At 64.5% G+C, this 57,671-nt stretch carries 46 protein-coding genes and 1 pseudogene (1 of these 47 only partly in view); 14 read left to right on the top strand and 33 right to left on the bottom strand.

The genetic code is table 11. From position 1 onward, the window contains the following. Positions 1-566 precede the first annotated feature (566 nt). From GGD65_RS28565 to GGD65_RS28555, 3 genes are all read left to right on the top strand, one after another. Positions 567-1,040, top strand: coding sequence for a hypothetical protein (locus GGD65_RS28565; protein ID WP_183237354.1), 474 nt, complete (start codon positions 567-569; stop codon positions 1,038-1,040). A 110-nt stretch (positions 1,041-1,150) separates the two neighbouring features. After that, complete coding sequence (locus tag GGD65_RS28560) at positions 1,151-2,749, top strand: M48 family metalloprotease (RefSeq protein ID WP_183237353.1); 1,599 nt, start codon at positions 1,151-1,153, stop codon at positions 2,747-2,749. 233 nt (positions 2,750-2,982) lie between these two features. Further along, a complete protein-coding gene (locus tag GGD65_RS28555; RefSeq protein WP_183237352.1) occupies positions 2,983-3,396 on the top strand; it encodes a hypothetical protein in 414 nt (137 codons plus the stop codon). 447 nt (positions 3,397-3,843) lie between these two features. Here GGD65_RS28555 and GGD65_RS28550 read toward each other — a convergent pair whose 3' ends face one another. The 6 genes from GGD65_RS28550 to GGD65_RS28525 form a co-directional block, all read right to left on the bottom strand. Next, on the bottom strand, positions 3,844-4,593 hold the full coding sequence (locus tag GGD65_RS28550) for a phosphorylase (protein ID WP_183237351.1): 750 nt from the start codon (positions 4,591-4,593) through the stop codon (positions 3,844-3,846). Continuing rightward, entirely contained in the window at positions 4,590-6,587 is a 1,998-nt protein-coding gene (shc, locus tag GGD65_RS28545; RefSeq protein WP_183237350.1) for a squalene--hopene cyclase, read from the bottom strand. The genes GGD65_RS28550 and shc overlap by 4 nt, the downstream gene beginning before the upstream one ends. Positions 6,588-6,651: 64 nt before the next feature. Further along, on the bottom strand, positions 6,652-7,908 hold the full coding sequence (gene hpnE / locus GGD65_RS28540; protein ID WP_183237349.1) for a hydroxysqualene dehydroxylase HpnE: 1,257 nt from the start codon (positions 7,906-7,908) through the stop codon (positions 6,652-6,654). Further along, positions 7,908-8,747: a presqualene diphosphate synthase HpnD gene (gene hpnD, locus GGD65_RS28535; protein ID WP_183237348.1), complete on the bottom strand. Its 840-nt coding sequence runs from the start codon at positions 8,745-8,747 to the stop codon at positions 7,908-7,910. The genes hpnE and hpnD overlap by 1 nt, the downstream gene beginning before the upstream one ends. Next, complete coding sequence (gene hpnC, locus GGD65_RS28530; protein ID WP_179733952.1) at positions 8,737-9,621, bottom strand: squalene synthase HpnC; 885 nt, start codon at positions 9,619-9,621, stop codon at positions 8,737-8,739. The genes hpnD and hpnC overlap by 11 nt, the downstream gene beginning before the upstream one ends. A 193-nt stretch (positions 9,622-9,814) precedes the next feature. After that, on the bottom strand, positions 9,815-10,048 hold the full coding sequence (locus tag GGD65_RS28525; RefSeq protein WP_018315694.1) for a hypothetical protein: 234 nt from the start codon (positions 10,046-10,048) through the stop codon (positions 9,815-9,817). A 460-nt stretch (positions 10,049-10,508) separates the two neighbouring features. On the opposite strand from GGD65_RS28525, the gene GGD65_RS28520 reads away from it, so the two are divergent. Together GGD65_RS28520 and GGD65_RS28515 are read left to right on the top strand one after the other, a co-directional pair. Next, complete coding sequence (locus GGD65_RS28520) at positions 10,509-11,006, top strand: hypothetical protein (RefSeq protein ID WP_018315692.1); 498 nt, start codon at positions 10,509-10,511, stop codon at positions 11,004-11,006. A 92-nt stretch (positions 11,007-11,098) separates the two neighbouring features. Beyond that, a complete protein-coding gene (locus GGD65_RS28515; RefSeq protein WP_018315691.1) occupies positions 11,099-11,932 on the top strand; it encodes a hypothetical protein in 834 nt (277 codons plus the stop codon). Here the strand turns inward: GGD65_RS28515 and GGD65_RS28510 are convergent. From GGD65_RS28510 to GGD65_RS28490, 5 genes are all read right to left on the bottom strand, one after another. Beyond that, on the bottom strand, positions 11,898-13,166 hold the full coding sequence (locus GGD65_RS28510) for an MFS transporter (protein ID WP_183237347.1): 1,269 nt from the start codon (positions 13,164-13,166) through the stop codon (positions 11,898-11,900). The genes GGD65_RS28515 and GGD65_RS28510 overlap by 35 nt on opposite strands. Positions 13,167-13,392: 226 nt before the next feature. After that, positions 13,393-15,759 (bottom strand): RND family transporter, encoded by a 2,367-nt coding sequence (locus GGD65_RS28505; protein WP_018315688.1) that lies wholly within the window; start codon positions 15,757-15,759, stop codon positions 13,393-13,395. Between the two features lie 208 nt (positions 15,760-15,967). Further along, on the bottom strand, positions 15,968-16,753 hold the full coding sequence (eutC, locus tag GGD65_RS28500; protein ID WP_183237346.1) for an ethanolamine ammonia-lyase subunit EutC: 786 nt from the start codon (positions 16,751-16,753) through the stop codon (positions 15,968-15,970). Between the two features lie 6 nt (positions 16,754-16,759). Further along, positions 16,760-18,346 carry a B12-binding domain-containing radical SAM protein gene (locus GGD65_RS28495; protein WP_183237345.1) on the bottom strand — a complete coding sequence of 529 codons (1,587 nt, stop codon included), beginning with the start codon at positions 18,344-18,346 and terminating at the stop codon, positions 16,760-16,762. A gap of 148 nt (positions 18,347-18,494) precedes the next feature. Then, a complete protein-coding gene (locus GGD65_RS28490) occupies positions 18,495-19,877 on the bottom strand; it encodes an ethanolamine ammonia-lyase subunit EutB (RefSeq protein WP_183237344.1) in 1,383 nt (460 codons plus the stop codon). 222 nt (positions 19,878-20,099) lie between these two features. On the opposite strand from GGD65_RS28490, the gene GGD65_RS28485 reads away from it, so the two are divergent. Beyond that, entirely contained in the window at positions 20,100-21,839 is a 1,740-nt protein-coding gene (locus GGD65_RS28485) for a methyl-accepting chemotaxis protein (RefSeq protein ID WP_183237343.1), read from the top strand. 242 nt (positions 21,840-22,081) lie between these two features. Here GGD65_RS28485 and GGD65_RS28480 read toward each other — a convergent pair whose 3' ends face one another. Beyond that, entirely contained in the window at positions 22,082-22,474 is a 393-nt protein-coding gene (locus GGD65_RS28480) for a hypothetical protein (RefSeq protein ID WP_018315684.1), read from the bottom strand. 565 nt (positions 22,475-23,039) lie between these two features. Here GGD65_RS28480 and GGD65_RS28475 point away from each other — a divergent pair. Next, positions 23,040-24,380, top strand: coding sequence for an epoxide hydrolase family protein (locus GGD65_RS28475; RefSeq protein ID WP_183237342.1), 1,341 nt, complete (start codon positions 23,040-23,042; stop codon positions 24,378-24,380). A 25-nt stretch (positions 24,381-24,405) separates the two neighbouring features. Here the strand turns inward: GGD65_RS28475 and GGD65_RS28470 are convergent. Further along, positions 24,406-25,171 (bottom strand): annotated as a pseudogene (locus tag GGD65_RS28470) (SDR family NAD(P)-dependent oxidoreductase). A gap of 82 nt (positions 25,172-25,253) precedes the next feature. Then, positions 25,254-26,270: a zinc-dependent alcohol dehydrogenase family protein gene (locus GGD65_RS28465; protein ID WP_183237341.1), complete on the bottom strand. Its 1,017-nt coding sequence runs from the start codon at positions 26,268-26,270 to the stop codon at positions 25,254-25,256. A gap of 221 nt (positions 26,271-26,491) precedes the next feature. On the opposite strand from GGD65_RS28465, the gene GGD65_RS28460 reads away from it, so the two are divergent. After that, on the top strand, positions 26,492-27,400 hold the full coding sequence (locus tag GGD65_RS28460) for a LysR family transcriptional regulator (protein ID WP_092256814.1): 909 nt from the start codon (positions 26,492-26,494) through the stop codon (positions 27,398-27,400). A 65-nt stretch (positions 27,401-27,465) separates the two neighbouring features. Here GGD65_RS28460 and GGD65_RS28455 read toward each other — a convergent pair whose 3' ends face one another. The 15 genes from GGD65_RS28455 to hpaR all read right to left on the bottom strand — a co-directional run bounded on the left by GGD65_RS28455 (position 27,466) and on the right by hpaR (position 47,566). Then, complete coding sequence (locus GGD65_RS28455) at positions 27,466-28,680, bottom strand: acyl-CoA dehydrogenase family protein (protein ID WP_183237340.1); 1,215 nt, start codon at positions 28,678-28,680, stop codon at positions 27,466-27,468. Between the two features lie 185 nt (positions 28,681-28,865). After that, positions 28,866-30,077, bottom strand: a complete 1,212-nt coding sequence (locus GGD65_RS28450) for an ABC transporter substrate-binding protein (protein WP_018315678.1) — start codon at positions 30,075-30,077, stop codon at positions 28,866-28,868. Between the two features lie 116 nt (positions 30,078-30,193). Next, on the bottom strand, positions 30,194-30,769 hold the full coding sequence (locus GGD65_RS28445) for an HdeD family acid-resistance protein (protein ID WP_026201537.1): 576 nt from the start codon (positions 30,767-30,769) through the stop codon (positions 30,194-30,196). 128 nt (positions 30,770-30,897) lie between these two features. Continuing rightward, the gene (locus GGD65_RS28440; RefSeq protein ID WP_183237339.1) at positions 30,898-32,421 is read right to left on the bottom strand and encodes an FAD-dependent oxidoreductase; all 1,524 of its coding nucleotides are present in this window, start codon (positions 32,419-32,421) and stop codon (positions 30,898-30,900) included. A gap of 27 nt (positions 32,422-32,448) precedes the next feature. Further along, a complete protein-coding gene (gene folE, locus GGD65_RS28435; protein ID WP_018315675.1) occupies positions 32,449-33,075 on the bottom strand; it encodes a GTP cyclohydrolase I FolE in 627 nt (208 codons plus the stop codon). A gap of 136 nt (positions 33,076-33,211) precedes the next feature. Then, on the bottom strand, positions 33,212-34,102 hold the full coding sequence (locus GGD65_RS28430; RefSeq protein ID WP_183237338.1) for an alpha/beta fold hydrolase: 891 nt from the start codon (positions 34,100-34,102) through the stop codon (positions 33,212-33,214). Positions 34,103-34,216: 114 nt separating this feature from the next. Further along, positions 34,217-35,044, bottom strand: a complete 828-nt coding sequence (locus tag GGD65_RS28425) for a hypothetical protein (RefSeq protein ID WP_018315673.1) — start codon at positions 35,042-35,044, stop codon at positions 34,217-34,219. A gap of 214 nt (positions 35,045-35,258) precedes the next feature. Beyond that, positions 35,259-36,137, bottom strand: coding sequence for a transglutaminase family protein (locus GGD65_RS28420; protein WP_183237337.1), 879 nt, complete (start codon positions 36,135-36,137; stop codon positions 35,259-35,261). Continuing rightward, complete coding sequence (locus GGD65_RS28415) at positions 36,134-38,656, bottom strand: circularly permuted type 2 ATP-grasp protein (RefSeq protein WP_183237336.1); 2,523 nt, start codon at positions 38,654-38,656, stop codon at positions 36,134-36,136. The genes GGD65_RS28420 and GGD65_RS28415 overlap by 4 nt, the downstream gene beginning before the upstream one ends. Before the next feature lie 27 nt (positions 38,657-38,683). Continuing rightward, complete coding sequence (locus GGD65_RS28410) at positions 38,684-41,953, bottom strand: DUF2126 domain-containing protein (RefSeq protein ID WP_183237335.1); 3,270 nt, start codon at positions 41,951-41,953, stop codon at positions 38,684-38,686. A 280-nt stretch (positions 41,954-42,233) separates the two neighbouring features. Next, positions 42,234-43,538 carry a methyl-accepting chemotaxis protein gene (locus tag GGD65_RS28405; protein ID WP_183237334.1) on the bottom strand — a complete coding sequence of 435 codons (1,305 nt, stop codon included), beginning with the start codon at positions 43,536-43,538 and terminating at the stop codon, positions 42,234-42,236. Then, positions 43,516-44,034, bottom strand: coding sequence for a PAS domain-containing protein (locus tag GGD65_RS28400; RefSeq protein WP_049814751.1), 519 nt, complete (start codon positions 44,032-44,034; stop codon positions 43,516-43,518). The genes GGD65_RS28405 and GGD65_RS28400 overlap by 23 nt, the downstream gene beginning before the upstream one ends. Positions 44,035-44,264: 230 nt before the next feature. Next, on the bottom strand, positions 44,265-45,788 hold the full coding sequence (locus GGD65_RS28395; protein ID WP_092256842.1) for a UxaA family hydrolase: 1,524 nt from the start codon (positions 45,786-45,788) through the stop codon (positions 44,265-44,267). Positions 45,789-45,883: 95 nt separating this feature from the next. Continuing rightward, positions 45,884-46,660 carry an HpcH/HpaI aldolase/citrate lyase family protein gene (locus GGD65_RS28390; RefSeq protein WP_008549964.1) on the bottom strand — a complete coding sequence of 259 codons (777 nt, stop codon included), beginning with the start codon at positions 46,658-46,660 and terminating at the stop codon, positions 45,884-45,886. 387 nt (positions 46,661-47,047) lie between these two features. After that, positions 47,048-47,566 (bottom strand): homoprotocatechuate degradation operon regulator HpaR, encoded by a 519-nt coding sequence (gene hpaR / locus GGD65_RS28385; RefSeq protein WP_018315666.1) that lies wholly within the window; start codon positions 47,564-47,566, stop codon positions 47,048-47,050. A gap of 111 nt (positions 47,567-47,677) precedes the next feature. Here hpaR and hpaH point away from each other — a divergent pair, with 111 nt between their 5' ends. From hpaH to GGD65_RS28355, 6 genes are all read left to right on the top strand, one after another. Continuing rightward, positions 47,678-48,484: a 2-oxo-hept-4-ene-1,7-dioate hydratase gene (gene hpaH / locus GGD65_RS28380; RefSeq protein WP_183237333.1), complete on the top strand. Its 807-nt coding sequence runs from the start codon at positions 47,678-47,680 to the stop codon at positions 48,482-48,484. A gap of 31 nt (positions 48,485-48,515) precedes the next feature. After that, complete coding sequence (locus GGD65_RS28375; RefSeq protein ID WP_018315664.1) at positions 48,516-48,914, top strand: 5-carboxymethyl-2-hydroxymuconate Delta-isomerase; 399 nt, start codon at positions 48,516-48,518, stop codon at positions 48,912-48,914. Next, on the top strand, positions 48,907-50,445 hold the full coding sequence (gene hpaE / locus GGD65_RS28370) for a 5-carboxymethyl-2-hydroxymuconate semialdehyde dehydrogenase (protein WP_183237332.1): 1,539 nt from the start codon (positions 48,907-48,909) through the stop codon (positions 50,443-50,445). Before GGD65_RS28375 ends, hpaE begins: the two co-directional genes overlap by 8 nt. Before the next feature lie 123 nt (positions 50,446-50,568). Beyond that, on the top strand, positions 50,569-51,552 hold the full coding sequence (hpaD, locus tag GGD65_RS28365) for a 3,4-dihydroxyphenylacetate 2,3-dioxygenase (RefSeq protein WP_183237331.1): 984 nt from the start codon (positions 50,569-50,571) through the stop codon (positions 51,550-51,552). Beyond that, positions 51,552-52,421: a fumarylacetoacetate hydrolase family protein gene (locus GGD65_RS28360; RefSeq protein WP_092256854.1), complete on the top strand. Its 870-nt coding sequence runs from the start codon at positions 51,552-51,554 to the stop codon at positions 52,419-52,421. The genes hpaD and GGD65_RS28360 overlap by 1 nt, the downstream gene beginning before the upstream one ends. Before the next feature lie 19 nt (positions 52,422-52,440). After that, a complete protein-coding gene (locus GGD65_RS28355; protein WP_179733903.1) occupies positions 52,441-54,069 on the top strand; it encodes a thiamine pyrophosphate-dependent enzyme in 1,629 nt (542 codons plus the stop codon). Between the two features lie 168 nt (positions 54,070-54,237). Here the strand turns inward: GGD65_RS28355 and alkB are convergent, their stop codons facing one another. From alkB to GGD65_RS28335, 4 genes are all read right to left on the bottom strand, one after another. After that, positions 54,238-54,891 carry a DNA oxidative demethylase AlkB gene (gene alkB / locus GGD65_RS28350; RefSeq protein ID WP_183237330.1) on the bottom strand — a complete coding sequence of 218 codons (654 nt, stop codon included), beginning with the start codon at positions 54,889-54,891 and terminating at the stop codon, positions 54,238-54,240. 9 nt (positions 54,892-54,900) lie between these two features. Beyond that, positions 54,901-55,647 carry a 2OG-Fe(II) oxygenase gene (locus tag GGD65_RS28345; protein WP_183237329.1) on the bottom strand — a complete coding sequence of 249 codons (747 nt, stop codon included), beginning with the start codon at positions 55,645-55,647 and terminating at the stop codon, positions 54,901-54,903. Positions 55,648-55,885: 238 nt separating this feature from the next. Further along, positions 55,886-56,572, bottom strand: coding sequence for a DUF2848 domain-containing protein (locus tag GGD65_RS28340; RefSeq protein WP_183237328.1), 687 nt, complete (start codon positions 56,570-56,572; stop codon positions 55,886-55,888). Next, a protein-coding gene (locus tag GGD65_RS28335) for an amidase (RefSeq protein ID WP_183237327.1) crosses the window boundary here: on the bottom strand, positions 56,565-57,671 show its 3' portion. 243 nt of this gene lie beyond the right edge of the window; the window shows 1,107 of its 1,350 coding nt (coding positions 244-1,350); its start codon lies off the right edge, out of view; the stop codon is at positions 56,565-56,567. The genes GGD65_RS28340 and GGD65_RS28335 overlap by 8 nt, the downstream gene beginning before the upstream one ends.

Genomic DNA, 57,671 nt, shown 5'->3' with positions numbered 1-57,671 from the left:
TCGACGTCGGACGGCACTAGGATGAGGTGCAGTTCGCCGCCCCAACAGGCCGCGATAGAGCGCATAGTCGCCCCCCTCGAAGAACGTACGACCGCGACTGTTGCCATGCTGGGTGACATGAGATGGCCGGGAACGACGTCACGGGCAAGACGAGCCAAGCTGCGGCAGCCGTCGGCGTCAGTTTAATGCACTGTCACCGTAATTCGTCATTACCACGGTTTATCGTGGGCGTGGAAAACGTCGCCAATTCAGCGCTGCAACCCAAGCCGATCAACGATCGCATTCATACACCAAAGGGATGCCTTTTGTCTTCCGCGGACTTGGCGCGATATTCGATCTCCGTCAGCAGCCGAAAAAGCCCTGTCGCTTGGCTAAACTTAAGGAGAGCCAGGAGAATCATCAATAATCAGAGAGAGGTAGAGAACCATCTGTGCGATCGATAAGGCGCGAAAGGTCCTGAGTATCGGCAGCCCCCTCAGGCTCATAGCGCTAGTAAGTCGCACCAATCGGGGTTGCATAAGCGCCAGATCTTCCTTTAAGTTGTGGCCTTTTAAGGGAGTATTCTGTTGCAAGAATTCGAATATGAAAATCTTGCCCGCGATTTCGGTAGAAATCTGACAGGCGAAATAGCACCCCTTGAAACACCTTTCTTCGATGAGATTATTGATGCTCATCAGCGTCCAAAATCAGTGCGCAGAGATCGAACGCTAGCGTTTGGTGTATCGGCGGAAGGTGGCGTTGTTGCAGTAGCACTTTACGAAATTGGCAAAGTCGCATTGCAAGCTGTTTGGAAGGCCGCAGAGCCCGTCTTGAGAGGCCTGGCAGACGACGCTGCGAAACAATTCCGAGAGAGCTTCGGCAAAAAGCTCAAGCTGTGGATTGAGAGCAGGCTCTCTAGCCCTCCTCCATTCGCGCTTAAGCCCGATGCCCTGAACGCCCTGCTGGACGCTGCCAAGAGGATTTCGGTAGAGCAGGGATTGGATGAAGTTCAATCGATCCGAATTGTTCAAACGCTTACAAGATCATTCGGGCAGCAATGACTTCGGTCCCACGGCTGAATCCTGCCCAACTGCCTAGTGCCACCAGAGCTCGATTTGCCCTGCTCATCTCGCTTGCTGCACTTTTAGCGTTTACGAGCGGAGAATCATGGGTGCTGCGAAGTTCTCTTCCCTTCACGTCTCAGGCGCCATCGTTCAGCACCATTGAAGGGGGGAGCTTTGCTACATTCGTGCTATTTCTATTGGCGACCCTTTTATATCTCCTCCACCCCGTGAAGCGGAGAAACTCCTTCGGGCCTGCGCGTGAGTTAGACTCAAATGATCCGGTCGCACTTAAGATTCAAGAATTATGTCAGGGATTGGGCGTTGCGACACCCGTGTTGCTGATGGATCGCGATATTCGAAACCACGATGCTCTCGCGTTTGGATTGCCTTGGAAGAAATACCTCTTACTTGGACGCGGACTGCTCCTTTTGCGGATCAAACAGCCCGATGCGTTTGATGCCCGTATAGCGCACGAAATTGGCCACATCAAAAACGGCGACCTTGCAATAACTTTCTTCGCGCAAGCTTTAGTGGTCGCATCTGCTGTCCTGCTGATTGCTACGGTCGCGCAATATTTGTTCATGAACGTCGCTATGAATTATCAAAGTTGGCTAACTTGGAAAGCCGCAGGCCAACCTTTCGGGGCATTCATCGCTGCTCAGATTCCACCGCTCAAAGCTAACTTATTACTTTTAGCTATTGCAGTTCTGAAATCCTGCGTATGGGCTATCCTCCTATTTGCCGAGCACCGAAGTTTTTTGCGTGTTCGCGAACTTTATGCGGATAGCGCGTCAGCGGCGACTGTTGGTGCGCCATCAATGCTAGGAGCGCTGGGAGGCGAGAAAAGAGTCCACTCCTTGTTGTCAAGATTGTTTGCTGCTCACCCCGGCATAGCCTCCCGGCGCGCGGCCGTGGAAGCTCCAGTGACCATTATTGCGCCAAGTCTTTGGGGGATATTCTTCTTGGGCTATGTGATTGGCTTGACTCTAGCTGTGATCCGGACTCTTCGTCTCGAAGACTTCGTTTCCGCTGCTCTTATCGATGCACCCCCTCCATCGAACTTCCTTGAAATGTCGCAGCTGGTCTATTCCTCTCCTAAATTGCTGGCGCTTTCTGTTGTACTAAGCTTGATCATGTTTCCAATAGCCATCGCGCTAGGGTCTGTGATGTTCCGTTGTGGAGGCGTAATTTCACTTGGAAGCATGCGAACACGAAGCACCCTCTTTCATGTTTTTGCTATTTGGTTAGCAATTGCACTGGGGTGCTGCATTGGTACCAGAGTTAATCCAGCCATCATCGACTTGATTTGGAATCCTGGCGCTGTGACTGAGGTGGCTAAGCTGATGGCCAGCGACCTCGTACTGACAACAATTGGTGCGTCGATCATTCCATTGGGAATCGCGGCGTGCGGGCTGTTGCTTTATCGTCTATTTAGAACCTCGCATGTTATGGCTCCGTCCAAATTCGTCTGGTTTGCGATGGGCGCTTGCCTAATGGCTTTTTTCTACTACTTCTTTGCTGGAGTTGGAGTTTACTTTAGCGGAGCGCCGCCGTCTGCTGTTCTTGTTTTCGAGGGGCTCGCTGTAGTGTTTTTTGTTTGCTCCTATCTGATCGCACGACGTACTATATCGTTGCGACCCACCCCGACTGCACCGCTCGCTCCTTGGCTATTCTCTGCAGCGCGAATTGCGGTGACAGTGCATTAAATGATCATTCGTCTCCGTGCACGGCTTGGGCCCGCACTTGGCTGACTTGATGACGCGACCGGTCTGGCGTTCGATTGGGGCGAGTAAACGGTTGTCTCCAAGCGGGCGGCCGATGCTCTCTGCGGAGCGCAAGGCACCAGGATGAGATGCACGTGGTTTGGCATGAGGCACTAGGCCTACACCTCGACGCCTGCGCCCTTGCAATTCGTCGCGAGAAGGTCGCGGTACAACGCATGGTCGCCGTCCTCAAGGAACGTGCGCGCCCGGCCATTGCCACGCTGGATGACATGGTAGGGATGTCCAGGAATGACGACACGGGCAAGACGGGGCCATGTGGCGTCATGCCTGCGAAGGCGGGCGACGATTTAGTGCACTGTCACCGTGATTCCCGGGCCCTTTTTCTTTTGTTCACACGCGGGATCACAGGCTGCGGAATGCGGGAGGCGCTTGAAAAAATCGAGAGCGGAAATGCCCGACAGCGGATCGATCTTTCGATGACGCCCTCGATGAATTGCGTCAGGCAAACATGGAGAATGTTCGTAGTCCGGACTGCGGGCCTCGTTCACGACAACAGTCCAATCGGCTGCAGCGCCACTTGTGAGCCAATGGATGACATCTCCATTGTCCGTGATGCCTATCGGCAATAGCCCGCCTTCAATTGGGTACAGCTCGAACGGGACCCGTTCGCCGAACGTGTCCTGCAAAGCATGCAGCACGTCCAACTGCCGTCTGGACTGCTGCGGCAGATTCAGCCCGGGTCTTGTGGCCTGCGATGTCACTATATGAGCAGCGCCCGGCGCAGCAGCGAACGAAAAGGCCCACGAACTTGGTGAGCTCTCTCCAGCTCCGTAAATGCATCATTCTCGTAATAAAAACGAAAGCCGCGAATAGTTCGTCCGGGTAGCGTCAGGCTTTTGCCGGCGCGCATTGAATACGATGTCTTGCAGGGTCGTTACGGGCTTTCGTCCGCCGCTCCAGATCTGTCTTCCACCCACCTGGTCGGGGTGAAGCGAGTTCAGAATCGGGCCAAAAAACAGATAGGGCCCGGACGCCAATGGCGACCGGGCCCTATCTTTATCGATCGAGCAAGCCGCTCACGCCGCCTTCGACACCAGCGCCTCGCTCTCGATGAGCTCCGTGCCGATCAAATAGTCGCGGCAGCCGCGCAGCGAGCGCAAAGCGCGGTTGAAGTCGATGCCGGTCGAGACCAGCGCATGCAGCGTTGCCGGATTGCGCACGATGCCGCGCAGGACGGCCGCGAGGTCGATCTGGCCGTTCGGCTTGATGGCGGCGCGGGCGAGCGCGGGCAGCGCGCGGTGGGCGGGATCGCTGATGACGCGGACCGCGGCAAACGGCAAGCCGGCCTCGGCGGCGTAGGCGGCGGCGATGTGGCTTTCCATGTCAACGGCCGAAGCGCCCGTCTCCGAGTGCAGCGCCGCCTTGCAGGCGCGCTTGGTGACCACTTCCTCGGCACCGGCGAGGCTGCCACGCACCACGCGGCGACGGCCCGAGGTCAGGCGGTCGATCAAATCGTCGCCGAGCGAGAGCCCTGCGGCCCAACGGGTGTCGCCGTCGAGCACCTCGGTCGCCAGCACGACGTCGCCGGAGCGCAAGCTCGGGTCGAGCCCGCCGGCCACGCCGAACGAGATCACGCCGCGAATCGTCTCCGGATCCACCACCGTCAGCAGCGCCCGCAACTGGGTCGGGCTGCTGGACGAACAAATAACCGCCATTCCGGGCCCGGCTGCGATGCGGGCCTCCTGAACCAGTCCGGTCACGATCAGTATCGGCCGCGGGTCGATGGCATTACCCGCGGTAAGATAGTCCCCCGTCCCCAAAGTCACATTCCGACCCCTACCACCCTGCTGTTGGTGTTCCGCAAGTTCCGATACCGCGCCAACGCCCACAGCGGGAAGAACTTCGGGTAACCATGATATCGCAGATAGAATACACGCGGAAAGCCTGTGGCGGTGTACCGTTGCTCGTCCCACAGTCCTTTTTTGTTCTGTGTTGCAATCAGGTACTCCACCCCGCGGGCGACGGCCGGGTGATCAACCTCGCCTGCCGCCATCAGGGCAAGCAAGGCCCATGCCGTTTGCGAGGCGGTCGAGGGGGCGGCCTCCCATCCCCGGTAGTCGAGGCGGTAGCTGACGGCGTCCTCGCCCCAGCCGCCGTCCTTGTTCTGGATCGAGGCCAGCCAATCCGCGGCCTTGCGAATCATGGGATCCCCGTGGTCGACCCCGGCCATGTTGAGGGCGCAGAGCACCGACCAGGTTCCATAGATGAAATTCATGCCCCAGCGGCCGTACCAGGACCCCTCGGGGTGCTGGGTCTTCCTGAGGTAGGCGACCCCGTCGGCCACGTGCTTGCTGGTCTTCTCGGTCTCGCCAAGCTGGGCCAGCATCGAGATGCAGCGCGCCGTGACGTCCTCGGTCGGCGGGTCGAGCAGCGCGCCGTGGTCCGAGAACGGGATGTTGTTGAGATAGTATTCGAGATTGTTGACGTCGAAGGCAGCCCAGCCGCCATCGTCGCTCTGCATGCCCTCGATCCACTCCCGGCCGCGGTCGATCGCGGCGTCGTAGCCGGTCGCACCGTGCTCCCGGCGCATGCGGTCCATCGACATCACCACCACAGCGGTGTCGTCGAGATCTGGGTAATGAGCGTTGTTGTACTGGAAGGCCCAGCCGCCCGGACGCACGTCGGGCCGCTTCACGGCCCAGTCGCCCTTCAGCTCGAGCTCCTGCTTCGGGATCAGCCAGTCGAGGCCCTGCTTGGCCGCCGGCACCGCCTTGTCGCCGCCAGCTTCCAGCAGCGCATGCGCCGTCAGCGTCGTGTCCCACACCGGCGAGACGCAGGGCTGGCAATAGGCTTCGTCGTCTTTGATCACGAGCAGCTTGTCGATGCCCCGGCGTGTGATCGCGCGCGGCGGGAAGTTCTCGTCCTTGCCGAGCGCGTCGTACATCATGACGATGTTGGCCATGGGCGGGTAGATCGCGCCCATGCCGTCCTCGCCGTTGAGCCGCTCCTCGGTGAAGGCGAGCGCCGCATCGATGGCGCGCTTGCGCAAGGCCTTCGGGAACATCGGCTCGATCACGCGCAAGACGGCGTCGAGAGAGCGAAACAGCAGGAACCAGGCGATACTCTGGTGCGGCGCCTTCGCAGTCATGCCGATCGAGCGCGGATCCTGCAGGAACAGCTCGTCGATGCCGACGCCCTTCGGATTCTTGGCGAGCGGCTTCAGCGCTGCGAGCACCATCAACGGCACCATCGTGGTGCGCGCCCAGTATGAGATCTTGTTGAGGTGGAACGGCGACCAGAATGGCAGCAGCACGATCTCGATCGGCAGCACCGGCACCGCGCGCCAGGTGACGACGCCAAACATCGCAAGCAGGAAACGGGTGAAGACGTTGCTGTGAATCGCACCGCCGCGGGCGTGAATGGCTTCGCGCGCGCGCACCATGTGCGGGGCGTCGACGGAATCGCCAATCATCTTCAGCGCGAAATAGGCCTTCACGCTGGCGCTCATGTCGAACTCGCCGTCATGCACCAGCGGCCAGCCGCCATGGGCGCCCTGCACGCGGCGCAGATAATTGGCGATCTTGGCTTCGAGCACGGCATCGACCGGCTCTGCCAGATAGTGGCGCAACAGAACGTATTCGGCCGGAATCGTGCAGTCGGCCTCGAGCTCGAACACCCAGTGGCCGTCCGCCTGCTGGAAGTCGAGGACGCCCTGTGTCGCCGATGCAATGCTCGATTCCAGGATGCCCGATTGCAAGATCCCTGGTTGCAAGGTCCCTGGTTGAAGGGCTTCGCGGCTGGTCGCGTTCACGGAATCCATCTCGCTCGATTGCTCCGATAGTCGATTGAAATTGGCCGGGACGTCTGCCCGTCAGGGCCGCCTTTCAGGATCCTTTGGCGGCGAGAACCAGATCGGCGGCGCGATCACCGGATCGAACCGATCCCTCGATGGTTGCAGGCAATCCCGTAGCAGTCCAATCCCCCGCGAGGAACAGGTTTTTCAGCGCAGTGACCGGCCCCGGACGCAGGGCATTCTGCGCCGGCGTCGCCGCAAATGTGGCACGACGCTCGCGCACGATCTGCCAGGGGGGCAATTCGCCGGATACCCCGCCGGCCTTGCAGACGTCGTTCCAGATCGCCTGCGCGAGTTCCTCGCGCGGCATGTCGACCAGCCGGTCACCGTTGCTGATGGTGACGGACAGCCGGTTCGGGAACGCGAACAGCCATTCCACGACGCCGCCGATCACGCCCAGAATCGGCGCCGAACCCGCCGACGGTGTGACCCGGAAATGCGCGTTCACGATGGCGCGGAATTCGGTCGGCGTCTTCACGCCCGGCAGCAGGCTCGCAGCAGCGCGCGGCGGCACCGCCATCACGACGACGTCCCCCTCCCCGATCTGAACGACATCCTCGCCGCCGAAATTCAGCGCGCTGGCCTTGCCGTCAGTGCTGGTGAAGGACCGCAGCTCATGGCCCAGCTGCACGGTATGGTCACGGTCCTGCAGGAACTTCACGGCCGGCTCGATCAGCACGGCGCTGAGACCATCGCGCGCGATCAGGGGACGGCAGGCCTGTCCGCCGGCAAGCAACGTCTCGCGCACGATGGCGCCGGCGAGGCCAGCCGAGCCCTCGGGCGGATCGACGTTGAGCGCCGCGAGCAACAGCGGCTGCACCAGACGCTGATAGAGCACGCCTTCGCAAGGAATGGATTTGCCGACCAACGTGTCTTCCGACGCCCAGATCAGCGGCGCCAGCTTCAGATAATCGGTGAGGCCCGTGTCGGGCACGCGGCGGCCTTCGTCGAGCACCCAGGTGGGCAGACGACCATTGCCGAGATCGATCTGCCAGCGCTGCCCGGTCTTGACGTCGACGAAGGGAAACTGCGCAGTTTCAGGACCGACGAGGCCCGCCTCGGTGCCGATCGAACGCGCATAGGCGCGCGCGTGGCTATTGCCCGACAGCAGCAGATGATTGCCGTTGTCGATGGTGAGATTGGTGGCGCCGTCGAAATAGGAACGGCAACGGCCGCCGGCCTGCTGCGTCGCCTCGTGCACGGCGACCTTGAAGCCGGCATTGGCGAGCCGCACGGCGGCGGAAAGGCCGGAAATCCCGGCGCCGATGATGTGTGCTGTCTTTTGCATCAGATGAAAGCGTAGCGGAGCAGGATCAGGATACGTGTGATCTTTGACACACGCACCGGCTGGCGCGGCGCGTTGAAGCCGCGCGCAATCAGGAGATCCAGAATGGAATGATAGTACTTCGACATGATCCGCGGCGCGCGCACCGTGCGGCGCTTGTTGCGGTTCATGATCTCGTCCGACTTCTCGAAATGCGCTTTCGCACGCTGCGTCAGCGGCAGGCAGACCTTGGGCAGCGCGCGCTCGGTGATCACGCGGTTCGGATCGTCGGAGGTGATGCCGGCATGCAGCAGCGCCTCGCGCGGCAGATAGAGCCGGCCAAGGCCAGCGTCTTCGTCGATGTCGCGCAGGATATTGGTGAGCTGGAGCGCGCGGCCCAGATGATAGGCGAGCTGGATGCCGTCTTCCTCGGGCAGGCCGAACACCCGCACCGACAGCCGTCCCACCGCGCTGGCGACGCGATCGCAATACAGATCCAGCGTCGCCATGTCGGGCGCGCGGATGTCCTGCGGCACGTCCATCTCCATGCCGTCGACGATGGCGAGGAAATCCTCGCGCTTGAGGCCGAAGGTCTTCACCGAGCCGACGTAGTCCTTCAGCCGCGGCGGCGGATTGCCCTGATAGAGCGCGTCGATGTCGTTGCGCCATTGCTGAAGCGCGGCGAGCCGCTCCGCGCGAGGGCCGTCGGAATCGGCGATGTCGTCGACCTGGCGGCAGAAGCTGTAGATCTGGAACATCGCTTCGCGCTGGTCATGCGGCAGGATGCGCATCGCGGCGTAGAACGAGCTGCCGGATGCGGTCGAGCCATAATTGGCGCCGGGCGAGGTCGCCTCAAGCGTCATGTGCAGTCCCCGGTCTGGAAATGGCCTTGCGTCCGATTGCGCGGCGGCCGGCCTCGCCGATCATTCCAGCAAGGCTGAAGATGAGCAGTTCGAACTTGTTCAGGTGCACCCGCTCGCGCAGGGGATCGCGCACCTTCAAGAGGCGCACGATGCGATCGGCATAGGCCTGGATCACCGCGACGTCGACGCCGAGGCGGAAATCCCGGATCTCCGCGGCCAGCGACCTGCCCTCGTCGAGCAGCGCTTCGTTGCGCGACGCAAGCGCCTGCAGGCAGGCCAGCATCGCCGGCGGCGACTGCGAAAGCCCGAGTTGCTCCACGGAGGCACCGTGTGCTGCCAGCGCATCGCGCGGCAGATAGACGCGGTTGAGCTCGCGGAAATCCTTGCCGCAATCCTGAAGGTGATTGTTGATCTGCAAGCCTGCGCAGAGCGCATCCGATGCGGCCCAGGTCGAGGTGCTCTCGCCGTGGACATCGAGCATGAAGCGGCCGACCGGCATCGCCGAGTAACGGCAATAGTGGATGACCTCGTCCCAGTTCTCGTAACGCAGCTTGGTCACGTCCATGCGGAACGCGATGAGCACGTCGAGCGCATGGCGCGGCGCCATGCCGCGCTCGGCCAGGGCACGGCGCAGGATGACGGCCTCAGCCTGGGTCTCGCCCTTGCCGAGCAGCTCCGCCTCGAGCAGGTCGAGATAAGCGAGCTTCTGGTCGGGCGGCAGGGTCGCGTGATCGGCAATGTCGTCGGCGGTGCGAACGAAATTGTAATACGCCAGGATCAGGGCGCGATGACGCGGATGAATGATCCAGGACGCGACGGGAAAATTCTCGTCGCGGTCACCCTTACCGGATCGCAATTCGCTCGCAGAGGTCATCGAGGGCTGGTTTACAATCGTTTGGACAGGAAGGGCTTCTTCGCTCGCGCGGGCTCATGCCGGCGATCCGCCGCGGCCCCCATATAGGGGAATACGGCCGCAAAACCAATCCTGTCTCTCGATGGCTGCCCCTTGCGGATCGGGCCCGAAAAGGCGGCCCGGAGGCCGCCTTTTTGTAGGCCAGTGGCCGAGCTTACTGGTTGTGGGTCTTCAGGACCTGGTCGCAGGCCTGCGAGATCTTGGCCCGGTTCTCCTTAAGGCAGGCCAGGATGGTGAAATCGCCCTGGTCGATGACCGGACGGCAGAACTTCTGCACGTCGCGCGTGCAGGCCTTCTGCTCGGCGTCCGTGCCACGGCCCTGCTGGGCGAACGCCGCCGTCGAAACAGAAGCCGACAGCAGGGTGAGAGCGACGAGAAGCTTACGCATTGTATTCCTTCATTCTGACGGCAGAATCGCACCGGACCCGGACTGCACAGGGCGGACGACCGGAACGGATTGTTCTGATGGCATGTCGCCGCGGGAGGTGCGGCCTCAGAGAAGGCACAAGCACTGGCAAATGCGGCCAAATTGGCGCCACGCCCACCAAATCAGGTCTTCCCTGCGCCTTCATTGGCAGATGTAAGAGATTGATACTACGTCATAATTCGGAAGCATTGCGTTTTACTGCATACCTGTTGCAGAGCTGCATCTGTCCGCCCCGCCTTTCCCGCTGGAAACACGCAGAAACAGGGCAAATCGACCGGTCCAGGACTGGCGAGAGGCGTCGTGAACCGCCATCTCTGGCGGTCGGGCTTTGAACCTGACACTGGCTCGGAGCACTAAACTTTCGATGTGGCGAGACGTTATCGCGCGTAAGCGGGCGTCGTTCCAAAACGGGATATTTGAGATGAAATTCTTTGGGCGATCTGGACTGGCAATCAAGGCGGCCGGCATCGGAGCGGCGCTGCTCTTCTCGGTTTCGGCAGGTCACGCTCAGTCGTCCGGCCCCTTTGCCGGTTTCGACGGCGCGTGGACCGGCACCGGCACGGTATCGCTGTCCGACGGCTCCACCGAGCGCATTCGCTGCAAGGCCGACTACAAGGTCGCCGGCAGCGGCCTCAATTTGAAGCAGGCTCTGCACTGCGCGTCCGACAGCTACAAGTTCGACCTCACCAGCGACGTGACGAGCCAGGGCGAGCGCATCTCCGGAAACTGGAGCGAGTCCAGCCGCAACATCTTCGGCAACCTCCAGGGCACCGCCGGCGGCGGCCAGATCGACGTGTTCGTCGAGGCCAACGGCTTCGCCGCCAATCTGTCACTGCGCACCAACGGCACCAAGCAGACGGTGCAGATCTCTTCCAAGGGCGAGATCCGCGGCGTCAACATCACCATGACGAGGAGCTGATTTCGTCCGGCTTCAATGGAATCATGGCCCCCGGTTCTCGCGAGCCGGGGGCTTTTTGCTGACATGAACTCACCCGGAACGGACTTGCCGAGATGGACCCGATACGCAGGCATCTGCTCAAGGCCGCCGGGCTCTTCGTGGCCTCTCGCGCCTTCGCCAATGATCAGCAGGGAGCGAACATGCAGCCTTCGTCCGTGAAGCCGCGTCACGTGCTCTGCTTCCTCGGCAGGAACGACAGCCTGCTGCGACCGCCGAAGGCGGTGGCCAAAACCATCGCCGATTTCGGCTTCGAGATCGACCGCAGCTATTCGCAGGCAAAACCCGATCCGCACATGGAGCGGTCGTTCGGGGTGTGCTGGGACCGCGTCTTTCCGAAGGCATGGTCCGCGGCGGACGAGGCGGCGGTCGCCAATCACAAGGCGGTGCTCTACGTGCTGAGCCCGCGGATGGATCAGGAGAAGACCGCTGCCGGTTCGGCCGCAGCGCTGCAGATCGTGGACGAGATGTTCGACGCGGGCGCGGTTGCCGCAAAGGGCGAAAGCGCCGGCGTCGCACACGGCGTCGCGCGCTGGCGCAGCCTCGCCGATCAGGCGCGCAACGGCGCGAAGACGGACCAAGGCCTTCGCATGACGCCCGCCGTCGCCAAGGCCTGTCGCCTCGCCTTCGCCAAGCGCCCGCTCGCCGGCGATCGCTACTTTGAGAGCGTCGGCTATCACCTCGTCGGCCTGCCGGAGGTCTATGTCGCGAAATCGCGCGGCAACGAATGGTCCGCGGTGATGCTGATGGAGGAGATCGCCAACGCCATGGCCGAGCGCGGGATCGATGCAACGCTGCGCGATCGCAAGCTCATGCTGTCGCACGAGCAGGACTACGCCGAGAGCGATTTCAAGTTCAATCCGTACGGGATCGTTCGGATCGACGCGTGAGCGGGACAACAGCGACCAGCAGCCCGAGCAGTCCGTAGGCGCCCGCCAGGACCAGGATCAGGCCGCTGTCGCCGGCAGTGTCGACGGCAGCGCCGGTGAGCGGGCCGCCCAACATTCCGCCGATGCCGCTGGCGAGCGTGAAGGCCGCACTGCCCGCCAGCAAAGTCGGGCCGCCGAAACGATCGCCCAGCTCGGCAAGCGCGACGGTGGTGACGCCGTATGCGCTCGCGCCCCAGACGAACAGCAGTATGAACAGCATGAGCAGTCCCTGCTGGACGGCAATGACGAGCAGGACAGCGCCGGCTGCGGTCGCGGCTGCACACCCCAGGAGCACGAGCCGTCGCGGACACCGGTCCGCAAGCCAGCCGATCGGAATTTGCAGAAACACGTTGCCGCCATTGAGCACGGCGAGGCCAATCGCCATCGCCTGCTCGGAATAACCGTTCCTCATCCCGAAAGCCGGCAGAAAGCTCAGCGTGGCATGATCGAACAGGGCAAAAGTCGCGACCGCCGCGAGAAGCACGGGCGCGCACGGAATGAAGCTCGTGATCGGCGTGCGCTCCTTGACGGAGAACCTGGGTAGCCGCGTCGCGAAGATGGCCGTGATCAGCGCAGCGGCGAGCAGGGCCAATATGCCGACCGCGAATGGCCGCCACCCCGAGGAGCCCGTAAGCGCAAGCGCGAAGGGCCCAAGCGAGAAACCGGCGGCCAGCACGGCCGCATAGAGTCCCATGACGCGGCCGCGATAGACCGGCACGGCGATCTCGTTCAACCACGCCTTGTTGACGATGTAGAAGCCGCCGATGGCGAGACCAAGCACAAACCGGGCCGGAAACCAGATCCATAGCGTGCGAAAGACCATCATCAGGGCGAGTGCTGCGGCCGCGATCAGGGCAAGCCCAACGGCAGCCTTGTAGGCACCCGCTCCCTGCACGAGACGCGGCACGCAAAGCGCGGAGCTCAAAAGCCCGATCGGCATCATCGCGGCATTGGTGCCGATCAAAAGGCCGCTGAATTGCTCGCTCTTGAGAACGAGAGCGAGCAGCGGCGACGACAGGCCGACCGCGACCGCGAACACGCCCACCGTTGCGGTCACGAGGGCGACCTTCGCCCAATCTGGCGCGGACGCGCCAGGTCCGGCCGTTCGAGCCAGGCTGGCAAGAGTCGGATCCGGCGCCTCGACGCTGTCGATGCCACCTCCAGACGCCGCCTCATCAGCCGGCTCAGCGCGCATGCGCCCATCCTCAGAGCTGAGGCTGTCGTCGAAGTTTCTCAACGTGCCATCGTTCGCACGCTTGTTTGTTGGAACGACAATATCAGCTGGAGCCGTTCACAGCTCTGGTTGAACAGGCCGGCACAGCAAAGGTTCGTTCAGCCGTGAAGAAAAGATCGGCAGTTCCGCGCGGACGCGGGTGGGCTCTCCCGGAATCGTGCGGATGCCGTGGTGTGGGCGATGACGACTAGATCGCCGGCTTGTCGGTCCCCTGCAGCTTGGCGTGCAGATTGATCAGCCACATCGCCGTCGGCCGCAGGATGAAGAGGTCGGCGACCAGGGCCATCACCATCGAGAACGCACTGAGCCAGCCGAACAGCCGCAGCGACGGCAGGTCGGAGAACACGGTGACGACGAGGCCGCAGGCCAGCACCACCGTGGTCAGGATCAGCGCCGGGCCGACCAGCACCGTCGCCCGCTCCACCGCGAGCGCGGAGCCGACACCCGGCTTGCTCTCGAGCCGGAGGCGGTTGAGGAAGTGGATGGTGGCGCTGAGGCCGAGACCGAACGAGACCGTAAGCGCGACGACGCTGGCGAATTGCAGGCCCTCGCCCATCGCCCACAGCACCGTTCCCGACATCACCACCGGGAAGATGCCCGGCAGGATGCAGGCGAACATCACCACCCAGGAGCGGAAGGCAAGGCCGATGAAGATCGCAACCAGCGCGAATTCGACGGTGAGCCCGCGGTTCAGCTTCTCGATCATGCTGGCCGAGTTGCGCGCGGCGATCGCGGCAAGGCCGGTCACCGCGACCTCGTAGCCCGGATGCTTCTTGCGGACGGCGTCGAGCTCGGCATCGAGCTTGTCGACGATCGGCAGGAGCTGGCTGGAATCCTTGTCCGGCACGCGGCCGGCGACCACCACCGCGTCCTGCTCGGCATCGATGAAGCGCCGCACCAGATGCTCGGGAATGACGCTGACATATTCCTTCAGCGTAGCGACGTCGGCGCTGCCGGCCTTTTCCGCAAGCCAGCGGCGCAGGGTCTCGACCGACCAGACATTGCCGACACCGGCCGCCTTCTCCACGGTCGCATGCACGTCCGCGATGGTCTGCAGAGTCTCCGGCGAATAGAGCGATTCACCCTTGGGGAACTGAATCAGCACATTGACCGGGTTGGCACCGGTGAGCTTGGCATCGAGCCGGTTGCTGGCAGCGACCGCCTGACGCTTGTCCGGCACCTGGTCGGCAAGCCGGTAGCGCGGCTCCAGATTGGCGTAGATGACGCCGAGGCCGCCGACGAACAGCACCGCGATCAGGCTGAACAGCCCGGGCCGGCCCACCATCCGCACCGCGATCCAATAGCAGAAATTGCGCAGCGCCTGAACGCCGGCATCCGCGCTCTGGAATTTGACCGCGAACGTCTTCTCATTGCGCACGAGCAGCACGCCGAACACCGGCACCAGCGACAGCACCGCGACCAGCGCGATGATGGTGGCGGCGAGGCCCGCCTCGCCGAACTTGCGGATCAGGTCGGAGTTGGAGAACTGCAGCGCGATGAAGGAAATGCCGGCGGTGCCGTGCGTCAGCACGCAGGCCGGGCCCACCACCAGCACCGCGTTCTTGAACGCGGTGAACTTGTCCTGGCCCGCGATCAGCCGGTCGCGCGCGGCGAAGGTGAGCTGCATCGAGTCCGAGAAGCTGATGACCATGATGAGCGGCGTCATCACGTTCAGGAACATGTTGAGATTGAAATTGGCCCAGCCCAGCGCGCCGAGCGCCAAGAGGATCGCGATCATCGGCGGGAACGCCGCGGCGACCATGAACGAGATCTTGCGGAAGAAGATGATGGCGATGATGCAGCCGGCGAGGATGCCGAGGATGTTGTAGGTCAGCCCGTCGCGCTCGACGGCGTTGCGGATCTCGAGCTGCATCACCGGCACGCCCGAGAGCTGCACATTGAGCCCGGTGTCGCTGAGATCCTCCTTCATCAGCGCGCGGATGTCGCCGACGGTCTTGGTCAGCTTGCTGGACGCCACCACCTCCGGATCGAGCGACAGCACGACGAGCGCCAGCGTGCCGTCTTCCGACAACAGCTTGCCGCGGATGATCTCGTTGTTTTTGACGGTCTCGATGAACTTGTCGTAGTCGGCGCCTTCGGGCAGCTCGGCCGGGAACAGCGCCGCCGGCAGCTTGCCCGGCGCCGGCGCCTGGCGTGCCGAGAACAGCGAGACCAGCCCGCGCGTGCCTTCGACCAGCTGCAGGTCGGTGATGAAGTCGCGCAGCTTCTCCAGGTTGTTCCGGGCCAGCAGGTTCTTGCCCTCGACCACGACGAGGACGTCGAATTCCTCGGCCGGGAACTTCTTGGTCACCTCTTCATATTGGTGGAATTCGCGACTGTCGGAGCGAAACAGCTGCGACAGCGAATCGTCGATCTTGATCCGGTGGATGCCGAAGACCGCGCCGACGATCAGGACGAGCAGGACGATGCAGGAGACGATCGGCGCCCGGACGGCGATCAGCCCGATGCGCTCCAGCCCGAAGGCGATCGAGGACGTAGGTCCCTGCTCGACCTTGTCGACATGAACCTCATTCTCGCTGTGCTTTTCGAGCATGCCTTATCCAGTTCCTAAATCGGCTCGGTCTGAGAGCTTATTGCGCCCCGCGAACGGCTTGAAAACGCCATACCAATGGGAGGCTTGCCCTTTGAAAATGCGCGGAAAATCGCCGCCCGGGGTTTAGCAGGTCAATCACCCTTCTCGCAAGCAGGCGAGTTGTGGGCAAATCGATCAAGATGCGGCGATTTCGGGGCCTGACCACAGGTCATCCCGGCGAAGATGTGCCAATTCGACGCGCCGCGCGGTCCGCGCTCTCGTCCTTCAGCGCCACGCCGGTGACCTGCCGGGCCAGCCCCTCGCGAACCAGCCAGGCGATCTTGAAGGCGGCCTCGTCGTAGCTCAACCCAGCGTGGTGGATATTGGACACGCAATTTCGCTCGGCGTCGGCGCGGCCGGGCTTCGGCGCAAAGGTCAGATAGGCGCCGAGGCTATCGGGCGCGGATAGGCCCGGCCGCTCGCCGATCAGCATCAGGGCCATGCGCGCGCCGAGAATGGCGCCGATCTCGTCGCCGAGCGCGACGCGCGCGCCTGAGGCGACGACGACATGGCCGACCGCGACGTCGTCCCCTTCCGCGAGCAGCGGCAGCAGGCGCCCCACCAGCGCCACCGCATGGGCGTGCACCGCCGCCGCGGACAGGCCGTCGCCGATCACGAGCGCAAGCCGGCACGGCGCCGAGGCCGCTCGTGCCAAGACCTCGGCTGAGCCGGGGTCGAGTCGTCGTCCCAGATCCGGCCGCCGCAGATAGTCTTTGCGGTCGACCGCCTGGCTCCTCACCTCCGTGACGGCAAGGCCCAGCGCGCCGAGATCGGCGGCCAGACGCGGCGCATCGAAGGCGGCATGCACGGCATCGCGGGCGCGGGCATGATCGAGCGTGAAATCGAGCAGCGCCTTGGTCGGCACGCTCGCGCCGCTGCGGCCGAGTGCCACGCGCGCGGGCGTGAACGCCCGCAGATCGAGGGTCGGACGGCGCGGCAGGGCCGGATCAGACATGTCGCATCATTCGGCGGGAACGGCGGCCTCGCGCAGCCGGATCGAATAGTTCGAGGCGTTCTGCCTGCCGCTGGAGGCCGCGCGCGCAAAGGTGATGAGGTGGTGCGCGATCAGGGTGCATCCGATCAGGCCCTCGACGTCGCCGCGCTTGATGCGCCCCAGCGCGAACTTCCAGAACACGCGCTTGTAGTCGCCGAGCACGCCGACCTTCCAGAAGATGTTGCGCAGCATGACGAGGCCACGCCTGATGTTGGCCCAGGTCTTCATCTCATCCGGGGTCGGCACCTTGAGGCGGTGAACATAAACGTGGTCGCATTGATACTGGAAGCGCGCGTAGACCTTCTCGGGCGCATACGCGACCGCCATGGCGTGCTTCCAGGACGCGACGACGTCATCATAGGGCAGCAGGAAGTCGACGTTGGAATCGCGGCCGTCGTCCTCGATCAGGCGCCCCTCGCGCTCCAGCCGGTCCCACAGCGGCGTCTTCGGCAGCGCCTGAAGCAGGTTGATCGTCAGCAGCGGAATCCGGGACTCCTCGACGAAGCCAAGCAGCGCCTCAGACGTATTCGGCTTGTCGGTGTCGAGCCCCATGATGATGCCTGACACCACCTCCATGCCGTAGGAGTTGATGGTGCGCACGCCCTCCAGGATCGGGACCATCATGTTGTGGTCCTTCTGCATCGCCTTCAGCGCGTCGGGATCGGGCGTCTCGATGCCGCAGAAGATGGTGATGAAATAGGCCTCGCGCATCTTCTCGAGGATTTCGGGCCGCTTGGCGATGTTGAGCGTCGCCTCGCAGGCGAGCCGTACCACGTAGCCGGTCCGCTTCTGCCATTCGATCAGATGCGGCAGCAGGTCCATCGCCGCCTTGCGATTGCCGATGAAATTGTCGTCGACGAAATACACCGTGTCGGTCATACCGCATTCGCGCAGGCGGTCGAGCTCGGCGATGATCTGCTCCGGCGACTTGAGGCGCGGGTTGCGGCCATAGAGACCGGGGATATCGCAGAACTCGCACTGATAGGGACAGCCGCTGGAATACTGGATGCTGCCGAGGAAGTATTTCTTCACGTCGGCAAGCTCGTAGGCCGGGATCGGAAACTCCGTCATCGGCACGCGGTCTTTGGTGGTCAGCACCACCTGGGCCTCGGGACGCGAGGCGTCGCGCGACAGGATCTCGATCAGCTGGTTGGTGGCATCGCCGAGCTCACCGACATGGAGATAGTCGAAGGACGGATAATAGTCGGGACAGGCGCTGACGGAGGGACCGCCCAGCGCGACCGGCAGATTGAATTCATGAGCGCGGCGGCAGATGTCGTTCATCTGCTGGCGCTGGATGTGCATGCCGCTGACGAAGACCGCTTCCGCCCACTCGAACTCTTCCCTGGTCGTGCGACGCAGGTTCTCGTCGACGAATTTGACCTGCCAATCCGGCGGCAGATAGGCCGAGATCAGCAACAACCCCTGCGGCGGCATGAAGGCACGGACACCATCGGTCAGGGGATAGGAATGCTCGAATGTCCCGAACGACGAGGTGTAGCGCGGAAACACACAGAGAATCCGCCGGGACGTTCCGTTACTTTCAGCTCGCATCTAAGCTCCCCCGCCACGACTGATGGTGCGGAAATTGCCAGCCAGACACATAGCGTAACGCTGCCGCCGGAATTTCTCAATATTGTGGCACAAGCATAATTCGGAGAGGGACCAATGGTTTCCTGAAGGCCTTAGGGAGCTTCCAGCCTCAGGCGATCAGCCGCGAGGCAAAATCGGGCAGCAGGCCTGCATCGCCGGCAAGACGGAAATCGGCGCCCGTAATCCCTGCCTGCGCCAGCCAGTCGTCGAATTCCGGCGCGCGGCGCAGACCGAAGACGTCACGGACATAGAGCGCGTCGTGAAAAGACGTCGACTGGTAGTTCAACATGACGTCGTCGGCGCCGGGCACGCCCATGATGAAGGTGACGCCGGCGGCGGCGAGCAGCGTCAGCAGATTGTCCATGTCGTCCTGGTCCGCCTCGGCATGGTTGGTGTAGCAGATGTCGATCCCGAGCGGCAGGCCGAGCAATTTGCCGCAGAAATGATCCTCCAGTCCGGCCCGGATGATTTCCTTGCCGTCATAGAGATATTCCGGGCCGATGAAGCCGACCACGCTGTTAACCAGCAGCGGCGCAAAGGCGCGGGCGACCGCATAGGCGCGCGCCTCGCAGGTCTGCTGGTCGACGCCGTGATGGGCGCCCGCCGACAGCGCCGAGCCCTGGCCGGTCTCGAAATACATCACGTTCTGCCCGACCGTGCCGCGCCCCTGCGACAACCCGGCCTGCTGCGCCTCCTTCAGAAGCGCAAGGTCGACTCCAAAACTGCGGTTGGCGGCCTCGGTGCCGGCGACCGACTGGAAGACGAGGTCGACCGGCACGCCCTGCCCGATCAGCGCCAGCGTCGTCGTGACATGGGTCAGCACGCAAGCCTGCGTCGGGATCTTCAGCCGCGTGATGATCTCGTCGAGCAGCCGCAGCAATTGCGCGATGACGGCCGGATCGTCGCTCGCGGGATTAATTCCGATGCAGGCATCCCCGGCGCCCAGCAGGATGCCGTCGAGGATCGAGGCGGTGATGCCCCTGGCATCGTCAAAGGGATGGTTGGGCTGCAGCCGCGTGCTCATCCGCCCTTTCAGGCCGATGGTGTTGCGGAAGGCGGTGGTGACCTCGCATTTCCGCGCCGCCAGAATCAGATCCTGATTGCGCATCAGCTTCGACACTGCAGCTGCCATCTCCGGCGTGATGCCGCCCGCCAGCTTGCGCAGGACATCCGGCGTCGCCGCATCCGACAGCAGCCAGTCGCGGAAGCCGCCGACCGTCAGGGACGCCACCGGCGCGAAGGCCTTCGCGTCATGGCTGTCGATGACGAGGCGGGTGACCTCGTCGGCCTCGTAGGGGATGACGGCTTCCTGCAGGAATTGGCCGAGCGGAACGTCGGCGAGCGCCATCCGTGCCGCGATCATCTGCTCGGCAGTGTCGGCGGCGATCCCGGCCAGCCGGTCGCCAGAGCGCGGCGGCGTCGCTTTGGCAAGGAGGTCGCGCAGGTCCGCGAAGGTGTGGGTCGTGGCGTCGATGGTATGGCGGTAGACCAAGGGTCGCTCCGGGGTGCGTCGGCCGGTGGCCGACCTAAGACTATCCTGAAACTCTACCTTCGGATCAAGACGCTGAAATAACTTGCCTTTCCTACGACCAAGGACGGAGGCAGCCAACGGCCGTGTTAACGCCGCATCCATTTTCGTTCTGCATAGTTTTGCATCAATTCTACACGATCCCGTTCACCGGCCGCTGCAGGCCATTCCGGGCCTCCGAAAACCATGACATCAGACGAATCTGGGAATGCCGCCAAGCTGGCCGGCCGTTTCACGCTTGCCACCAAGCTTTATGCGATCTTCGCGCTGTTCGCGCTGCTGACGGCGGCGATCGCGATGCTGTCCGACTACAACAGCCGCCGCGGCGCCGACCTGACCAGCGCGATCGAGACGGCGAACGCCGCCGCGCTGAACGTCGAGCGCGTCAACTCGCTGGTCTATGCGGTCGTGATGGAGTCGCGCGGCGTCTACATGTCGACCGAGCCCGCCGTGGTGAAGAAATATGGCGAGGGCCTGCTCAAGTTCAACGCCCAGATCCTCGATGTCGTGAAGCGCTGGGAGACCATCGTCAAAGCCGACGATGCCGAGCAGTTCGCCACCTTCAAGAAGCGCATCGAGCAGTTCGTCGAGTTTCGCAAGGAGCTGGTGCGCCGCGGCGTCGAGATCAATGCGGCGGCCGGCCGCGAATGGGGCGACAACGACGCCAACCGGACCGTGCGTTCGGCGCTGAACAAGGATCTCGAGGCGCTGTCCAAGGTCTATGCCGAGCGCGCCAAGCAGATCGCGCAGCAGACCGAGACCAATCGCGAATTGTCCTTCGTGCTGACCTGCCTCGGCGGCGTGGCGCTGGCCCTGGTCGTGATTGGCATCGTCATCATCGCCCGCTCGGTAGCCCGGCCGCTCGCCGCGATCACTGCGACCATCAAGCAGGTCGCCGACGGCACCGAGAATGTCGTGGTGCCGCACTCTGAACGCGCCGACGAGATCGGCGCGCTGGCGCGCGCGATCCAGGTCTTCCAGGAGGCCATGGGCCGCAACCGCAACCTCGCCTCGCAGGTCTCGCAGGGCGCTGCCGCGCGCGAGGAGCGCGCGCGTCACATCGAACAATCCGTCGAGGAGTTTCGCGGGGCGATCGGCGCCATCATGCGCGGCCTCAGCGACAACGCCTCGGTCATGCGCGAGACCGCGCAGACCATCACGCGCGTCACCGCGGATGCCTCTAGCCGCGCCGGCACGGCGGCGAACGCCACCGAGCAGGCCTCGCACAACGTCACGGCGGTGGCGGGCGCGGCCGAGGAACTGTCGGCCTCGGTCGTGGAGATCGGCCGCCAGGTGCGGCAGAGCGCCGGCGCGGTCGAGCAGACCGGCCAGCGCACCGAGAAGTCGATCTCCGAGATCGAGAGTCTCGCCGCGGCCACGCAGCGCATCGACGGCGTGCTCAATCTGATCCAGGCGATCGCCGAGCAGACCAATCTGCTGGCGCTCAACGCGACCATCGAGGCCGCCCGCGCAGGCGACGCCGGCCGCGGCTTTGCCGTGGTCGCTCATGAAGTGAAGGCGCTCGCGGGCCAGACCGCCAAGGCCACCGCCGAGATCAGCGAGAACGTCGCGATGATCCAGGCCTCGACCCGCAACGCGGTCGACGCCGTGCGCGAGATCGGCGGCGCGGTGCGCGAGATCAACGAGGTCACTTCGGCGATCGCGGGCGCCATCGGCCAGCAGGACGCCGCCACGCGCGAGATCTCGTCCAACGCGCAAAGCGCCGCGCAGGGCAACGAGACGCTGGTCGCCAACATCACCTCGCTGCGCGACGCCATCGGCGAGACCGATACCGCCGCATCCTCGGTGTTGACGGCGGCGGGCAGCCTGACCGAGACCGCAGAGACGCTGTCGCGCGAGGTTGAGACGTTCTTCCAGAACTTGCGCGCGGGGTCGGCGGACGGCCGCATCGCCAAGGCGGGATAACGGCGCGTCCACCGCTGCAGGGCCTTCGGTGGGGTCCTCCGACAAAAAACTGAAAAACAACCCCATGCACAGTAGCCGGGGGCAGCTGAATCAATGGCTTAGCTGCCGGCGCGAAGCAATTCTGATTTTACGAAATAGATTTGACTCGTTGGGCAAGACACCGGCATGATGTCATCATGGCGATGGCGGTCTGCTCGGGATCCTAGTCGCGCCACCCGGGGGGCGTCCCGTTCGCCGCGCGCTCAGGCGCGCCGGACGTAACCATTGAAGCTGAGGAAAGCACCTATGGCGCCAGTTATCAGCGCTACCACGACGGTAGCGGCCCGGCCGCTGTAGACGGTCGAACCGATCGCCACCGCGACCTGCGGCAAGACGATACGCATGATGCCGCCGAGGGTCATCAGCCAGCCCATTACCGTGATGATCGAGCGCCAGTCCGCCTGCCATCTATTGTGCAGATTGATGATCGCGAGGCCCGCAAGCAACGACAGCAAGCCGGACAGATAGAACAGGATGCCCGTGTGGAGCGCCTCCACGATCATGCTTTGGTACATGCCGAGGTTGATCAGTATGCCGAGCGCGATCGCGACAAATGTTGGCCCCATCAGCCTGGCGAGAAATAGCGAGCGGTCCATTGTGCGTCTCCGCCGCGCGAGCTGCCCGTCCAAGGGACAATTCGATCATCGGGCAGGCGCGCTATGCGGCAATTCATTGTTGCCGAGTATCGGCTGGCCTGGTGCTCGGTCCAGTGGCGGATGCGGCTTTGCGAGGCCCATCGTACCAGGCGGCGTCTCGTTGCTCGCCGTCCTTGTGTCGACCCGATCAAGCGTCGTGACGAACGCCGCGAGTATTGCGACGATCACCGCAGCAGCGAAAAGGACGACTGAGGTGCGGTGGCTATTCCACTCGTTACTCATGAGGGGCCTCCACAACTAACAGAAACGTAATACGACTGGGATGGTTCCCAGCGCCGCTACCGCCGGGTGCCGCCGTTATCCCGGTCCGCCCTCCCCCTTGTGAGCGGACATGGACAGCCATGCTGCACTTGTCTCGCTTCGCCACGCCGAGCGTTCGCGACAGCTCACAGCATTTAACAACGCCTAACGAGCCATTGGCGAGCTTCCAGGCCATGTTGCAGGGACAGACGAAGGACTGTCCTGCCCCGCAGGCACCGATCGCCCGAAGCCAGGAGGCCATCCCATGCCGGTATCATCCAATTCGTCATCCGATTCCGGGATCATCATTGACAGAGATCGGCGCGCGCTTCTGAGCACCGCCGTGCTTGGAATTGCAGCAGCGATTTCCGCGAGCGTGTTTCCCGCGCACCAAGCATCGGCTGCCGGCGCGAGCGCAATTCGCCCCTTCCGGATCGATGTCCCCGAGGCCGATCTCGTCGAGCTTCGACGTCGTGTGCTGGCGACGCGTTGGCCTGACCGCGAGACGGTTTCCGATCAGTCGCAGGGGATCCCCTTGGCGAAGCTCCAGCCGCTGATGCACTATTGGGGGACGGCGTACGACTGGCGGAAGATCGAAGCCAGGATGAACGGGCTTCCGCAATTCATCACCGCTATCGACGGGATCGACATTCATTTCATTCACGTGCGCTCCAGGCACCCCAATGCGCTCCCTGTCATCATCACCCACGGCTGGCCGGGATCGGTTTTCGAGCAGCTCAAGGTGATCGATCCGCTCACGGATCCAACGGCCCATGGCGGGCGGCCTGAAGACGCGTTCGACGTGGTGATCCCCTCGATGCCTGGCTACGGATTCTCAGGCAAGCCGCTCGATACCGGCTGGGGTCCTGAGCACACCGCGCGCATCTGGGCAGAACTCATGAAGCGACTTGGTTACACCCATTACGTCGCCCAGGGCGGCGACTGGGGTTCGCCGGTCTCCAGCGCGATGGCGCGGCTGGCGCCGGCAGGCCTGCTCGGCATTCACATCAATTTGCCGGCGATCGTGCCGCCCGAAATCGCCGCGATCCTCGCCGCCGGCGGGTCTGCCCCGGCGGGACTGTCCGAGAAGGAACGCACAGCGTTTGACGCATTCAGCGCGGCGGCCAGGATGGGCAACCGATCGTATGCGGTGATGATGGGAACAAGGCCGCAGACGATCGGCTACGGCTTGACGGATTCTCCCGTGGGACTGGCGGCCTGGATGCTCGGTCATCCAGGCTTCTCGCATTGGAATTACGATGGCACCGACCCCGAGAAGTCCCGCGACGAGGTACTGGACGACATCACGCTCTACTGGCTGACAAACAGCGCGGTTTCATCGGCGCGACTTTACTGGGAATACAGCGGGCGCAGTCCCGCTCTCGCCGCCCCCGAGAAGACCGCGGAGATCTCGCTCCCGGTGGCCATCACCGTCTTTCCCGGCGAGAGCTATCAAGCCCCGGAGACGTGGGCCCGGCGCGCCTATCGCAACCTCACCTACTTCCATGAGGTCGACAAAGGCGGTCATTTTGCGGCCTGGGAGCAGCCCGAGCTTTTTTCCGCGGAGCTACGCGCCGCGTTCAAATCGCTCCGGCCCGCAATCTGACGCACTCGGCGGCTCGACATGTGGATCAACGCATGACGAAGCCGCCGTCCACCGAGATGGACTGGCCGGTCACATAGCTCGCAGCATCGCTGCATAGCCACAGAACTGCATTCGCAATTTCCTCGGGACGTCCGACCCGCCCCCATCGGGATGCTTTTTTCCATGGCCTTGAGCGCATCGCCTTGCCCGTCGGCCACCATCCGGTCCACCATCGGCGTCCATATCAATCCCGGGCAAATGGCATTGACGCGGATACCACGCGTTCCATATTCGAGCGCCGCGCTCTTGGTGAACCCAAGGATACCATGCTTGGCGGCGTGATAGATCCCGCGTTCCGCACCTCCGTCGAGGCCGCCGAGAGATGAGCAATTGACGATGGCGCCGCTGCCCTGCTTGCGCATCTGCTGCAATTCGAACTTCATGCAGCTCCATATGCCCTGCAGATTGATCCCCATGACACGGTCATAATCCTCGCGAGTGGTGTCGGCTGTCTCCGCGAGCACATTCTGGACGCCGCCGTTGTTGTAGGCGGCATCGAGTCGACCGAAAGTCTCGACCGTCCTTGAGACCATGGCTTCGACCTCGGCATCATCGGCCACATTGCAACGAATGCCGATCGCCTTGTGACCTCGAGCATTGAGTTCGTCGGCGGCAGCGCGCGCCGCATTCTCGTTCCAGTCCGCGAGCGCGACAGACGCCCCCGACTCCGCAAAAGCTTTCGCGGCCGCGAGGCCGAGACCGGAAGCTGCGCCGGTCACCAAGGCGACCTTGCCTTCGAATGAAATGTTCATGTCGATCTCCTTTTGGACTCGTCGGGCTGCCGATCGGGAGCCTGCAAAAGCCGCTCCCGACAGACAGCACCCTGCTCCGCGGTCACACCGTCAGCAGCGTCTTGATCGCGCGGCGCCGGTCCATCGCCTTGTAGCCCTCGGCGACCTGATCGATCGGCAGCGTGAGATCGAACACCCTGCCCGGCTGTATGCGTCCATTGAGGACGCGGTCCATGAGATCGGGCAAGAACCGCCGCACCGGGGCAGGACCGCCCATCATGCGCCGCTGGCCGAAGAACAGGGCCTGGCCGTCGAAAGTCACACCGTGGGGAACACCGACATAGCCGATGCTGCCGCCGGGACGCGCGCATTCGAGGGCTTGCGACATCGCTTCCTGCGTACCGACGCATTCGAGCACCGAATCGGCGCCGACGCCCCGGGTCAGGTCCTTGACACGTGCGATGCCTTCTGCGCCGCGCTCGACGACGATATCGGTCGCGCCGAACGCTTTGGCCAGATCCTGCCGCGTCTTGTGGCGGCTCATGGCGATGATGCGCGAGGCGCCCATCTCTTTCGCCGCAAGCACGCCCATGAGGCCGACCGCGCCGTCACCGACCACCGCGACCACGGAGCCCTGCTTCACATTCGCAGCGTCGGCCGCGTACCAGCCGGTTCCGAGCACGTCGGAGGTCGCGAGCAGATGCGGGATGAGATCGCTGCCCGGCACCTCCCTGGTCGCGACGAGCGTGCCATCCGCAAGGGGGACGCGGGCGTAAGGCGCCTGCGCGCCCGACATGAACTCGCGCTTTTCGCACGACGATTGAAAGCCGAACTTGCAATGCGGGCAAGTATTGTCCGACAGGCAGAACGAGCCGACGACGAACTGGCCGGGCCTGACGGTCCGCACCGCACTGCCGATCTCGACCACCACGCCGCAATATTCGTGACCCATATGCGCAGGGCCGTCGTTCGGCTGCAGGCCGCGATATGGCCAGAGATCGGAGCCGCAGATGCACGTCGCCGACAGCTTGATGATGGCGTCGGTCGGGTGGACGATTTTGGGATCGTCGACGGTTTCGTAACGGACATCGCCGGGTCCGTAGAGGATTGTCGCTTTCATTGCTTTCTTCCTTCGAGTCACAAAGCCGGACTCCGCCGACACACAAGCGGCGCATCGCGTCGAGACACCAAGCAACAGCGCGAAGACCGCGATCCACGCGGTTGCGGGGTACGAAGCCCCAGCCCGCGCGTTTACGACAACATCTAGGGTCCCGGGCGGCGGCCGATTAGCCGATATAATTTGCTTGCATTAATCGATACGGGCCATGAATAGTGGCGGCCATGGCGAGCCAGGATTTCAACGATTTGCTGGCTTTCGTGGCCGTCGCCCGCGAGCGCAGCTTCACGAAGGCCGCCGCGAAACTGGGCGTGGTGCAATCGACGCTCAGCCATACGATCAAGCGTCTGGAATCGCAGATGGGGCTGCGGCTGCTCACGCGCACGACCCGAAGCGTCGGCCTGACCGAGGCGGGCGAGCGCCTTCAAAAATCAGTTGCGCCGCGCATCGAAGAGATCGAGCGCGATATCGCCGCGCTGATGTCGCTGCGTGACAAGCCGTCGGGCACGATCCGGATCACGCTCTCGGACCATGCGCTGGACACGGTCGTCTGGCCGAAGCTGTCGCCCGTCTTGGGAAAATACCCCGACCTCAAGGTCGAGTTCAGCCTCGACACCGCCTTCCGCAACATCGTCGAAGACGGTTTCGATGCGGGCATCCGCCTCGGCGAAAGCGTCGAGAAGGACATGATCGCGGTGCGCATCGGTCCGGACTGGCGGCTCGTCGCGGTCGCCTCGCCTGCCTATCTGAAGGAGCATCCGAAACCAAGACATCCGCAAGACCTGCTGAAGCACGTCTGCATCAAGCGGCGCGCGGCCGCCGGCGGCCATTACGTGTGGGAGTTCGCCAGGAACGGTCCCGACCTGCGGGTACGCGTCGAGGGACAACTGACCTTCAACGATTCCCGGGCGATGATCGACGCCGCCATGAAAGGTTTCGGCATCGCCTATGTCCCCGAGGACATGGTGACACGGCACGTCCGTTCCGGTGAGCTCGTCATCGTGCTCGACGACTGGTCGCCGAAATTCGACGGCTACTATATCTATTATCCGACCTCGCGGCAGAACTCGGCTGCATTCAAGGTGATCGTCGACGCACTTCGCCATCACGAAGCGCGAGGAAGACGCGGCTAGTTTGCCGCGCCGCCGCACTTGAAAATAGCGCTAAGCCGCACATCAACGAATCAAGCGCTGGTGCTCTATCCCATCACCCCGCCGCGCTTGATCAGCTCCTTGCCGACAGCGGCCAGATGCACCTGGTCCGGGCCGTCGCCGATGCGGATGAAGCGGGCGTAGACATAGGCACGCGCCAGGAACGTATCCTGCGAGACGCCGGCGGCGCCGTGGATCTGGATGGCGCGGTCGATGACGCGGGCGGCCATGCTGGGCACCACGATCTTGGCCGCGGCGATCAGGTCGCGCGCGGCCTTGTTGCCTTCGCGGTCCATCTTGTCGGCAGCTTGCAGCGTCAGGAGCCGCGCCTGCGCGATCTCGCAGAACGAGTTTGCGATGTCCTCGCGCACCGAGCCCTGCTCGGCGATCGGCCTGCCGAAGGCCACGCGGGAGACTGATCGCTGGCACATCAATTCGAGCGCACGCTGGGCGCAGCCGATCAGCCGCATGCAATGGTGGATGCGGCCGGGGCCGAGCCGCCCCTGCGCGATCTCGAAGCCGCGGCCCTCGCCGAGCAGGATGTTCTCCACGGGCACGCGGACGTTCTCGTAGACGATCTCAGGATGGCCGCTAGGGGCGTCGTCATAGCCATAGGTGAGCATATCGCGGACGATGCGCACGCCCGGCGTGTTCCTGGGCACCAGGATCATGGATTGCTGGCGGTGGCGGTCGGGATCGTCGGGCGCGGTCTTGCCCATCACGATCAGGATCTCGCAATCCTCGTTCATCGCGCCTGAGGTGAACCACTTCCGGCCGTTGATGACGTAATCGTCCCCGTCGCGCTTGATGGCGCACTGGATGTTGGTGGCGTCGCTGGAGGCGACCTGCGGCTCGGTCATCGAGAAGCCCGAGCGGATGCGCCCCTCCAGCAGCGGCTTCAGCCAGCGCTCCTGCTGTGCAGGCGTGCCGTAATTCGCGAGCACCTCCATGTTGCCGACATCGGGCGCCGAGCAGTTGAAGATTTCGGGCGCCCAGAGGATGCGGCCCATGATCTCCTTCACCGGCGCATAGTCGAGATTGGAGAGGCCGGGGCCGTGCTCGCCCGACAAGAACAGGTTCCAGAGCCCCTGCTCCCGCGCCAGCCGCTTCAGCTCCTGCAGCACAGGCGGCGTCCTGTAGCGCGCGGCCTCCGGCTTGACCTGCTCGTAATAGAGCTCCTCGACCGGCTCGACATGTGTCCGCATGAACTGCCGGACGCGCTCCTGGAGCTCCAGCGAACGTGAGAAGTGTTGAAAGTCCATTTTCAATCCTCCGCTCGCCGACGCTCGCGTCGGTCCCGTAGGGTGGGCAAAGCATCCGCCGTAGCTCGAAGAGCGAAGGCGGAAGCGTGCCCACGTCCTGTTTCCGTATTGAGCAGGTCGTGGGCACGGCGCAAGTGCGCCTTTGCCCACCCTACGATTCCGAGATCGCGGAGAGAGCCCTGCCCTCACGTCCCCTTCAAGAGTTCGCTCGCGACCACCCAGTCGTTGCCGTCGAACTGCAGCATATAGCCATCCTTGATCGGGCGGAAATCCTGCGGCGTGGTGTTGAGCGTGATGCCGGGCATCAGCAGCGACAACGGCACGCTCTTCAGGTTCGCCGCCTGCGCCATGATGTTCTCGCGCGTCAGATTGTCCTTGCACTGCTTCAGCAGCACCACCAGCGCCTCGGCGACGGTGTAGCCGTAGAGGCCGGCGACGTTGTTGACGTCGGCATTGGGCAGGCGCTTCTTCATGAAATCGATATAGGCCGTCATCGCCGGGTCGTTCTTCGGCGCTTCGACGAACGGCTTGAGCGCGCCGAGCGAGAGCACGCCTTTGCCGGCCTCGAGGCCCGCAGGGACCATCACGGTCGCCTTGTTGGCGCAGCCGCTAGCGAGGAAGCGCGTCGGCTGCCAGCCGACCTCGTGGGCCTTGCGGATCGCCTGCGCGCAGGCGCGCGGCGTCACCGAATAGATCATGAAGACGTCGGCCTTGGTGTTCGCCAGCGTCAGCACCTGGGAATCGACGGTGGGGTCGGCGACCTCGAAGCTCGAGGCCATCGCGATCGCCTTGTCGGCGTCAGCGCCGAGCGCCTCCTTGACGCCGCGCAAGTATTCCTTGCCGGCATCGTCGTTCTGATAGAGCACGGCGAAGCGCGCATTCGGGTTCTTGGCGCGGGCATAGGCGACGTCGATCGCAGCCTCGCTGGTGTAGTTCGGCGCCCAGGGCAGCGCCATCGACCAGGGCATGTTGGCCGGATCGTTCCACTTCGAGGCCGAGCTGATCAGAAACAGCTGCGGCACCTTGTTGCTGTTGAGATATTTTGCGATCGCCGAGCTTGGCGCCGTGCCCATGGTGGCGAAGATGAAGGCGACGCCGTCACCTTCGACCAGCCGCCGCGCCGCCTCCATGGTCTTGGGCGGCGAGAACGCGTCGTCCAGCGAGATCAAATTGAGCTTGCGGCCGGCAACCCCGCCCTTCTCGTTGACCTCGTCGAAATAGGCCGCGATGACCCTGCCCGTGATGCTGAGGGGCGAAGCCGGCCCGCTATAGGGCATGGTGTTGCCGATCTTGATCTCGGTGTCGCTGACGCCGGGACCGTAGGATTTTTGCGCGGAGACGGATGTGGACAGGCAGGCGGCAGCGAGCGCTGCGGCCAGGGCCAAGGCGGCTTTCATGGTTTCTCCCCAGTGCTCATCGTCCGCGCGAGGCGGCCGCGCGGCGTGCTGCTTTTTGCCAGCGCGTCAGATCAGCGGAGTTCCGCAAGATGGTCTTGCGTCGAGTTGCTGATGGCTTAGCCGCGCCGCTTCAGGCTGAAGCCCAGGCTGATCCAGCCCGCTCCCGCCATGATCAAATCGATGCCGAGGAACAGACCGAGGATGTAGACGCTGTTCACCGGCCAGCGTGCGACGATCAGCAGGCCAAGCAGCAGCGTGATGACGGCCGACAGCGCCACCCAGACCCACGGGCTCTCGCGCTTCATGCTGAAGGCGAGAAACAGCCTGACGGCGCCCGAGGCGATCAGCGAGGCGCCGAGAAACAACGTCAGCAGGACCGCCGCGAACAGCGGATTCTCGAAGGTCAGGAAGCCCGCGATCACGTAGAGCACGCCGAGCAGGGCCCAGATCAGGAACTTGCCCCAGCTCTTCATCTGGAACGCGCCGATGATCTCGGTGACGCCCGCGACGATCATCATGGCGCCGACCACGATGACGCTCGCCACCGTCGCCATCACCATGCTGCCGAGTGCAATGAACCCGGCGATGAGATAGACGACGCCGAGCGCGACGATCCAGCCCCATTTGGCATGCAGCGCCGCGATGCCGGAGCCGAGACTTGGGTGATGTGACGTGTCCGAAGCACTGGTCATGACGGCCACTCCTGCTTGCGTAGCCCGGGGGCACGCGCCAGAATAGCACGCACCGTGCCGGGACGACAGCCAGCAGAACACCCGTACCGGCAGTAACATTGACGCAAATCAAGATCGACTGCGGCGCATCAGCCGCGGGACCGCTCCATCTCGAGCTCGGCCTTGAGGTTGTCGAGATCGCGGTAGATCGACGCAACCGCCAGCACGCGGCCGTCCTTGCGGTACTTCAACAGGCAGTCCTTGCCTCCGATGCTGCCGTCGATCGCGATCTCGTCAAAGCTCTCGGCGTGGCCGACATAGTTGATCGGCACGTCGTAGTGTTGCGACCAGAAGAACGGCACCGCGTCGAAGCGCTCGCGCTTGCCGAGCATGTTGCGCGCCGCGGTCTGGCCCTGGCGTTCGGCAACGACCCAATGTTCGACGCGGATGGTTTGCCGGGAATGCGGATCGGGCCAGCGCGCGATGTCGCCGGCCGCGAAAATGCCGGCGACACTGGTTTCGAGATATTCGCTCACGCTGACACCGCGATCCGCCGCAAGGCCGGCATGCTCGGCCAGCGCAAGGCGCGGCTTGACGCCGATGCCGACCACGACGAGGTCGGCTTCGATGACAGCTCCGCTCTTTAGCGTGGCGCGGGTGCCGTCGAGCTTTTCGACCGTGTCCTTGAGGTGAAAGATCACGCCGTTCTCTTCATGGAGCGACCGGACGAAGTCGCCCATCTCCGAGCCGAGCACCTTCTGCATCGGCCGCTCTTCCGGCGCGACGACGTGCACCTCGATCTTGCGCGCCCGCAGGGACGCCGCGACTTCGAGGCCGATGAAACTGGCGCCGATGACCAAAGCGCGCCTGGCACTCCCCGCGGCCTTGATGATGGCGCGGCTGTCGGCGACGGAGCGCAAGGTGTGGACATGCGGCTGGTCGGCGCCCGGGATCTGCAGTTTGACCGGCTCGGCGCCGGTCGCGAGCAGCAACCGGTCGAAGGGGAGCCTGTCGCCATTGCCGAGCGTGACGTTGCGCGTCTTCGCATCGATGGCGGAGACGCCGGTGTTGAGCCTGAGATCGATGCCCGCGTCCTGATAATAGTCCTCGCCCCTCAGCGGCAACCAATCCTCCGGCGCGCTGCCCGCGAGATAATCCTTGGAGAGGTTGGGCCGGTCGACCGGCATCGCGCCGTCATCGCTGAGCATGGTGATGGCGCCGGCAAAGCCCTCGCGCCGGAGCGTCTCGGCGGCCGCGAAGCCGGCTGCACCGCCGCCGACGATGACGAATTTCTCCGGCGCCGGCGCGTTGCGATGAGCGATCGACGGCTTCGGCGCCTCGCGCTTGCGCTGAACGATGATGTTGTCCCGATCGCGCGCGACCTCCCACACCGCCAGCGCGTTCAGCGCCGGCGGGCGGGTGGCTTCGCCGGTGCGCAAGGAGAAGCAGGCATGATGCCAGGGACAGCGGATGGTGTCGCCCACCACCAGGCCCTCGGCGAGCGGCCCGTGGTAATGGCTGCAGGCCGGCTCGATCGCAAAAATCTCGCTGCCGGCCTGCACCAGCAGGATGTCTTCCTCGCCGACATGACCGAGCAGTTTGCCATCCCTGAACGCGGTCAGCGACACGCCCTTGCTCAGGTCGGGTCCGCTCGGCTTGTTGTTCTCGGTCATGGCGCCGTCTCCTTGAGCAGCCGCGGGTCAATCGTCCGAATTGGCGAGCCCCAACAGTTCCTGGCGCGTCAGCGCATTGTCGCGGAACACGCCGAGCATGCGGCTGGTGACGAGATCGGTCCCGGGCTTGTGCGCGCCGCGCGTGGTCATGCAGTGATGCGTCGCCTTGATGATGACGCCGACGCCTTCAGGCTTGAGCACGTCGTTGATGGTGTTGGCGATCTGTGCGGTCATCTTCTCCTGGATCTGGAGGCGCTTGGCGTAGATGTCCACCACGCGCGCAAGCTTGCTGATGCCGACGACACGGCCCTGCGGGATATAGGCGACCCAGGCGCGGCCGACGATCGGCGCCATGTGGTGCTCGCAATGGCTCTCGAAGCGAACGCCGCGCAGGACGATCATCTCGTCATAGCCTTCGATCTCCTCGAAGGTCTTTTGCAGGATTTCCGTCGGATCCTGCGCATAGCCGGAAAAATACTCCTCAAAGGCACGTGCGACCCGGTCCGGCGTCTCACGCAGACCGTCGCGCGCGGGATCGTCGCCGGCCCAGCGGATCATGGTGCGGATCGCCTGCTCGACCTCGAGCCTGTCAGGCCGTTCGACCGGCGCCTGCGCCACCGCGACACGTTCCAGCTTGCGCACTTGTGACTTCATCGAGATCCTCCCCTGCAACGAGCCGCATACAGAAGCGGCTCCTCAGCTTGGACGGCTGCAATCGCAAAAGGTTCCCAGGATCAGGAAAAATCGGAGGGGCGGCAGACAAGCCAGCCGGCCGGACGAGAAACGAGCTTTATGAGGCCGCTTTCCGGACCTCGACCACCGCCTGCGCCCATCCGGCCGGCCGCTCCTGCGGCAAATTATGACCGGCATCGGTGAAGACACGCCGCTCGAATGGACCCTCGAACTTGCTGGCGTGATGGGCGGTGCCGGGATTGACGCCGTCGCTGTCGCCGTCGATCGCAATCGTCGGGACGCGGATCGGCGGCTGGTCTGCGAGCTTCGCCTCGATCGCGGCATAAGCAGGATCGCCCGCGACCAGCGCATAGCGGTGGCGGTAGGAGTGGATCACGACGTCGACGAAGTCAGGATTGTCGAACGACACCGCGCTCTGCTCGAACGTCGTGTCGTCGAACGCCCATTTCGGCGACCACATCGCCCAGAGCTGGCGGGCAAAGCCGCGCCGGTTGCGCTCCAGCGCACGGCGGCCGCGCTCATTGTGAAAGAGATATTGATACCAGAGCGCGGCTTCCTCCGGCGGCGAGGCCGGCTCCATGGAACGGGCGATGTTCTGGATGTTGTAGGAATTGCCGGAGACGAGGGCGATCACGCGCTCCGGATAGAGCGCCGAGACCACGCAGGCCGCGCGCCCGCCCCAGTCGTAGCCGCCGACGACGGCGCGCTCGATACGAAGCGCGTCCATGAAGGCCAGCAGATCGGCGCCGAGCGCCGCCTGCTCGCCGGAGCGCGGCGTATCCGGGAAGCGAAACCGCGTCGGTCCGTAGCCGCGCAGCCAGGGCACCAGCACGCGCGCGCCGGCCTCGGCAATGATCGGCGCGGTCTCGGCATAGGCGTTCACGTCATAGGGAAAGCCGTGGCCCAGGATGCAGGGCCAGCCGTCAGGTGCGCCGTATTCGCGATAGGCAATGTCGAGGACGTCCGTGGTGATCGTTTTTTGTTGCATGGTTGCTTCACGGCGTTGGGGATTTCGTAGCCCGGATGGAGCGCAGCGCAATCCGGGAACGCCAGCATCCGCGAATGCAGGATGTCGCTGCGCTCCATCCGGGCTACAACAGGTCTACCGCTGCGGCCCGGACAGCGAGATGTCGCGCTCGGCGCGGAAGACGTTGCTGTAGAGATTGGCGATCCATTGCCGGCCGATCTCGGTCTTATTGAGGTAACCGATCTCGGTCTGGATGTGCGGTGCGACGCTGTTCCAATAGAATTGTGGATAGCGGTTCACGATGTCGGCCGGTGAATCGTAGCCGAGCTGGCGATTGATGCCGACCTCCTCGAATTCGTAATAGAGCGCGTTGGCCTTGCGCAGATAATTGGGATCGCCGAGCTGGCCGATGAAATCGGCGGCGCGCAGGATCGAGGCATCGACGTCATACTCGTGGCCTTCCTGGGCCGGAAAGCGCGTTCCCTCGATAGCGCGGGCGATGCGTTCAGGATCGAGACCCGGAATGTGCTGCAGCCGCCGCAAGACATAGAGCTTCGAGCGGTCGACGTGATACATCATCAAGCTGGCGTCCGACGCACCGCGCGGCAACGAGATCTTGGTGTCGGCGGCATCGATGACGAAGCCGTCGATGTCATCCTCCTCAAACAGGCCGCGGACATAGCCGATATCGTGGGCGAGGCAGGCGATCAGGACATGGACGTAGTCCTCGGCCGTCAGGTGAGTATGGAGATTTCGGCCACTGAGGATCGAATGGCCCGCCAGCGTCACCAGCATCGTATGTTCGATATTGTGGTAAAGTGCATCGCTGTTACCGATGCATTCCATCGCGGTGCGGGTTGCGCTCTCGACCATGCTTGCAGCGGTCTCGCCGTACCGACGCCGCATAAACGTACCCAGCAGCTTCTCCAGGGATTCAGCCGCCAGTCTCGGCAACGTCATCATGGATGCAGCCCCGCGTGCCGGTGGTGTCCCATGTCAGCTCCCGAAGTCTCGTTCTTGTCCTCGACGCAACGACCCAGCATAGACCATCTTGGGCCGAGTGACCAAACCCCCGGGAACGCGATTACGGAAATATGTTACCGTTGTGCTATGCAAGATCGCGGTTGCGGTGAAGGCGCGGCACGCCCGCGTGGCGAGCCCGGCCGACGAGGCGCGTTTATTCCACCATCACCACGTCCACGGCGACGCCGAGTTTCTGCTTGGGTGAGCCGACGATGATGCCGTCGACCGGCGAGACGTCGGAAAAGTCGCGTCCGACCGCAAGCACGATATGGTCGTTGGCAATCAAGAGATCGTTGGTCGGGTCGAAATCGACCCAGCCAAGCTCCGCCCCGCACCACAGCGACACCCAGGCATGGGTGGCATCGGCGCCTTGCAGGCGGGCCTGCCCCGGCGGCGGAATGGTGCGCAAGTAGCCGCTGACATAGGCCGCCGGCAGACCGAGCCCGCGCAGCCCTGCGATCATCACATGGGCAAAATCCTGGCAGACGCCGTGTCGCTTGTCGAAGACCTCGTTCAGCGGCGTCGAGATCACCGTCGCCTTGGGGTCGTAGCGAAACTCGGTGCGAATGCGATGCATGAGATCGACCGCACCCTCGAGGATGCCCGCGCCCGGCGCAAAGCTCATCCCCGCATAGGCGCTGACCGGACGCAGCACCGGCACCAGCGGGCTGGCGAAGACATAACCGACCGGCGAGGATGGCCCGAGGCTGGTCGCCTCGAAGGCGATGTCGCGGATGCTCTCCCAGCTCGGACTGTCGGCATCGCGCGCCGGCGGCTTACGTGACACGGAGACACGCGAGCGCGAGTCGATCCGCAAATTGCGATGCGCCGCTTCGATCACGATGCTTTCGGTCAGCGTGCCAAAGAAGTCGCGCCGGACGTTGCGCTCGGCGGGGCGCGGGCGGATCTCGACCTTGTGCGAGATCAGCTCCTGGCCGCCACCGCTCTTCGGCTCCAGACGCAGCGTGCAGCGGGCGAAGCTGACCGGATTCTCGTACTCGTAAGTGGTGACGTGACGGATGTCGTAGATCACGCCAGCCCCGTCAGCTTTTCCGGCCGGGCGGCATTGGGGCCGTGCGGGAAGTAGTGCTGACCGATCGCATCGGCGAGGCTGAGCAGGTCCTGCTCCAGCGCGAACAGTGTCTTGACCTCGAGCTTCTCGGCCTCCGCGGTCGCCAGCATCGCCTGCATCGCCACCGCAAGGCGCTGCGGCTTCTCGATCAGGCCGTGCTCCTTCAGGCTGGGCAGCGCGGCGATGTGCTCGTTCAGCGTCGTCACCTGGAACGCCACCGAACGCGGATTGTAGCCGTCGAGCACGGCAAGGTCGCGCACCGGCGCCAGGATCGGCGCCAGCAGATAGCGCGAGCGATAGGTGATCTGGCAATCCACCAGCGTCAGCAGGATGTCGAGATCCTCGTCGCCGGCCTCGTCATAGGCGAACTGGCGCGTGAAGCGCGTGGTGTTGATGGCGCGCTCGGTGCGGCGGCCGATGTCGAGAAAGCGCCAGCCGGCGGCGCGGTTCATGTTCTCCTGCGCCAGCCCCGCGAGACTGGCGAGCTCCTGCAAGGTCAGCTCGGCCGCGCTCAGCACGCTGTCGTCGCCCTCGACCTGGTAGGCCAGGCGCTCGGCCATCTCGGTGATGACCTGCCAGGCATCGGGCGACAGCCGCTCGCGCAAGGAGGTCGCCGTGCGCTGCGCCGCGCGCACCAGCGACAGCGCCGAGCCGAAACGTTCCGCGCTCTGCAACGCTTCGGCGGTGATCCGCCCGGGCGCAGCGCGCGAAGTCTGCGAGATCGCGCCCCAGGCCACCAGCAGGCGCTGGATGCGTTCGCCCGATTGCAGCGAGGCCGCGGTGCCCTTGTTGGGTCCGCTCGGCGAGCCCAAAGCGCGCACCAGCCGCAGCGTCGCCTCGGCGCGTTCGAGATAGCGGCCGAGCCAGAACAGATTGTCGGCGGCGCGGCTCGGCAGCACGCCGGCGATGCGGCGGATGCGGACCTTGTCGGTCGCCGGCAGCAACGTCGCGGTCGAGACCTGCTTGTCGGAGACCACCCAGACGTCGGCGGCGCGCGCACCGTCGCCCATCGACACCGCGCGCGCATCCGGCTGCTCGGCGATCCGGCAGAAACCGCCGGGCATGATGGCCCAGCCGTCGGGCGTGGCGGCTGCGAACACGCGCAGCACGAACGGACGCGGCGTGATCTGGCCCTGCTCCCACACCGGCATGGTCGACAGCCGCACCACCTCCTGGCCGACATAATCCATGCCGCGCGCGGCGATGGCGTCGATCAGGCGCTGGCGGTCGCTCGCATCCAGCTCGCTCGCGAGCACCGGCCCCGCGCTGTCGAAACCGGGCACGCCGCGCCGATAGGCGCCCTCGATCGCGACCTCGTCGAGCCGCGCCAGCACCTCCTCGCGCGCGCTGCGCTGGCCGCACCACCAGGTCGCGATGTGCGGCATCTTCAGCTCTTCGCCAAGCAGGCGGCGGCTCAGCGCCGGCAGGAATCCGAGCAGCGCCCGCGCCTCCAGCACGCCCGAGCCCGGCATGTTGGCGACGACGACGCCGTCCTTGCGCAGCACGTCGATCAGGCCGGGCACACCGAGATGCGAGGAGGCATCGAGCTCGAGCGGATCGAGCGAGTTGGAATCGACCCGGCGGAGCAGCACGTCGAGCCGCTTCAGCCCGGCGACCGTGCGGATGTGGATGCGGTTGTCGCTGACGGCGAGATCGTCGCCCTCGACCAGCAGGAAGCCGAGATAGCGCGCCAGCGTCGCATGCTCGAAATAGGTCTCGCTGAAGCTGCCGGGGGTGAGCACGCCGATACGCGGCTCGTCGCGATCGGCCCGCGCGCGCAGACTGTCGCGGAACGCCTCGAAGAACGGCGCGACGCGCGGCACGTTCATCGACTTGTAGAGGTCGGAGAAGGCGCGCGAGAGCACGAGGCGATTCTCCAGCGCGTAGCCCGCGCCCGACGGCGCCTGGGTGCGGTCGCCGAGCACCCACCAGCGGCCGTCGGGGCCGCGGCCGACATCAGCAGCATAGATCGACAGATAGCGCCCGCCCGGCGGCGGCACGCCGCAGACGGGACGCAGATATTCGGGACTACCGGCGATCGCGGCCGCGGGCAGCGCGCCTTCCGCAACGAGGCGGCCCTCGCCATAGATGTCGCGCAGCACCAGCTCGAGCAGCTCGGCACGCTGGGTGATGCCGGCGCACAGCTGCTGCCAGTCGGCCTCGTCGATCAGGAGCGGCAGATGGCTGATCGACCACGGCCGGTCGGCGCTGTCGCCGGGCGCACGGTAGGTGACGCCGGCCTCGCGCAAATGACGGTCGGCCATGCCGAAGCGGCGCTCGATCTCGTCGGGCGCGAGCGCCCCGAAGGCATCGAAGAATCGGCTCCAGACCGCGCGCGGGGCGCCGTCGGGCCCCAGGAACTCGTCGGGAATCCCGGGCAGGCGGCGATAGTCGCGGACCCATTGGGCAAGGCGGCGCTGGCCTTCACGCTGGCCTTGCGCCCTACCCGCCTTGTCCTGCTCGGCTGCGCCCTCGCTCATGCGCCTCTCCCTGCCCCACCATCATACTCATTGCAGGAGCGGGATCCGCAAGTCGAGGGTCAGCGGAAACTCATTTGTGCGTTCCTCGGGCGGTGGCTGGACCGGCCCCGGCGTATGGCCGTGGTCCTGGAAGCGCGCCAGCCGCCGCGCCTCGGCCTCATAGGTGTTGACCGGCTTGGTGTCGTAGCTGCGGCCGCCGGGATGGGCGACGTGGTAAACGCAGCCGCCGAGGGAGCGGCCATTCCAGGTATCAATGAGATCAAAGGTCAGGGGCGCATGGACCGGGATGGTCGGGTGCAGGCCGGAGGCCGGCTGCCAGGCCTTGAAGCGGACGCCGGCCACGGCCTCGGCCGAGCGGCCGGTCGCGGTCATCGGCAGGCGGCGGCCGTTGCAGGTGACGATGTGGCGGCCCTCGACAAAACCCTCCGCCTTGACCTGAAGCCGCTCGACCGATGAATCGACATAGCGCACGGTGCCGCCGGCCGAGCCCTCCTCGCCCAGCACGTGCCAGGGCTCCAGCGCCTGGCGCAGCTCCAGCGTCACGCCGCCATGATGGACGCGGCCGAAGGCGGGGAAGCGGAATTCGAGCTGGGCCAGATACCATTCCGGCTCGAACGGATAGCCTGATTGCTTCAGCTCAGTGAGAACGTCGAGAAAATCCTCCCAGATGAAATGCGGCAGCATGAAGCGGTCGTGCAGCGCCGTGCCCCAGCGCACGAACTTGCCGGCCTGCGGCTCGCGCCAGAACTTTGCGATCAACGCGCGGATCAAGAGCTGCTGCGCCAGCGACATGCGCGGATCGGGCGGCATTTCGAGCGCGCGGAATTCGACGAGGCCGAGCCGGCCGGTCGAGCCCTCCGGGGAATAGAGCTTGTCGATGCAGATCTCGGCGCGGTGGGTATTGCCGGTGATGTCGACGAGCAGATGCCGGAACAGCCGGTCGACCAGCCACAGCGGCGTCTGGTAGCCCGGCGGCGGCACGTGCGAGAGCGCGATTTCGAGCTCGTAGATGCTGTCGTGGCGGGCTTCGTCGATGCGCGGCGCCTGGCTGGTCGGGCCGATGAACAGGCCGGAGAAGAAATAGGACAGCGACGGATGCCGCTGCCAGTACAAGACCAGACTCTTGAGCAGGTCGGGCCGGCGCAGGAACGGCGAGTCCTGCGGCGAGGAGCCGCCTACCACGACGTGGTTGCCGCCGCCGGTGCCGGTGTGGCGGCCGTCGACCAGGAAGCGGTTGGCGCCGAGGCGAACTTTCCCCGCGTCCTCATAGAGGCCGGCGGTGATGTCGACCGCCTCGCGCCAGCTCTTCGCCGGCTGGATGTTGATCTCGATGACACCGGGATCCGGCGTCACCTTGATGACCTCGATGCGCGGATCGAACGGCGGCGGATAGCCCTCGACATGGACGGGGAGCTGCATCTCCTCGGCCGTGGCTTCGAGCGCCGCGATCAGCTCGAGATAGTCTTCGATGCGCTCGACCGGCGGCATGAAGGCGCAGAGCACGCCATCGCGGATCTCGACCGACATCGCGGTGCGGACCGGGACCGACGTGTTGAGCTGCTCCGGCGCGATCCGCGGCGGCGACTGCGGGCGCGCCGCAAGCGTGAACACCGGGAGCTTGCCCCGCGGCTCCATCGGGTCCTGCTCGACGATGTACGGATATTGGTTCGGCGGGACGTGGCCCAGCGAGCCGATCGGCAAGCGCAGGCCGAGCGGGGAATCGCCGGGCATCAGGAACAGGTGATTGCGCCGGAGAGCCCAACGCTCGCTGCGCCAGCGCGGCGGCGCGTTCCAGCGCTGCACCGGCAGCACGAAGCCGCGCGGCGTGTTGAGGCCCTCGTCGAACACGCGCGCCATCCGCGCGCGCGCTTCCGGATCGGACAATTTGGAGTCGGAGGGATCGACGTTGACGGGGAGCTCGGCTTCCTTCTGGAGCCAGTAGGCGGTGTCCTCGTAAGCCGGGATGATGTAGCCGGGATCGAGCCCGAGCCGCGCCACCGTGCCCTCCATGAAGGCCTCGGCATCCTTCGTCTCGGCGCGCCGCGGATTCCCGATCCTGGAGATGAGGTCGGCATTTTTCCAGATCGGCACCCCGTCCTTGCGCCAGTACAGGCCAAACGCCCAGCGCGGCAGGCTCTCGCCCGGATACCATTTGCCCTGGCCATAATGCAGCAGGCCGCCGGACGCGAAGCGCGTGCGCAGGCGGCGGATCAAATCGTCGCCCAGCGCGCGCTTGGTCGGGCCGACGGCCTCCGTATTCCACTCCGCAGCTTCGAGATCGTCGACCGAGACGAAGGTGGGCTCGCCGCCCATGGTGAGCCGCACGTCCTGCGCGGCGAGATCGCCGTCGACCTGCTCGCCGAGATCGTTGAGCCGCGCCCAGGATTCGTGGGAGAACGGCTTGGTGATGCGCGGCGCCTCGCGGATGCGGCGGACGCTCATATCGAAGGCGAACTCGACCTCGGCAAAGCCGGCGCTGCCGGAAATCGGCGCAGCCGAGCGATAATGCGGCGTGGCGGCGACCGGGATGTGGCCCTCGCCCGCGAGCATGCCGGAGGTCGCATCGAAACCGATCCAGCCGGCGCCGGGCAGATAAACCTCGGCCCAGGCGTGCAGGTCGGTGAAGTCGTTCTCCACTTCCGGCGGTCCCTCGATCGGATCGATGTCGGGACGGATCTGGATGAGGTAGCCGGAGACGAAACGTGCGGCGAGGCCGAGATGACGGAAGGTCTGGATCAGGAGCCAGGCGGAGTCGCGGCATGACCCGGCACCCGACGCGAGCGTCTCCTCCGGCGTTTGCACGCCGGGTTCCATGCGGATGATGTAGCGGATCTTCTTCTGCAGCTCGCGATTGAGCTCAACCAGGAAGTTGACCGTGTTCGGAGCGTCCTGCGGGATCGTATCGAGATATTTCGCAAACAGGCGATCGGGCTTGATGGTCTCCAGATAAGGCGCCAGTTCGGTCTTCAGGCCGTTCGGATAGTCGAACGGAAAACTGTCGGCATAGGGTTCGACAAAGAAGTCGAACGGGTTGACCACGGTCATCTGCGCCGTGAAGTCGACCTCGATCTTCAATTCGGTCGTCTTCTCCGGGAAGACGTAGCGGGCGAGCCAGTTGCCCTGCGGATCCTGCTGCCAGTTCACGAAATGGTTGGATGGCGTGACCTTGAGCGAATAGCTCATGATCGGCGTGCGCGTATGCGGCGCCGGCCGCAGGCGGATGGTCTGCGGGCCGACATCGATCGGGCGATCGTATTTGTAGTGCGTGACGTGGTGTAATGCGACGTAGATCGACACGGGGTGCGATGCTCCAGCAGCTTTTTTGAGCAGAACACCTGAGGTGGACGCGATCAAGCACTAACAACGGGCAGCGAGTGCCTAGGAAGTATCCCGGTCACACCGAGGGCCGAATAGAGCGCCACAAGCGCAGTCTCGTAGGGTGGGCAAAGGCGCGCGCTTGCGCGCCGTGCCCACGGCTTCCGTTGCGTGGGCACGGCGCAAGTGCGCCTTTGCCCACCCTACGATTCCGAGCCAACCGATAAAGCTCACCCGCGGCCATCGCGCCATGTGCGCAGCCCTACGCCGCCGACGTCAGCCGCTGCAGGAACTGCGTCACTTCGCGCCTGAGTGTCTCGACTTCGCCGTGGACGCGTTCGGAGGCGCTGTTGACGCGGGCAGCGACGCGGCCGGTGTCGGCGGCGGCTTCGCTGATGCCTGACACGTTGGAGGACACCTGCGAGGTGCCGACTGATGCTTCCTGGACGTTGCGGGCGATCTCGCGGGTCGCGGAGCCCTGCTGCTCGATCGAGGCAGCGATGCTGGCGGTGATGCCGTCGATCTCCGCGATGGTCTGCGCGATCGCCTCGACGGCCGCGACCGAATTGGTGGTCGATTGCTGCATCTCGCCGACCTTGGCGCTGATCTCCTCGGTCGCCTTGGCGGTCTGGTTGGCGAGGCTCTTGACCTCGGAGGCCACGACGGCGAAGCCGCGGCCGGCCTCGCCTGCCCGCGCCGCCTCGATCGTGGCGTTGAGCGCCAGCAGGTTGGTCTGCTCGGCAATTTCGCTGATCAGCTTGACGACGTCGCCGATCCGCAGCGCCGCATCCGCGAGGCTACGAATCTCGCTGCCGGCACGATTGGCTTCGTCGACGGCGCGGCCGGTGCTCGTGGTCGAGCCGGCCACCTGGCGGCTGATCTCTGCGATCGAGGATGCGAGCTGTTCCGCGGCGCTCGCCACCGTCGCAACGTTGCTCGAGGCCTGATCGGACGCACTGCGCATGCCGGAGGTCTGGCGGTTCGTCGTCTCCGCCGCCGCCGCCATCTGGCCGGCATCGGCTTCGAGGTCGGTCGCGGCGCTCATCAGGCTGCCCGCAACTTCGTCGAGATGCGTGCCGAACTGCTTTGCAAGGCCGGCGATCTCGACCACGCGGCGGCCGAGGCCGTCGGTGCCGGCATTGATGACGGTTGCCGAGCGGCGGAACGAGCCGGGCAATCCGCGCGCGAGGATCTTGCGGAAATACTTGCCGCGGCTGGCATAGTCCATCGATGCCGAAGCCTCGCGCACGAAGGCATCTGTGATGTCGAGCATGTCGTTGACCGACTTCTGGATGGCGCCGATCCGCCCGGCCTGGCGCTCGCTCAGGATCCGCGCTTCGAGATCGCCGCGCGCCGCCTTTCGGCAGACATCGGCGACCTCATCGACTGCCACCGCCGTGCGGTGCTGACACCAGACGGCGTAGCCGAGCAGCAGGATCGCCGCGCCGAGCGGCGCTGCGCCGACAATTCCGGTCCAGCCGAGCAGCGAGGCGACGAACGCGATGCTGGCGAGAAGGCACGCGACTGCGGTCGCTCCCTGCGCCTTAGAGAGAGAGCACAAATTCATCGTAACCGACACCGTTTTGCTTGAGCAGACCGACCATCATTTCGAAGCTCGCACGCATGCCGTCCTTGGCATTGGCGTGGCGCGCCTCTTCCGCGCAGAGCGCTTTGTAGATCGGCTTGATGCGCTCGACCGGCGCCGGATCGGGCCTGCGTCGATTGGAATGATAGCCGATGATGTTGCCGTGATCGTCGAGCGTCGGGGTGACATGGGCGAACACCCAATAATGGCTGCCATCTCCCGCGAGATTGACGACGTAGGCGAAGATTTCCTGCTTGGCCTGGAGCGTATCCCACAACAGCTTGAAGACGCAGCGTGGCATATCGGGATGGCGGATCAGGCTGTGGGGCGCGCCCATCAGCTGCTTCCAGGGGTATTTCGCCATGCGGAGAAAGACGTCATTGGCGTAGGTGATGCGGCCTTTGAGATCGGTCTTCGATACAATCAGCTCCTCCTCACCGAGGAGATTTTCCACCCCAGTAGGACGTATCGCTTGCATCGGTTCGATCCTCAAAAGGCCGGCCCCACCACGCTGTGGAACGCATCATCCGCCTGTCTAGGACAACATTGTTAATCAGGTGTAAGCCGCAGATCCCCGGCGAGAGGAGCGTGCCTCCGTATCATTACGTAGCGAACGATCGGTGCATTTCGCGCGACCACACGCGCTGCCCATCGCCCGCGCGTTACCCCCAATGACACGCAATTGCATCTATGCTGCGCGACGCGCGATTACATCGTCGCGCCGAGCACCCAGGGCGCGAACTCGGCGCCGCCAAAATCGAAGCTCTCGCTCTTGGTCGGCTGGCCGGAGGCGGTCTTCAGAATGAGCTCGAAGATGCGCTGGCCGCATTGCTCGACGCTCTCCTCGCCTTCGAGGATGGTGCCGCAATTGACGTCCATGTCCTCTTCCATGCGCTTGTACATGGGCGTGTTGGTGGCGAGCTTGATCGAGGGCGCCGGCTTGCAGCCGAACACGCTGCCACGTCCCGTGGTGAAGCAGACGAGATTGGCACCGCCCGCGACCTGCCCGGTTGCCGCAACAGGGTCGTAGCCGGGCGTGTCCATGAAGACGAAACCCTTCTTGGTGATGGGCTCGGCGTAACGCAGTACCTCGACGAGATTGGTGGTGCCGGCCTTCGCCATCGCGCCGAGCGATTTTTCAAGAATGGTGGTGAGGCCGCCGGCCTTGTTGCCGGGGCTCGGATTGGCGTTCATCTCGGCGCCTTCGCGCTCCGTGTATTCGTCCCACCAGCGCATCAGGTCGACCAGCTTCTCGCCGACCTCGCGGCTGACGGCGCGGCGCGTCAAGAGATGCTCGGCGCCGTAGGTCTCCGGCGTCTCCGACAGGATCACGGTGCCGCCGTGACGCACGATGAGATCGCTGGCCGCACCGAGCGCGGGATTGGCGGACACGCCGGAATAGCCGTCGGAGCCGCCGCATTGCAGGGCGACAGTCAGCTCGCTCGCCGGCACCGTCTCGCGCTTGACCTTGTTGGCGTCAGCCAGCGCCTCGCGCACGAAGGCGATTCCTGCCTCCACGGTCTTGCGGGTGCCGCCGACCTCCTGGATGTCCATCGCGCGCAGGCGTCCAGCGAGCTTCTGCTCCTCCATCAGGCCGCCAATCTGGTTCACCTCGCAGCCGAGGCCGAGCACGATGACGTGGGAGAAATTGACGTGGCGCGCATAGCCGCCGAGCGTGCGGCGGAGCAGCGCCAAGGGCTCGTTCTGCGTCATGCCGCAGCCGGTTTTGTGGGTCAGCGCGACCACGCCGTCGACATTGGGGAAATCGGCCAGCGGATTGTCGCCGGTGAAGGGATTCTTCTTGAAGACGTCGGCGACGAGGCTTGCGACATGGGCACTGCAATTCACCGAGGTGAGGATGCCGATATAGTTGCGCGTGGCGACGCGGCCGTCCGGACGGCGGATGCCCTCGAAGGTCGCCGGCAGGTCGAAATTCGGCGTCGGCTTGACGTCGGCGCAATAGGCATAGTCTTTTGAGAAGTCGCCCATGCCGATATTCTGCACGTGCACGTGCTGGCCCGGCGCGATCGGAATGGTCGCGAAGCCGATGATCTGGCCGTAGCGGATGACAGGCTCGCCCACAGCGATCGGCTTGATCGCGACCTTGTGGCCGGAGGGAATGCGCTCGACCGTGGTCACGCCGTCAGCAACGACAGTGCCGGGCGGCAGGCTGGCGCGCGCGATCAGCACGCCATCATCGGGATGCAGGCGGATGACGGGGCTGATGGTCATGGCAGGTCTCCTTGAGCGAATAGTGAGTAGCGGGTGGCGAATGGAAAAAGGGGAGCAGCACTATTCGCTACCCCCCATGCGCCATTCGCGAGGTCTTAGGCCTTCCCGCCCGAATCCTTGCGGGTGGCATTGACCTGCATCTTGGCGTAGGTCGTCATCAGGCCGACCTCGTTCGAGAGCGTCACCAGCTTGAAGCCCATGTTGATGGCGCGCGCTGCGCCTTCGGCGCCGCTGCAATGGATGCCCGGGTTGAGGCCGCGCTTGCCGCATTCCTTGATGATCTTCTCGTAGATCGCGAGGATCTCGGGCTCGCTGCGGTCGAGCTTGGGCTCGAGGCCGTAGGAGAAGCCGAGGTCGGACGGGCCGATATAGACGCCGTCGATACCTTCGACGTCGAGGATCGCTTCCATGTTCTCGACCGCGGTCTTGGTCTCCATCATCGGCAGCAGGATGGTGTCGGCATTCGCGGTCTTCTGATACGAGCCCGCGGTGCCGTACATGCCGGCGCGGATCGGGCCGTTGGAGCGCACGCCCTGCGGCGGATATTTGGAATAGGAGACCAGGTTCCTGGCTTCCTGCGGCGTGTTGACCATCGGGCAGATCACGCCATAGGCGCCGCCGTCGAGCACCTTGCCGATGATGCCGGGCTCGTTCCAGGGCACGCGGACCATCGGGGTCACGGGGTGCTTGTCCATGGCCTGGAAGCACTGCACCATCGACAGATAGTCCTGCACGCCATGCTGCATGTCGACGGTGACGCTGTCGAAGCCGCATTGCGCGATCATCTCGGCCGAGAAGCCTGAGGGTATAGCGAGCCACGCGTTGACCACGGCCTTGCCCGACTTCCAGATTTCCTTGACCTTGTTCGCCACGTTGCCTTCCTTCTTTGTTGTTTGAACCTTCGTCACCATGACGAGCGCCGCGACAGCACGACCCGCTGTTAGCGCGAACCGGAGCGCCGCGCTACGCTCGCAATGACGCAACGCCTATGCGCTCGCGCGCTGGATACCGACTTCGCTGACACTGACCTCGCGGGCGGCGCCCACTATTGCCGCCTGGGGTGTCATCCGGCAAGGGATCGGGCCGCTCTGTCACGATTTTCCGCCCCGGATCGCCCGGAATCGGCGCCCCCCGATCCCCCGCATCGGCTCGGCGGCGTGCATGGGCAGTTTAGCCCCTGGCATCGACACGGCCAGCGTCGCCCACCTTCGAATCGACGTCAAACCATCGCCGACGCCCAGGTTCCGGCCATCACGTGCTCACTCCTCGGCACTTGCCTCCTCGCTTGCGCCAAGCTCTGCAAGACTCTGTTCGAGCGCGCCGAGCATCTCCTGCAATTCGGCGAGCTTGCGTGCGCCGAACCGTCGCGTGATCTCGGCATAGATCGCTTCCGACGTCGGCGCCACCGAGGCCATCAGCTTCACGCCCTCTTTCGAGATCGAGACCATGCTGCGGCGCTGGTCCGCCTTCGCCGTCTTTCGTTCGATCAGATTGCGCGCCTCGAGATCGCGCAGGATGCGCGACAGGCTCGGGCCGAGCAGGAACGCCGTGCGCGCGAGTTCCGTGACCTCGACCGTTTCGATCGCCGCCAGTGCACGCAGGATGCGCCATTGCTGCTCGGTCAAGCCGTGCTCGCGCAGCGAGGGACGAAACTGCCGCATCACCGCTTCGCGGGCTCGCAACAGCGACATCGGCAGAGAGCGGGAGAAATCGCGCATCGGCACCTGCCGTGCGGCAGGCGCGCTTCCGTTGGCTGGATCAGCCGGTCTCTTCACCATGATGCCCTTTCAAACCGCAAAACGTTTGCAGTGCAGCAAGCCGAAATTGTGTTTGACGCATTCACTTAACATGTTAAGTATCTCCCGGCACCTCAGTTTGTAAGATCACAAATGGCGCTTTCCAACGACGATATCCAAGCTTGCGCACGGCGTCTGCATCAGGCGGAGAAGACCCGCGTGCAGATCCGGCAGCTGTCGCAGGATTTCCCCGGCATCACCATCACCGATGCCTACGCGATTCAGAAAGCCTGGGTCGACGTCAAGATCGCCGAGGGCCGCATCGTCAAGGGCCACAAGATCGGCCTGACCTCGAAGGCGATGCAGAACGCGCTCAATATCGACGAGCCCGATTCCGGCGTGCTGCTCGACGACATGTTCTTCGCCGATGGCGGGATCGTTCCGACCGAGCGCTTCATCGCCACGCGCGTCGAGGCCGAGCTCGCCTTCGTCATGAGCAAGCGGCTCGCAGGGCCGGACTGCACGCTGTTCGACGTCCTCAACGCCACCGACTTCGTGGTGCCGGCATTGGAGATTCTGGATACGCGGATCGAGCGCGTCGATCCCCAGACCAAAGCGACGCGAAAGATTTTCGACACCGTCGCCGACAATGCGGCGAATGCCGGCATCGTGCTCGGCGGGCGGCCGATCCGCCCGCTCGACGCAGACCTGCGCTGGATCGGCTCGCTGTGCTTTCGAAACGGCCAGCTCGAAGAGACCGGCCTTGCCGCCGGCGTGCTCAATCATCCGGCGACCGCCGTCGCCTGGCTCGCCAACAAGATCGCGCCGCTCGGCCTTGCGCTGGAGCCTGGACAGGTCGTGCTTGCCGGCTCCTTCATCCGCCCGATCGAGACCCGCAAGGGCGACACAATTCAAGCCGATTATGGCGCCTACGGATCGGTCAGCTGCTACTTCGCTTAAGGCGCATAAGAATACAGGGAGTGAAACCGCGATGCCGCATTTCACGATTGAATATTCGGCCAATCTCGATGGCCGCCTCGATATCGCGGCGGTGTGCGAGATCGTGCGCAAAGCGGCGGTCGAGACCGGCATCTTCCCGCTCGGTGGCATCCGCGTCCGCGCCATCAGGTGCGAGCACTATGCGATCGCCGATGACAGGCAAGACTATGGCTTTCTCGACATGGTGCTGCGCATCGGCGAAGGCCGCGACCTTCCCACGCGCCAGAAAGCCGGCGAGCACGTCTTCCAAGCACTCTCCCGCCATCTCGATCCCGTCTTCGCTGCCAGCAAATTCGCTTTGTCGTTCGACATGCAGATCAACGACAAGGACACCAGCTGGAAGCGCAACAACATCCACGACGCCCTGAAAGTGGAAGCCGCCCATGGATAAGCCCAGCCCGAAAGCCGATGTATTCCAGGCCAACCGCGACCGCGCCGCACCGCTGCTGAAGAAGCTGCGTGCCGACGGCATCGGTCACATGATCGACGGCAAGACCGTTGCCTCGATTTCCGGCGAGACGTTCGAGACGAAGTCACCGGTCGACGGCACAACGCTCGCAAGCGTCGCGCGCGGCACTGCCGAGGACATCGACCGCGCCGCAACGGCCGCTTCGCTTGCCTTCAAGTCCTGGCGCGACATGGGCCCGGCGATGCGGAAGAAGCTGCTGCATCGCGTGGCCGACGCGATCGAGGACAACGCCGACGACATCGCGGTGCTCGAATGCATCGACACCGGCCAGGCCTATCGCTTCATGGCCAAGGCCGCGATCCGCGCCGCCGAGAATTTCCGCTTCTTCGCCGACAAATGCGCCGAGGCGCGCGACGGCCTCAACACGCCGAGCGACGAGCACTGGAATATCTCGACGCGCGTGCCGATCGGCCCGGTCGGTGTGATCACGCCGTGGAATACGCCGTTCATGCTCTCGACCTGGAAGATCGCCCCTGCCCTCGCTGCCGGCTGCACCGTCGTGCACAAGCCGGCCGAATGGTCGCCGGTCACTGCGGACATGCTCAGCAAGCTCGTCAAGCAGGCCGGCGTTCCCGACGGCGTGCTCAACACAGTCCACGGCTTCGGTGAGGAGGCCGGCAAGGCGCTGACCGAGCATCCCGCGATCAAGGCGATCGGCTTCGTCGGCGAGAGCGCGACGGGCTCGGCGATCATGGTGCAGGGTGCGCCGACCTTGAAGCGCGTGCATTTCGAGCTCGGCGGCAAGAACCCCGTGATCGTGTTCGACGATGCCGATCTCGACCGCGCGCTCGATGCCGTCGTGTTCATGATCTACTCGCTCAACGGCGAACGCTGCACGTCATCGAGCCGCCTCCTGGTTCAGGCCGGCATTGCCGACAAGTTCACGGAGAAGCTCACCGCGCGCGTGAAGGCCCTGAAGGTCGGCCATCCCCTCGATCCCGCCACCGAGATCGGCCCGCTGATCCACGAACGGCATCTGGCAAAAGTGTGCTCCTATTTCGACGTCGCGCGCCAGGACGGGGCTGTGATCGCCGTCGGCGGCAAGGCCCATGACGGCCCGGGCGGCGGACATTATGTCGAGCCTACCTTGGTCACCGGCGCACACGGCAAGATGCGCGTGGCGCAGGAGGAGGTGTTCGGCCCGTTCCTCACGGTGCTGCCCTTCAAGGACGAAGCCGAAGCCATCGAGATCGCCAACGACATCCGCTATGGCCTGACCGGCTATGTCTGGACCAACGATGTCGGCCGCGCACTACGTGTCGCCGACGCGCTGGAGGCCGGCATGATCTGGCTCAACTCGGAAAATGTCCGCCATTTGCCGACGCCGTTCGGCGGCATGAAAGCCTCCGGCATCGGCCGCGACGGCGGCGATTACTCGTTCGATTTCTACATGGAAACCAAGCATGTCTCGCTGGCGCGGGGCACGCACAAGATTCAGAAACTGGGAATTTAACGCTTCGTCGTTCCGGAGCGCGAAGCGAATCCGGAACCTCGAGATTCTCAGGTGCGCAATTGCGCGCCATAGTTCGGCTCTTCGAGCCGCCCGGAATGACGACCGAGCCGAGGGGAAACGCAAATGCCCGTACCGCAACACATCTTCGAGCCGCCGTTCAACATCATCCGCTCCAGCCACGTCGTGCTTGACGTCACCGACTTGAAGCTGAGCCGCGAGTTCTACGAGACCATCGTCGGCCTGCATGTCGAGGACGCCGACGACAAGGTCGTGTACTTGCGCGCCGCGGAGGAGCATCAGCATCACTCCCTGGTGCTGCGGAAAGCAGCAGTCCCGGCGTGCGCGCGCCTCGGCTTCAAGGTCGGCAACGACGGGGATCTCGACAAGGCCGCCGCTTTCCTCTCCGAGAACGGCCTCGCCTACGCCTTCGTCGACCAGCCGTTCCAGGGCCGGACCCTGCAGTTCACCGACCCCTTCGGCTTCCAGATCGAGCTCTATGCGTCGATGGATCGCCGGCCGCATCTGCTGCGCCGCTATGATCTCTACCGGGGCTGCCACCCGCAGCGGCTCGACCATTTCAACGTCTTCGCCGCCGAGGTGCAGGACACCGTGGAGTTCTACGCCCGGCTCGGCTTCCGCCTCACTGAATATGCCGAGGAGGATGGACCGAACGGCCGCATCGCCGCGGCCTGGATGCATCGCAAGGGCAATGTCCACGACTTCGCCATCACCAACGGCAAGGGCCCTCGCCTGCACCATTTCGCCTACTGGACGCCGACGGCGATGAACATCATCCATCTCTGCGACGTCATGGCGTCCCAAGGCTTTGTGAAGAACATCGAGCGCGGCCCCGGACGGCACGGCATCTCCAACGCATTCTTCCTCTATGTGCGCGATCCCGACGGACACCGGCTCGAGCTCTACACCAGCGACTATTTCACCGGGGATCACGACCACGAGCCGCTGCGCTGGTCGCTGCGCGATCCGCGCCGCCAGACGCTGTGGGGCGCACCCGCCCCGCGTTCCTGGTTCGAGCAGGGCTCGCCGTTTAGCGGCCAAGCCTTGCGCGAGCCAAAATTCGTGGCCGACGTGCTGGTGGCGGATTGATGAAACTCCCTCGCCTCGCCACCTATTCCGTCAAGGGTGATGTCAGCTACGGTGCCGTCCTCGAGGGCGGCATCGTCGACCTCTCCGCGCGCTATGCAAAACACTATCCGACGCTGCGCGAGGTGATCGCGGCCGGCAAGCTCGTGAGCCTTGCCGAGGAAGCCGCCGGTCGCACGCCCGATCAACCGATCGCCGATATCACCTGGCTGCCGCCAGTGCCCGCGCCGGAGAAGATCATCTGCATCGGCGTCAACTATCCCGACCGTAACGCCGAATACAAGGACGGTCAGGACGCGCCGAAATATCCGAGCATGTTCATGCGCTCGCCCCGCTCCTTCGTCGGCCACGACACGCCGCTGGTGCGCCCGCGTGCGTCCGCACAGCTCGACTATGAGGGCGAGATCGTGCTGGTGATCGGCAAGCAAGGCCGCCACATCCCGGAAAGCAGCGCGCTCGATCACATCGCGGCGCTCACGCTGTGCAACGAAGGCTCGGTGCGCGACTGGCTGCGCCACGCCAAGTTCAACGTCACGCAAGGCAAGAACTTTGATTCCAGCGGCAGCCTCGGCCCATGGCTCGTGCCCTACGTCCAGGAATCGCAGATCGCCGATGTCAGGCTCACCACGCATGTCAACGGCGAGCTCAGGCAGGACGATCGCACCAGCCGGCTGATGTTCTCCTTCCGCTATCTCATCAACTATATCTCCACCTTCGCAACGCTCGTCCCCGGCGATATCATCGTCACGGGCACGCCGACCGGCGCTGGTGCCCGGTTCGATCCGCCGCGTTACCTGAAGCCCGGCGACGTCATCGAGGTCACGGCCGAAGGCATCGGCAGCTTGCGCAACGGTGTCGTCGACGAAGCCTGAACAAGATTGGAATGATGCAATGACCACCCTCACCGGCGGCGAAGCGATCGTAAGCGGCCTGGTCGCCCATGGCGTCGACACCGTGTTCGGCCTGCCGGGCGCGCAGGTCTACGGCCTGTTCGACGCCTTCCATCAGGCCCAGCTCAAGGTGATCGGCGCGCGGCACGAGCAGGCCTGCGGCTACATGGCATTCGGCTATGCGCGCTCCAGCGGCAAGCCCGGCGTGTTCAGCGTGGTGCCCGGCCCCGGCGTGCTCAATGCGAGCGCCGCACTGCTCACCGCGTTCGGCTGCAACGAGCCGGTGCTGTGCGTCACCGGCCAGGTGCCGACGCAGTTTTTGGGCAAGGGCCGCGGCCATCTGCACGAGATGCCGGACCAGCTCGCGACCTTGCGCACCTATGTGAAATGGGCCGACCGGATCGAATATCCCGGCAATGCGCCGACGGTCGTCGCGCGCGCCTTCCAGGAGATGATGTCGGGACGGCGTGGCCCGGCCTCGGTCGAGATGCCCTGGGACGTCTTCACCCAGCGCGCGGACACCGCCGCTTCCCGGGTGCTGGAGCCGCTGCCCGCACCGCAGCCCGATCCGGATCTCGCCAAGCAGGCCGCCGCGTTGATCAAGGCCAGCAAGGCACCGATGATTTTTGTCGGCAGCGGCGCGATCGAGGCAGGCGAGGAGATCCTCGAGCTCGCCGAGATGATCGATGCGCCTGTGGTCGCCTTCCGCAGCGGCCGCGGCATCGTCTCCAATGCGCATGAGCTGGGCCTCACAATGGCCGCGGCCTACAAGCTGTGGCCGACAACCGATGTGATGATCGCAATCGGCACCCGCGCAGAGCTGCCGGCATCCGGCTTCCGCTGGCCCTATCAGCCGAAGGGGCTGAAATCGGTTCGGATCGACATCGACCCGACCGAGATGCGCCGGGTCGTCGTCGATGCCGCCATCGTCGCCGATGCCAAGGCCGGAACGGCCGATCTCGTCGCGGCCGTGAAGAAAGCCGGCTTTACGCGGACCCGTGGCCGGCGGGAGGACATCCGCGAGGCGACCGCGGCCGCGCAAGCCGAGATCCAGCGCATCCAGCCGCAGATGGCGTATCTCAACATCCTGCGCGAGGTGCTGCCGGCGAACGCGATCGTCACCGATGAACTATCGCAGGTCGGCTTTGCCTCCTGGTACGGCTTTCCGATCTACCAGCCGCGCACCTTCATCACGTCAGGCTATCAGGGCACGCTCGGCTCGGGCTTCCCGACCGCGTTAGGTGCCAAGGTCGCCAACCCCGACAAGCCGGTGGTGGCGATCACCGGCGACGGCGGCTTCATGTTCGGCGTGCAGGAGCTTTCCACCGCCGTGCAGTTCAACATCGGCGTGGTGACGCTGGTGTTCAACAACAACGCCTATGGCAACGTTCGCCGCGACCAGCGCGAACGTTTCGACGGCCGCGTGGTGGCGTCCGACCTCGTCAATCCGGATTTCGTCAAGCTCGCGGAGTCCTTTGGCGTTGCGGCTGCGCGTGTCACGGCGCCGGATCAGTTCAAGGCCGTGCTGGAAAAGGCGCTCGCGCATAGCGGGCCGTATCTGATTTCGGTGGAAGTGACGCGCGATTCGGAGGTCAGCCCCTGGGCGTTCATTCACCCGCCGAAGCCTTAGTCGGAGCATCGTCGTTCCAGGGTTCTTCCCTTCTTCCCTTGTGGGAGAAGGTGGATCGCTGACGCGAAGCGGCAGCGAGACGGATGAGGGGTCTGTCTTGGCGGATAAAGACCCCTCATCCGCCTTCCCTTCGGGAAGGCACCTTCTCCCACAAGGGGAGAAGGAAGGTCACCGCGTCCTGCGAAACGTCAGATTGATCCGCTTGCGCCCGAGCAGCGCATGCTCAGCTTCCGCGAGCGGCGCGACGCCGTGATAGGCAAGCCGGCTAGGTCCGCCCCAGACCACGACATCGCCATGCACCAGGCGGAAGCGGCGCGACTTGTCGGCGCGCGCCAGGCCGCCGAACAGGAAGGTCGCGGGCAATCCGAGCGAGACCGAGACGATCGGCGCCGAATAATCCAGCTCGTCCTTGTCCTGATGTAGCGACAGCCGCGTGCCGGGCTCGTAGCGGTTGACGAGGCAGGCATCGGGCGCGAAGTTTTGGAAGCCGCCCTGCTCCGCGGCGTGGCGGGCGAGATCGCGGAGCACCGGCGGCATTTCGGGCCATGGCGCACCGGTGCGCGGATCGATGGGGTCGTAGCGATAGCCGGTGTGATCGGTGATCCAGCCACGCTCGCCGCAATTGGTCATCGCCACCGACATCAGATGACCACCGGGCGTGGTCATGCGACGGAACGGCGACTGCGCCACGATCGCGCGCACGGCGGCGATCAGCTCGGTCTCGATCGGCTTGACGAAGCCGCGCAGCAGCACGGCACCATCGGCGATCTCCTCGCGCGACGGCTGCGCCTCGGCAACGCTGTCGAACAGATCAGCCGTCAATCGCAGCACTCATTTGGCATCGTGGAAAATTACACCCAACGTGTGGCGCTGGCCGGACCTGATGCGGCTGACGCCATGGCGCAGATTAACGCGGTAAGTGCCGCGTGTCCCCTGCACCGGGCGGTGATGCACAGCGAAGGCGACGGCGTCGCCCCGCGCGAGTGGAACCACCTCGGCGCGGGACTGCATGCGCGGCCGTTGCTCGGTCAGCACGAATTCGCCGCCGGTGAAGTCGCGGCCCGGCTCGGAGAGCAGGATCGCGACCTGGAGCGGGAACACGTGCTCGCCATAGAGGTCCTGGTGCAGGCAATTGTAGTCGCCGGCCTCATATTGCAGCAGCAGCGGCGTCGGCCGCGCCTGCCCCGCCTCGTGGCAGCGTTTCAGGAACGCCGCATGCGCGGCGGGATAGCGAATGTCGATCCCCATCGCCTCGTTCCAGCGATTGGCGACGCCTTGCAGATGCGTGTAGAGCGCCGGGCGCAGCTGCGCGATCAGATCGGGCAGCGGATAGGAGAAATATTTGTACTCGCCGCGGCCGAAGCCGTGGCGGCCCATGACGATGCGGCTGCGAAACTGCGTGTCGTCGGGGTAGAGCGCGGCAACGGCGCGGCACTGGTCCGGCGTCAACAGGCCCTTCAGGACGGCGCAGCCCTGGGCCTCCAGTTCGGCCGTGATCTGAGGCCAGTCGAGGGCGTCGACGTGGGCGGTGAGATCGGGAGCGGATCGTTGGTCTGATTTTCGTGCGGTCATTGTCATAACAATCACCTTCGCAGCCGGACGTTCACCCCGCCACCCGATTTCCGACGACTGTCTCCCCGTCATTGCAAGGGAAGAGCGACAGCGGAAATCAAGCAGACCAGTTTCGTAGGGTGGGCAAAGGCGCCCTTGCGCCGTGCCCACGTCTTCGCAAGACGTGGGCACGCTTCCGCCGTCGCTCTTCGAGCTATGGCGGACAAGTCGCTTTGCCCACCCTACGGGACCATCGCTTGTGGAGCTAGCCCCTCACCGGCAACGTCGCCACGTCATAGCCATGCTTGATCGTCCGCTTCAGCACGGGGTCTTCCAGCTCGAAATCGAAGCGCTCCGCCGGGCGGATGCCGCCCTTGGCTGCAAACGTGCCGCCGAACATGGCGCAACCGTCGGGGAATTTTCCTCCTTCGAAGCCGCGTGCGATCAGGTCGTTCACCGGCAGCATCGCGTCCAGCGTGCCCTCCTGGTAGAGCACGCGCTCGCCCTTGATCGTGGCGTAGGAGCGCAGGATCATCTTGTCCCAATGGCCGATGACGTCTTCGAGCTCCCACAGCGTGGAGGCGATCGGCTTGTCGCACATCTGCTTGGACACGGTGACGTTGTAGGCCTCGACCTTGCGGTCGGTGTGGTCGGAGCCGCAGCCGACGAAGATGCGGCCCTGCCAGCCGATCAGCACGAACTCGACCTCGCCGGAGGAATCCCCGCCGGTGCATTCGATGCTGTCTTCCTGGGTCAGCCGCCGCGCCGAGGCACGGTAGTAGATCGGCGTCGAGGCCGGCGGGGCGATGCCCATCTCCTTCAGCTCGGCGATGTGTTTGTCGCGCGCAACGGGGTCGCGGCCGGTCCAGCCGGCGATGACCATTTGGTCGATCGCGAGCGTCAGCGGCGTGGTGGTGTCCTGGGCATCAACGGTGAAAGTCAGGTCAAACACGAATGACGGCCTCCATGCCGGCAGCAAGTTCGAAAATACGATGGTCCGTTCCGCCCGCGCCCGCCAGCATCAGGCCGACCGGGACGTCGCCCTGGCGATGCGCCGGCAGCGAGATGGCGCAGCCGTCGATCATGTTGATCAGGCTGCAGTTGCGCAGTGCGCGGATGTTCTCGCGCGTGAACGCCTTGTCATCGGCAAGGTCGGCGATCTTCGGCGGTGTGTTGGGCGTGGTCGGTAGCACCAGCGCATCATAGGGCGCAATGCGCGCGTTGACGCGGGCGATCAGCGAGCGACGCTCGTTGAGGAGATCGATGTAGTCGGCCGCGCTCTGCGCCTCGCCGCGCATGATGCGGACAGAGACACGGGGATCATAAACATCGCCCTTGGAGGTGATGAGATAGCGGTGCCAGGCGTAGCTCTCGGACGCGGCAAAGCCGCCCTTGGCGTTCATCGGGCCGATGTCATGAAACTCCGCCATCTCGATGCGCTCGATGATGGCGCCGTGATCGGAAAGCGTTTTCAGGGCGCGTTCGAACGTCTCGGCCACTTCGGCGTCGAGGTCGTCGAGCGCGATCGTGGTCGGCACCGCCAGTCGCATGCCCTGGATCGGACGCGGCTTCAGCGGGGCGATCGGCTCGTTCGCGAGCACGGCGTCGAGTATGGCACAGCAACTGACCGATCGTGCCAGCGGCCCGATGCTGTCGAGCGAGAACGACAGCGGCACCGAGCCATCGAGCGGCACGCGCCGCTGCGTCGGCTTGTAGCCGACGATGCCGTTGAAGGCGGCCGGAATCCGGCAGGAGCCGCCGGTGTCGGTGCCGAGCGCGCCGTGTGCCATGCCGTCGAGCACGGACACCGCCGCGCCCGCGGAGGAGCCGCCCGGCACGTGGCCTTCGGCCCTGTTCCAGGCCCCCTTCGGCGTGCCGTAATGCGGATTGATGCCGATGCCGGAATAGGCGAACTCGGTCATGTTGGTGCGCCCGATCACGACGAAGCCGGCCCTGCGCAGCCGCGCCACCGTCGCCGCATCCTGCTCGGCCGGCGGCGAATCGTCGAGCGCGCGCGACCCGGCGCGCGTCACCTGGCCCTTGATGTCGAA

This window comes from Bradyrhizobium sp. CIR18, assembly GCF_014198295.1.
Classification (GTDB): Bacteria; Pseudomonadota; Alphaproteobacteria; order Rhizobiales; family Xanthobacteraceae; genus Bradyrhizobium.
This window is presented reverse-complemented; position numbering and strand designations above follow the sequence as displayed.

Coding starts and splice junctions, on each gene's coding strand:
- GGD65_RS28555 (WP_183237352.1), top strand. CDS start 2,983: ATGGTCGCCGTCCTCAAGGAACGTGCGCGCCCGGCCATTGCCACGCTG.
- shc (WP_183237350.1), bottom strand. CDS start 6,587: ATGGATTCCGTGAACGCGACCAGCCGCGAAGCCCTTCAACCAGGGACC.
- hpnE (WP_183237349.1), bottom strand. CDS start 7,908: ATGCAAAAGACAGCACACATCATCGGCGCCGGGATTTCCGGCCTTTCC.
- hpnD (WP_183237348.1), bottom strand. CDS start 8,747: ATGACGCTTGAGGCGACCTCGCCCGGCGCCAATTATGGCTCGACCGCA.
- hpnC (WP_179733952.1), bottom strand. CDS start 9,621: ATGACCTCTGCGAGCGAATTGCGATCCGGTAAGGGTGACCGCGACGAG.
- GGD65_RS28525 (WP_018315694.1), bottom strand. CDS start 10,048: ATGCGTAAGCTTCTCGTCGCTCTCACCCTGCTGTCGGCTTCTGTTTCG.
- GGD65_RS28520 (WP_018315692.1), top strand. CDS start 10,509: ATGAAATTCTTTGGGCGATCTGGACTGGCAATCAAGGCGGCCGGCATC.
- GGD65_RS28515 (WP_018315691.1), top strand. CDS start 11,099: ATGGACCCGATACGCAGGCATCTGCTCAAGGCCGCCGGGCTCTTCGTG.
- GGD65_RS28510 (WP_183237347.1), bottom strand. CDS start 13,166: ATGCGCGCTGAGCCGGCTGATGAGGCGGCGTCTGGAGGTGGCATCGAC.
- GGD65_RS28505 (WP_018315688.1), bottom strand. CDS start 15,759: ATGCTCGAAAAGCACAGCGAGAATGAGGTTCATGTCGACAAGGTCGAG.
- eutC (WP_183237346.1), bottom strand. CDS start 16,753: ATGTCTGATCCGGCCCTGCCGCGCCGTCCGACCCTCGATCTGCGGGCG.
- GGD65_RS28495 (WP_183237345.1), bottom strand. CDS start 18,346: ATGCGAGCTGAAAGTAACGGAACGTCCCGGCGGATTCTCTGTGTGTTT.
- GGD65_RS28485 (WP_183237343.1), top strand. CDS start 20,100: ATGACATCAGACGAATCTGGGAATGCCGCCAAGCTGGCCGGCCGTTTC.
- GGD65_RS28480 (WP_018315684.1), bottom strand. CDS start 22,474: ATGGACCGCTCGCTATTTCTCGCCAGGCTGATGGGGCCAACATTTGTC.
- GGD65_RS28475 (WP_183237342.1), top strand. CDS start 23,040: ATGCCGGTATCATCCAATTCGTCATCCGATTCCGGGATCATCATTGAC.
- GGD65_RS28465 (WP_183237341.1), bottom strand. CDS start 26,270: ATGAAAGCGACAATCCTCTACGGACCCGGCGATGTCCGTTACGAAACC.
- GGD65_RS28460 (WP_092256814.1), top strand. CDS start 26,492: ATGGCGAGCCAGGATTTCAACGATTTGCTGGCTTTCGTGGCCGTCGCC.
- GGD65_RS28455 (WP_183237340.1), bottom strand. CDS start 28,680: ATGGACTTTCAACACTTCTCACGTTCGCTGGAGCTCCAGGAGCGCGTC.
- GGD65_RS28450 (WP_018315678.1), bottom strand. CDS start 30,077: ATGAAAGCCGCCTTGGCCCTGGCCGCAGCGCTCGCTGCCGCCTGCCTG.
- GGD65_RS28445 (WP_026201537.1), bottom strand. CDS start 30,769: ATGACCAGTGCTTCGGACACGTCACATCACCCAAGTCTCGGCTCCGGC.
- GGD65_RS28440 (WP_183237339.1), bottom strand. CDS start 32,421: ATGACCGAGAACAACAAGCCGAGCGGACCCGACCTGAGCAAGGGCGTG.
- folE (WP_018315675.1), bottom strand. CDS start 33,075: ATGAAGTCACAAGTGCGCAAGCTGGAACGTGTCGCGGTGGCGCAGGCG.
- GGD65_RS28430 (WP_183237338.1), bottom strand. CDS start 34,102: ATGCAACAAAAAACGATCACCACGGACGTCCTCGACATTGCCTATCGC.
- GGD65_RS28425 (WP_018315673.1), bottom strand. CDS start 35,044: ATGATGACGTTGCCGAGACTGGCGGCTGAATCCCTGGAGAAGCTGCTG.
- GGD65_RS28415 (WP_183237336.1), bottom strand. CDS start 38,656: ATGAGCGAGGGCGCAGCCGAGCAGGACAAGGCGGGTAGGGCGCAAGGC.
- GGD65_RS28405 (WP_183237334.1), bottom strand. CDS start 43,538: ATGAATTTGTGCTCTCTCTCTAAGGCGCAGGGAGCGACCGCAGTCGCG.
- GGD65_RS28400 (WP_049814751.1), bottom strand. CDS start 44,034: ATGCAAGCGATACGTCCTACTGGGGTGGAAAATCTCCTCGGTGAGGAG.
- GGD65_RS28395 (WP_092256842.1), bottom strand. CDS start 45,788: ATGACCATCAGCCCCGTCATCCGCCTGCATCCCGATGATGGCGTGCTG.
- hpaR (WP_018315666.1), bottom strand. CDS start 47,566: ATGGTGAAGAGACCGGCTGATCCAGCCAACGGAAGCGCGCCTGCCGCA.
- hpaH (WP_183237333.1), top strand. CDS start 47,678: ATGGCGCTTTCCAACGACGATATCCAAGCTTGCGCACGGCGTCTGCAT.
- GGD65_RS28375 (WP_018315664.1), top strand. CDS start 48,516: ATGCCGCATTTCACGATTGAATATTCGGCCAATCTCGATGGCCGCCTC.
- hpaE (WP_183237332.1), top strand. CDS start 48,907: ATGGATAAGCCCAGCCCGAAAGCCGATGTATTCCAGGCCAACCGCGAC.
- hpaD (WP_183237331.1), top strand. CDS start 50,569: ATGCCCGTACCGCAACACATCTTCGAGCCGCCGTTCAACATCATCCGC.
- GGD65_RS28360 (WP_092256854.1), top strand. CDS start 51,552: ATGAAACTCCCTCGCCTCGCCACCTATTCCGTCAAGGGTGATGTCAGC.
- GGD65_RS28355 (WP_179733903.1), top strand. CDS start 52,441: ATGACCACCCTCACCGGCGGCGAAGCGATCGTAAGCGGCCTGGTCGCC.
- GGD65_RS28345 (WP_183237329.1), bottom strand. CDS start 55,647: ATGACAATGACCGCACGAAAATCAGACCAACGATCCGCTCCCGATCTC.